Below are 45137 nucleotides of genomic sequence, written 5' to 3' on the forward strand. Positions count from 1 at the left end.
GGGTGGTCACGTTGGGGGTGACCTGGGTGCCGCCGGCGATGCTGTCTTCGCCGTCGGTGGTGGGTGCGGTTCCGGTTGTGCCGGTTCCGGTGGTCGGGGCAGTCGTCGTTTCGGTGGAGGTGGTGTCGCCGAGGATGCTGATGGGGTTGCCCTGGACGGTGACCGGCGCGGTCGCGTCGGGGGTGACCTGGGTGCCGCCGAGGATGCTGTCTTCGCCGNAGGATGCTGTCTTCGCCGTCGGTGGTTGTCGTGGTTCCGGTTGTGCCGGTTCCGGTGGTCGGGGCGGTCGGAGTCGTTCCCGTGGAAGTGGTGTCGCCGAGGATGCTGATGGCGTTGCCCTGGACGGTGACCGGCGCGATCACGTCGGGGGCGACCTGGGTGCCGCCGGCGATGCTGTCGTCACCGTCGGTCGTGGCGGCCGGAGCAGGTGCTGCGGCCGGAGCCGGAGCCGGAGCGGCCGCAGGAGTGCTCTGTGAGTCACCGACGACCGAGATGGCGTTGCCGGTGGCGGTGACCGGGGCATCCGCTGCCACGACGGCCTGAGTGCCGGACGCGACGGCGTCAGCGCCCGATGTCGTCGGAGCGGCGACCGGTTGCGCCGCCGGCGCAGTAGCCGGGGCTGCAGTGGCTGGTGCCGCAGAGTTGCTCGAGGAGTCCCCGAGCACGCTGATCGCGTTTCCACTGAGGTCGATCGGGGCGACGACGTCGCTGACGATCTGGCTGCCCGAGACGATTCCGTCTGAGCCCGAGGTGACGGGGGCGTCGGCGGCGTTGGCCGCGCCCATACCGAGAAGGGACAGGCCCCCGACGATGAGGGCGCAATAAATGCCCTTGGATACGAATGAATTCATGATGGTTCTGCTCCTATAACGAATGATGGTGTGCTCCCCGAGCGGGGAGACTGTGGTCTGCGTTGCCGGAAAACGGCAGGGCAGACCCATCAGTCGGGAGTGGAACCGAGGTCGAAGGCGGGCGCCGACGGCAGTGCCGCGACGCCGAAGCTGGACAGAATGCTGGAGGCCAGAACGGCCGCGCGTGGCCCGGTGGGCGAATCGCCCACGGCGGGGGCTGATCCCGACGCGCTGTGCGAGCTGGCACCGGTCGGGGTGGTCGTGAGCACGATCGGGTCGATCGGTGAGGGTGTCGGCGGGCCGGTCGGAAGGCCGACGGGGGCGCGCTGCGTGGCGCTGGGGGCGACGACGGATGCCCCCGCCAGCCCGGTCGCGTCGGCTATGGTCGCGCGAACGGCCGGCTCTGCGCCCGAGTCGGGGGTGAAAAGCGAGCTCGTGCCCGCACTCGCCGGGGTGTCCGTGGGCGCGGTGACCGCCACGGCTGCGGTCACGAGGGGGGTGATCCCGTCGGTGACGGGATCCAGCACGAGTGCCGCAACGGCCGCAGCGTGCGGAAGAACCGGCTCAACCACGGGTACCGCGAGGGCTGTGACGGCCGCGACGGGTGCCACGATCGGGTCGATGACCGCGGTGAGAGGCTCGACGACCGCGGCCAGGGGCTGCGCGGCCGGGGTGACGAATGCGGCCACCGGCGCGATGACCGGGGCCGCGGGAGCCACGGCTGCAGCGACGACGGGCGCAACCGGTTCGACGAGCGGCGCGGCAACGGCGACAACGGGTGCGGCTATCGGGGCCGCAGCGGGAACGGCGGCGGCCTCGACGGGTGCGATCACCGGCTGCACGATCTCGGACACGCTCGCGGCGACCGGAATCGTGTCCAGTCCCAGCGGGTCGGCCTCGGCGGTCGACGGCGATACCGCCCCCACTACCAGGCAGACGGCGGTCCAGGCCACGGCGACGGATGCCCCGATGAGGGCCAGGCGCAGGGCAGCGGGCGTCGAGGAGACAGCGAGGCGATCCATGCGACACCCCCTTGAGCGGGTCAGTTGATCGTGAGTGGGTCAGTTGGTGTCCTCAGATAAACACGCCACAGACATGCTGTCTACCCCCATCCGGTTATTGGCAGGAATCCTCAGGTTGGGCCCACGGGGGTCGATCTGGGCCCGATGGACTTTGGGCACCCTATTTACCTGCTAGGGTTTACAAGTTGTCACGGACGAACTAGCCGCCGACAATTGCGCGCTCGTAGCTCAACGGATAGAGCATCTGACTACGGATCAGAAGGTTGGGGGTTCGAATCCCTTCGGGCGCACAACAGAATCCCCCTCGGCTTTGGCCGAGGGGGATTTTTTGTCCCCAGCGGACAAGTGCTCCGGTGTGGCCCGACGCGGGGTCGTCTCAGAAGCCGAGGCTGGCAGACAATCGATAGCCAATACCCCGCACGGTCTCGATGCCGTTCATCTCGGCGCCGGAGTGCGGGCCGGCTCCACTGCCCGGTAGATGCGTCATCTTTCGCCTCAGGTTCGCGATGTGCACCTCCATCGAGCGTTTATCGGAGGCGAGCACGATGTTCGACGTCATGACCGTGTCCGTGCGCAACAGCATCACGAGTTCGCGCTTGGTGCACACTCGACCGCGAGCGCGGAAGAGGGCCGCCAGAAGCTCGAATTCGCTGCGCGTGAGCGCCAGTGCGATGCCACCGACCTGGGCCAGGCGATCGTGGGGATTCAGACGGAGAAGTCCGTATTCGATCCATTCCTCGGGCGGCGCTGCCAGACGCATCACAGCACTGCTCGTGTCCGGCGTGACAGCGACGGGCCCGGCCGACGTCTCGGCCGCGCGTCGCAGGACAGACTCGATACGGGCGCGAACCTCGCGCGTTCGAAAGGGCTTGGAAATGTAGTCGTCGGCGCCGGCAGTCAGCCCGAGGACGACGTCAGTCTCGTCGCTGCGCGCCGAGATCATGATGATCCGGGTCGAGCTGATCGCTCGAATACGCCGCAGGGTCTCGAAGCCGTCCATGCCCGGCATCGTGACATCCAGAGTCGTGATCATTGGCTCAACCTGGGCAATGATGCCGAGTCCATCGAACCCATTCGCGGCGACTCTCACCGTGAACCCGGCTTCACGCAACAGCGATTCGAGCAGCTCCCGCACATCGGGATCATCTTCGATGACCACGGCAATGCGCTCAAGCGCACTCGGACTTTCGATCATTAGTTCCCCCCGAACCGCGGTATCGTGCCGCGGTCACATTCTACGGTCGCGGCCACCGGTCAGGGCCGGGGACGCACAGGGAGGGTCAGCCGAAAGAGACTTGCCGATGCCTCATCGGCGATGAAAATGAGATCACCGCCGTGACGGCGGGCGATATCCCGACTGATGCTGAGGCCGAGCCCCAAACCCGAGGCAACCCCGGTCTGCGCTGCCGGGCTTCGAAAGTGAAGGTCGAAGATCTGCGCCCGGTCGGCCTCTCGCACCCCGGTCCCGGTGTCCGCGACTGCGAGAGCGACGAAATCGCCCACGACGGATGCCGCGATCGTCACGGTCCCGCCGACCCGATTGTATTTCGTGGCGTTTGTGAGGAGGTTGTCGATAACCTGTCGTACCCGGTGCGGGTCGGCCACCGCCAGCACTGGGGGGCCCTCCGTGAGCCAAACGGTGATCGCCCGGACGTCGGCGGCTGCCCGATTCGAGGCGATCGCATCCATGACCATCTGCCGAAGGTCGAATTCGGCCGGCACCAGCGGGAGAAGGGCGCTGGAGGTGCTGCGCGCTTCGAGCAGATCAGACAGGATCGACTCCATCCGTTCGCCGCCGCGCAGTATCACCGTCGATCGCCGCACGACCGTTGCCGGCTGGTCGTTGTCTCTGAGCACGAGTTCCGCGTTGCCGATGATGGCCGTGAGCGGAGTGCGCAGCTCATGGGTGACCATGGAGATCAGGTCGTCGCGGGCCCGCATGGCGCTCAGCTCGCGGGTCACGTTACGCAGCAAGAGGACGGTTCCGCGGTCGCGGGTATCGGCTGCGTCCATCGTGCGCGAGGTTGCCGAAAATGCCACGGGAGTGTCTGCGGAGCTGCCGGCCCAGCCCAGCACGCCGTCGAAGGCCTCGCCGTTGCGCGATCTCACGAACGGGCTGTCTGCCCGGGGGAAGGGAGTGACGCCATCCGTCTGCAAGAAGCCCGGCATCGGCGTGGAAGGGGTTGCCGTCGCGTCGAGGGTGGGCCAGTTAGCCTGGCTCACCCGATTGGTCAGCGTCACCGAGCCCTGCCGGTCGAAGGCAATCACGCCGAAGTCGACCGCGTTGATGATTTCGGACAGCAGGGTGCTGCTCTGCTCGGCCTTCTGCAGTGCCGCCCGGGTGAGGGCCGACTGCGCGGCGAGCGTGGCCCGGTCGCGGCGGATGCGACGCCCGGACGCCCAGGCGGCGGTCATGAGGATGGCGACCAGCAGCGGATAGGTGACGGTGCGTGTCGTGCCAGCCGCATCTAGGGTGGCGAATCCCGCATACGTAGCTGCGGGCGTCAGCGCTGCCACGAGCAGGCCCCCGCCGAGGGCTGCCCGCAGGCCGAACGAAAATGCCAGCCACAGCAGGGGCAGGAGGACCAGCTGGCCGTCACCGAGGGGGCCCAAGCCCTCGGAGGTAACCATCAGGCGGATACCCACGATATCCGCGAGGGGAATCACGACGGCGAAGCGGAGCAGCCGCGTCGTGCGTCGGACCCTGAGCAGCGCCAGAGTGACCAGGGCGACGATGCACAGGCCGGACAGATACAGACCGACGTTCAATTCGCTCGCATGCAGGGCCAAAACAGTGCAACCGGTGACCACGAGCGGAACAGCGACGATGAGCTGAAATTCCAAGAGTCGCGTGCCTGGCACTGTGCTCATGGTTCCCATCTCGCCAGCTTAGGTTCTCGACACATGGGCCCCCCTAATCGGGTGACGATACAAAAAAATGCGCAAACGCTGCGTCAAATCGGTGCTTTTTTACCGTGGCCGCGGCCGGATGGGTGCCAGTCTGAAAGAACCCCAACGTTGGGGTGTGCGGGCAGTAACGGAACCACTTCATCAGCCTGCGAGGTCAGATAGAGGGACTCACATCATGAAACAGAAGACTATGGGTGCCCGCCGTCGTGCCCCCAACGCCGGCACGCTCGCTGTGTCTTATGACGCGGCTCCGGCACGCACCGTCAGCGGCTGGAACAGCCCCGGCATCCGCCAGCCGCAGGGCACCGCGGTCGACTCTGCCAGCAACTTCTACGTGCTCATGGAGAGCAAGATCACGGTGTACTCGCCGGCCAGCCCCGAGCCGATTCGCACCATCGAGGGTGACCTGACCGGCATCGACAACCCGTTCGGCTTCGCGCTCGACGCCGACGATTATCTGTACGTGCCCAACAGCGCACGGGACGCCGTGCTCGTGTTCGCGCCGGAGGCCGACGGCAATGTCGCGCCGCAGCGGCTGCTGGTCGGCCCCGGCACCGGCCTGAACGGACCAGAAGCCGTCGCCGTCAGCCCGGATGGCGTGCTCTATGTGGCCAACTATGAAGCGAAGTCGATCACCGTATATGCCCCGGGTGCCAGCGGCGATGAGGCGCCGATTCGCACGATCACGGGCTCCGAAACGGGAATCTATTACATTCGCGGCATGGCGGTCGGCGCAGACGGCAGTCTGTATGCGATCAACAACCGGTCCTCAGAAATCCTCGTCTTCGGTCCGGACGCGACGCGCAATATCGCGCCGACCATCACGGACGGCAAGGCCCAGGGGCTGACGAATCTGTCGGGCATCGCGGTCGACGCCAACGGCTACATCCTGGTGACCGACTGTGCCAGCTTCTCGGTCTTGATCTTCGCCTCGCTCGGTGAGGAATCGCCCGAGCCCGTGACCCGCATCAGCGGGGCCGCGAGCCACCTGGACTACCCGACCGGCGTCGCCGTCGACGGCGACCACAACGTCTACGTGGCGAACTGGGGCAACTGGTCGATCACCGTCTATACCGCGCACCCTGCGGTCGACGAATCGTCGGCCTTCCCGACGACGGGTGCCCTGGCGGCACCCCGGCATCGGCCGCGGCACCGCCCGCTGTGAGCCGCGGCCGCCGGTAGACTCGGCGGCATGTCGACGCCGCGGTTTCTGTTCGCCGATCAGCTCGGACCGCACTTCGACGACGGCGGCGCCATCGTGCTCGTCGAGGCGACGGCGGTGCTGGGGCGGCGCACCTACCACCGGGCCAAGGCCCATCTGATTCTGAGCGCGCTGCGCCATCGGGCGCGTGAGCTCGGCGACCGGGTCGAGTTTCTGCGTGCCGAGCACTATCGGGATGTGCTCCGCGGCCGAGACCTCGAGGTGATCAACCCCACCTCGTGGGGATCACGCGCCCTGGTCGCCGAGCTGGGGGCTACCGTGCTGCCCAGTCGCGGCTTCGTCACGAGCGAGCAGGATTTCGCGCAGTGGGCCGCCGGGCGGCCGACATCGCGGCTGCTGATGGAGGACTTCTACCGCACCGTGCGCACATCGACCGGGGTGCTGATGCGCGGCTCCGAACCGGAGGGCGCGCGCTTCAACTTCGACCACGACAACCGGCAGCCGCCGCCGAAGGGCGCGGTCAGCCTGGGGCTTCCGGATGTCTGGGCTCCCGTCGAGGACGAGATCGACGCCGAGGTGCGCCGCGACCTGGACCGGCTCGTGGCCGAGGGGCGGGTGCACCTCATCGGAGCCGACGGACCACGCCGGTTCGCCGCCACCCGGGCGGAAGCCCTTGCGGCGCTCGACGATTTCATCGAGACCCGGCTGGCCGACTTCGGCCCGTTCGAGGACGCATCGCTGACCGGCGACAGCGAGATGGCCCATTCCCGGCTGAGCGTTCCGCTTAACCTGGGCCTGCTGCATCCGCAGGAGGTGATCGACGCGGTCGTGGCCGCCTACTACGGCGGTGGAGCTCACCGCGGCGGGGCACCGCTCGCAAGCGTCGAGGCGGTCGTGCGGCAGATCATGGGATGGCGGGACTGGGTCTGGCACCTGTACTGGCACCTCGGCGAAGACTACGTCGCCGAGAGTAATTTCCTGGCCGCGAACGAGCCGCTGCCGGCGGCGTTTCTGGAGTTGGACGGGGCGTCCGTCAAGGCCCGGTGTCTGAGCCATGTGCTCGACGAGGTCAACCGCACGGGCTGGGCCCATCACATTCAGCGGCTGATGATTCTCGGCAACTGGTCGCTGCAACGGGGCTACCAGCCGGCCGCGCTCAGCGACTGGTTCATCAATGCCTTCGTCGACGGCACGCCGTGGGTCATGCCAGCCAACGTGGTGGGCATGTCCCAGCACGCCGACGGCGGCATCGTCGCTACGAAGCCCTACGCCTCCGGCGGCGCCTACATCTCGAAGATGACGGACTTCTGCGGCGCCTGCCGGTTCAACCCGAAGGTGCGGCTCGGGCCGGATGCCTGCCCCTTCACCGCCGGATACTGGGCTTTCCTCGACCGGGTCGAGCCCCGCATCCGCGGGAATCACCGCATGAGCCAACCGCTCGCAGGGCTGCGCCGGCTGGCCGATCGCGACGCGGTCGTCGAGCAGGAGCGGCACCGCACGATCTGGTAGCGCCCGTCTCCGGGGAGTGGGACCTAGTCGGCTGCCGGGTCGGTGAACGCCGAGCTCGGCAGGTCGCGCTCGCCGCTGATGATGGCCGCCACGATGCGGCGAGCAACGACCGCAGGGTCGAGCCCCGGGGCCAGTTTCGGCGCGGCGCCTTCGAGGGCTCGCGACACGAGGCCGGTCTCGGTGTGCCCGGGACGCGCGTCGAGAACGCGGATGCCCGCCCGGCGCAGCTCGCGGCCGGTCGCCTTGCCCCACGCGGCAAGGGCGGCCTTCGACGCGGAGTACGCCGCCATATTCGCCGTGGGAACCTCGCTGACGACGCCGCTCAGGGTGAGCACGAAGGGCTCCCGGCCGGCAGCGGCCGAGGCGGTCAGCGGCGCGATCGCGGCGCGCAGCAGCCGCATCGGGGCGAGGACGTTCACCGCGAAGAGGGCGTCGAGGGTGCCGTCGCTGATCTCAGTCGCCGCACCGAAGGCGACGACCCCGGAGGCGTTGACGATGCCGTCGAGCGCCCCGTGGGCCTCGAGGGCCTGCCTGATCAAGGCGTCGGCCGCCGCCGGGTCAGTCAGATCGGCCGCGACGATCGTCGCGGCCAGCCCGAGCGCCTCGAGTCGGCCGCGGTCGCGGCCAGTGAGCACCAGATCCGCACCCTCGGCGGCCAGGAGCCGGGCGATCTCACCCCCGAGCACTCCGGAGGCACCACAGACAAGAATTGTTGAGCCGGTCAGCGAGGTCATGACTCACGGTAGCGCGGACCGTGGCACGCGTGCAGCCCCCGCGCGGCGCGGTCGCGTGGGGCGGCTAGTCGCAGTCGACCCCGGCCGCGCTCCCACCGAGACGCAGGCGGTCGCAGAGCGCCGTGAGTTGCACAAGTTCCGCTGTGCTCAGGGAATCACCGATCCGATCGGTGATCGTGCCCATGTGATCGACGGCGACCCGACGGAACAGGGCGTAACCGGCATCCGTCAGTTCAACGATGGCACCGCGGCCGTCGAGCGGGTCGGTCACCTTGTCCACGTATCCGCGGGAGACCAGCCGGTCGACCAGGCGGCTCACGCTCGGCTGGGTCAACAGCACGTGCTGGTTCAGTTCCCTCAGACGGATGCGCCGATCCGGCTGCCGAGACAGGTTGAACATCACGTCGTACTCGTTAAACGATATGTCGCGGGACGGAAATTCCGCGACCAGGCTGCGCATGATCGCGACCTGGGCGCGAAAGAGCGATTCCCAGGCAGCCACAGCCACGGCTCTATCGGTCACCAGACTCCTCACGTCGCTCTCCAGAATAGAGAGTGTCGGCCGTGGGGGCCGAATCGGCGGGGAGGGTGGGAGGCAATTCGTGGTTCACGGACAACTCGCAGGAGAAAATCGTGCTGAGGAGTGGCATCCGTTATGCGTTCGTTATATATTTTAGGTGCGTCAACCGTTTGCTGTGGCGGACGACGTGAAATGTGATTGCAGGACACTCTTGGTGCAAGGGAAGAGGGTCGGTCGTAGCCCCCTACGACCGGCCCTCGAGTGCGTTAAGGCCGCGTTGCACAGGGGGAGCCGCACCTGATCTGCCGAGGCTAGAAGCGGTCTGAGCTCGCGGTCGGTGCGTGCTGGATCGACACGTCGGCGTGGCGGTCGAAGCGGTAACCCACGCCGCGCACGGTGCGCACGATGTCTTCGTAGCGGCCGAGCTTGGCGCGCAGGCGACGCACGTGCACGTCGATGGTGCGCTCGTTCGGTGCTTCGTCCTCGTCGGCGGCATTCCAGAGCGCCGAGATGATCTCGGCGCGCTCAATGGTGCGGCCCTCACGCAGCACGAGGTACTGCAGCAGCTCGAACTCCTTGTAGGTCAGCGCCGCCGTCTCGTTGTCGAGCACCACGCGCTTGCGGGACAGGTCGACGACGACTCCGCTGCGTTCGCTGGCCGGCTCCTCAGCCTCGGTGCGGTGGGCGGCCAGTGCGGCCGGGTCCTGCAGGGCGAGGCGCACGACGTCGACGTCGCGTCCGCCTGCGCCCTGGGGGGCCAGCGCGACCGCGGCGTAGGTCTCGGCGGTCGGTGCCAGTTCAGCGGCGAGGGCCTTGAGCGCCTCGACGATGCGGTTCAGGTTGGTGCCGGCGGCCGCGGCCTTGGCCTCGTCGATGCCGACGTAGAGCACGAAGCCGCGGGCCTCGGTGCCGCTCGGCACAGCGCGGATGCGGGGCGCCGGGGCGACGGGCGGCTCGGCGAGGGTCAGGGGGGTGAAGGCGGGGCGGCTGGAGTGGATGTGGGCGAGTGACATGGGAAGAATCCTTTGACTGGATGCTGCACGGAACCCGTCCGCGGCGCGGGTGCGGGTTCGAAACTGTGGCCCCTCGGTACGACTGACGGCATTGCGTCAGGCGAGAGGAAAGCCGGAATGCGAACGCTTCAACGAGAAGCTTTCGGGGAACTCGACCGCGGCGCTATCGGTGCGGGGCGGGAGTTCGGCGAGGTGCGTACGTTAGCGGCACATTCGGCAACAGACAGCGCTGAAGATGCCGGGCATCATCATGCCGGCAGTCCCGGGAGCCTCGAGGGAGGTCAGGGGGTTTGCTCGCGTTGTCATAAATGTGAGTAAAGCGGAGTGTGACGGCATGTGTCAATTTGGTGACGCCGAGTGGCGGAATGAGTCACGCAACACGTTCACGAGGGCCGAGCTGATTCGGCGGATCCGCCTTGAATCAGTGGTTCATCACAGAAGATTTTCTAGAATTGCACTTTATCAAAGATAATTGAACTTCAGGCCTGCGGGCCTGTCACGGCCCGCAGGTCCTGCATGTGACGCTGGTGGTCGGGCTCGATCTCAGACCAGGCCGTAGAGGCGGTCGCCGGCATCGCCGAGTCCGGGCACGATGTAGCCGAGCTCGTTGAGGCGTTCATCGACCGCGCCGAGCACGATCGTGACCTCGCGACCTTCCAGCGCCTTCTCCACGGCGGCGAGCCCCTCGGGGGCGGCCAGGATGCAGATCGCGGTGACGTCGACGGCGCCGCGGGCGAACAGAAAGTTGATCGCCGCGATCAGCGAACCGCCGGTGGCGAGCATCGGGTCGAGAACGAAACACTGCCGATCCGACAGGTCGTCGGGCAGGCGCTCGGCGTAGGTCGTGGGCTCGAGGGTCTCCTCGTTGCGCTGCATGCCCAGAAAGCCCACTTCGGCGGTCGGCAGCATCTTCACCATGCCTTCCAGCATCCCGAGTCCCGCACGCAGGATCGGCACGACGAGCGGCTTGGGGTCGCTGATGCGCACCCCCTGGGCCGGGGAGACCGGGGTCTGCACGGTCACGGGCTCAACCCGCACACCGCGCGTTCCCTCATAGGCGAGCAACGTCATGAGCTCTTCGACAAGGGAGCGGAACAGCGGCGACGGCGTGTTCTGGTCTCGCAATACCGTGAGCTTGTGCGTGATGAGCGGATGGTCGGCAACATGAACTCGCATAGGCTCAATTCTATCAGCGGGCCCTGGGTCTCTCAGTGGGCCTGGGGGCGCAGCGAGGTAGGACATGGTCGAGAACCGCACAGAACAGCACGCCGCGTGGATGCGACTGGCCCTGGTCGAAGCGCGCGCCGCGCTGGCAACCGGTGACGTTCCCGTCGGCGCCGTGATCCTCGACGCGAGCGGCGCGGTCATCGGCCGCGGACACAACGAGCGTGAGCTGCACCAGGACCCCACGCTGCACGCGGAGGTCGTCGCGATCCGCGCGGCAGCCGCCGCGACGGGGGACTGGCACCTCACCGGCTGCACCCTCGTCGTGACTCTCGAACCCTGTGTCATGTGTGCGGGGGCGATTCTCGCCGCTCGCCTTCCCGTGGTCGTCTTCGGCGCCTGGGACGAGAAGGCCGGGGCGGTCGGCTCCGTCTACGACGTGCTGCGCGATCGGCGCCTGAATCACCGGGTTGAGGTGATCGCCGGCATCAACGCCGACGAGGGGGCCCGCCTGCTGCTGGACTTCTTCGAAGACCCCGCCCGCCGCGGCTGAGATGCCCGCACAACCAGAAGACCCGTCACAAGCCAGATAAAGCCTGAAAAATCTGGAAAAACTACACTGGTTGAATGACTTCTTCTACAACCGTGACCCTGCCCACCATCGCATTCCTCGGAGCCGGCTCCATGGCGCGGGCCGTTCTGGCCGGATTGCTGAAGCCGGGCGTCGAGGTGACCGGCGGCATCCGCACCACCAATCGCAGCAGTGAACGTGCCGCCGAACTGGCCGACACCGTGGGGGTGACGGCGTTCGCGACCGAGACGGATGCCGACGCCAACCTCACGGCCATCAGCGGTGCCGAGATCGTGGTCGTCGCCGTCAAGCCCTACATGGTGCCCGACCTGCTCGCCGAGATCGCCGACTACCTCGCGCCCGGAACCCTCGTCATCAGCGTCTGCGCCGGCGTGACCGTCGCGACGTTCGAATCGCTGCTGCCGGCATCCGTGCACGTGATTCGCTCGATGCCCAACACGCCCGCCGTCGTCGGTATGGCCGTGACCGGCCTGAGCGCCGGCTCGCGTTCGACTGTTGAGGACCTCGCCCTCGCCCAGGCCCTGTTCGGCACGGTCGGCGACGTGCTCGTCGTTCCCGAGGAGAAGCTCGACGCCCTCAGTACGATCTCCGGTTCCGGTCCGGCCTACGTGTTCTTCTTGATCGAGCAGTTCACCGCGACCGCGATCGACAAGGGCTTTACGCCCGAAGAGGCCGCCGTGATGGTCAACGGCACCTTCCTCGGCGCGAGCGCGCTGCTCGCGGTCTCCGACAAGACCCCCACCCAGCTGCGCCGCCAGGTCACGAGCCCCGGCGGCACCACCGAGCAGGCCGTGGGCGAGCTGCAGAAGGTCGATTTCAAGGCGATCTTCGACACCGCGACGGATGCCGCCCTCGCCCGAGCGCGCGAACTCGCCAAGTCCTAGCTCGTCCCGCCCGCGCATAGTGAGGTGCGGAGATCGTGCCTTCGCGAGCGACACGAAGGTGCGAAGTCCGCACCTTACGCGGGCTTTCCGGCTGGCGGAGGGTTAGAGGCCCTCGGCGATCGAGGCGGTGGCGAGCAGCCACGCGGCGCGGGTGCGCGGAGCGAGCGCGTCGACGTTCAGCGGCCCGCCACTGACCAGTGACGCATCGAACGGAACGTCGAGCACCGACCGGGTCAGCTGGGCGAAGTGATCGTGCAGGCGCCGCGACAGCTGCGGGTCCGCGGTCTTCGACGGTGAGGCCAGAATCGTCACAGCCTGGGCGACCTTGTCGGCGTGGCCCTTCGCGCGCAGCCCGTCGATGAGGGCGGCGGCGCCGAAGCCGGTGTCCTCTCGAATCGTCGACACGATCACCAGCTGGTCGGCGGTCTCGACTGCGGCCTCCCAGTTTGAGGCGCGCATATTGTTGCCGGTGTCGATGACGAGCACCCGGTAGAAGCGGCTGAGCGTGGAGTGCAGCCGGCCGAACGCGGCCGCGTCGATGCTCGCGGCGCCGGCCGGGTCGAGGTCGGAGGCGAGGGCGTCGAACTGGGCGTCGCCTTGGGCGCGCACATAGTCATCGAGGTCTCCGACCCGGGCCTCGCCGTCGCCGAAGCGTTCGAGGTCGCGCAGCAGGTCGACGGCGGTGTTGGTGTGCGCCGCGGCCTGGGCGCGCACGCCGAGGGTGCCCATGGTCTCGTTGTTGTCCCACGCGAGCGTGAATCCGCCGCGGTAGGTGCCGAACGTCGCCGCGATCAGCAGCGTCGCCGTGGTCTTGTGCGCGCCGCCCTTGGGGTTCAACACCACGATCGTGCGCGGCCCGTTCAGCGTGCGCTGCACGCTGGAAATGGCATCCCGCTGTGCGAGTTCGGCGCCGCCGGGTGCGAACGTCACGAGGCCGCCGGTGATGCGTCCCACGGCGCCCTGCCAGCCCTGCTGGGCCGGCCCGGTTGCCGCCGGTGGCCGGGAGCCGAGAAAATCGGCCAGGTTGGGTGCGGTCTCGCCCGTTTCGTAGGCCTCGAGCGGTGCCGGGATCGTTTGCACAGCGGATGCCGTCGCCACGGCCTGCGCCGGGGTCGGTACAGGCGCAGGCGGTACGGGCGCTGGCGGCACCGTGAATGACGGTACGGGCGCGCCGAGGGCCGCTGCCGCCGGGGCGGGAGCAGCAAGCACGGACAGGAACGGCGGATCCGGCACCCCAGTGGCGGGCCTGCTCGGGGCCGAGGCCGGTGCCGGTGCCGGCTCCGCTGCGGCGGTGCGTGAATGCTGCGCGGGTTCTTCCACTGCGTCGTCCACAGTTTCTTCTCTGGCGGCTGCAGCTGCGGCCGCCTCCCGGGCCGCGCGGCGGCTCATCGGCGGTGCAGTTGCGGTCGTGGCAGTGGCGGCAGAGGCCGGAGCGACCGTTCGGGTGCCGGCGCCGTCGGCCTCCACCAAGCCATCGACGTGCACCAGCAGGGGCCATTCGCCGTCATCGTCGACGATGAGCACGTGCAGGGAACGTCCGGCCTGTTCGGCCGAGGCGACGACCCGGGTGATGATCTCTTCCCGCAGCCGCGCGTCATCCGTCGCCGTGATCGCCTGGCTGACGCCGTCAACGGTCAGCTCTGCGGTGGCATCGCTGCGCACCAGCGCCCTGATGTGCGGCGGGGCGATCGGGTGGGGTGTGGGCAAATCCTGGGGCATCGTGGATAACTTTCTGGGTGGTGCCGGTGGTCGACGGCCCGGGGGCTTAGGTTCCGAGGGCGGCGAACTTTTCAATATCGCCCTCGGTGCCCGAGACGATGATGAGGTCATGGTTCGAGACCACCGTTTCGGCGGTCGCGTAGGTGAATGGTTTGCCGGGGCTCTTCACTCCGACGACCGTGACACGGTGTTTGCTGCGCACGCCGGAGTCGATGAGGTTGAGGCCGCGGATCGGCTTCGGCGGATACATCTTGACCAGGGCGAAGTCGTCGTCGAACTCGATGAAGTCGAGCATGCGGCCCGAGACGAGGTGGGCGACCCGTTCGCCGGCCTCGGCCTCCGGGTAGATGACGTGGTTGGCGCCGATGCGCTCGAGGATCTTGCCGTGGGAGGTGGAGATGGCCTTCGCCCAGATTTGGGGAATGTTCAGGTCGACGAGGTTCGCGACGATGAGCACGCTCGCCTCGACCGAAGCGCCCGTGGCGCAGACGGCGATCGAGAAGTCTTCGGCTCCGATTTGGCGCAGCGCGTCGATGTTGCGGGCGTCCGCCTGCACGGCGTGGGTCACCCGTTCGGACCATTTCTGAACGAGCAGCTCACTGGTGTCCACGACGAGCACTTCGCGGCCCAGCCGGTCGAGCTGGCCGGCGGTCGCGGCACCGAACCGGCCCAGGCCGATGACCAGCACCGGCGCATCATGTTTGATCAGGTCAGCCAACGATGGGCCTTTCTTCGGGACGTTTGAACAGTTGTCGGCTCTCGCTTGCGGCGAGGGCCGCAGCCAGTGTCACTGTACCAACCCGGCCCATGAACATCGTTGCCGCGAGCACATAGACCCCCTCGGGCGGCAGATCAGCGGTCAGGCCGGTGGAGAGTCCACAGGTGGCGAAGGCCGAGATCACGTCAAAGAGCACCTGGTCCAGGGGAGCCTTGGTGATGTGCAGGATGAGAATCGTGGACACCGCGACGGTCGTGGCGCCCCACAGTACGACACTCACCGCCAGGCGCAGCATGTCGCTCGGAATGCGGCGACCGAAGGCCTCCATTTCCTGCTTGCCGCGGGCCTCGGCGACGGCGGCGAGAAACAGGATCGCGAGGGTGGTGACCTTGATGCCGCCGGCAGTGGATGCCGAGCCGCCGCCGATGAACATCAGCATGCCGCTCAGGAGCAGGCTGGAGCCGTTCAGATCGCTGACGAGAATCGTGGAAAAGCCGCCCGACCGGGTCATGACCGACATGAACATGGACTGGAAAATCGTGTCGCCGGCGTTCAGGGAGCCGAAGGTCTTCGGGTTGTCGAACTCGAGCAATATGTACAGGAGGGTGCCGAAAACCAGCAGGGCGATCGTCGTGACGAGGGTGAGCTTGACGTGCAGCGACCACCGTCGGGGGCCGCGAAACGCCCGGGCGAAGGCATAGATCACGGGAAAGCCGAGGCTGCCGAGGAACACGCCCAGCATCAGTGCGGAGAGAAACCAATAGTCGCTCGCGAACTGGTCCAGGCCCTCCACGTTGGGGCTGAAACCGGTATTCGTGAAGGCCATCGCCGAGTAATAGAAGCTGTGCCACAGGGCTTCGCCGACCTCGACACCGTCAATGAGCATCCGGGGAAAGAGCAGCGCGGCAACGACGACCTCGATGACGAGGGCGCTGATGGCGACCGTGACGAGCAGGCTGCCGACCTCACCGAGCCGTACGGCCTGGCCCTCGTTGACCGGCCCCGCGTGGATGCGCGACGGGTTCGAATCGCTCGCGGCCATCAGTTTGGCGCGCAGGCCGAGGCGGCGGGAGATGACCAATCCCATCAGTGAGGCCAGCGTCAGCACGCCGATGCCGCCGATATTGACGCCGACATAAACCAGGACGTTGCCAAAACCTGACCAGTGGGTGGCCATGTCGACCGTGGCGAGTCCGGTGACGCAGATGACCGATACTGCGGTGAACAGGGCGTCGTGGAGAGGCGTGATGGTGCGGTCAGCGGATGCGATCGGCAGCGAGAACAACACAGTGAAGACGAGGATCAGGGCAGTGAAGACGAGGATCGCGAAGCGGGACGGGGACGAGCGCACCAGGTGGTCGACGGCGTCGCGGATGCGGCCGTACCAGGTGGTGGACTTTCGTCCGAACCGCCCCGGTGTGATGGTCGAATGCACTGGGAACCCCCCGTTTGACCTGCGAGCGTTGACAACTTGTCATGGTACTACCCATCGGGAATGACTACCCTTATGAAATGGCAGACATCTTCGACGTGGTGGCGGACTCGACCCGGCGGGACATCCTGCGAATTCTCCTCGAACGGTACAACGTGTCGAACGAGTCCCGCGGCGAGTCTCGTGGCGAGCTGAGCGTGTCCGACATCGTCACACGGCTGGGCCTGAGCCAACCGACCGTGTCCAAGCACCTCAAGGTGCTGCGTGAAGCGACCCTCGTCGTGGTGCGCGAAGAGGGCCAGCACCGGTTTTACCACCTGAACTACGCCCCGCTCGAACAGATCGAAGACTGGCTGATTCCTTTTCTCAGCGTGGATTTCGATGCCACCCCCGACCTCACGACCGAGGAGGTCGAGGCGGGCCTCCGCGACGAGCAGCGTGCCTTCGCGTCCGCGATCGGCAAGGCCTTCGCCGACACGTCGTTCCAGATGTCCCACGCGGTCAAAGACGCGACCACCAAGAAGTGGCGCAAAAACCCGTAGACCCCGAACCTCGCCAGCACCTAGAGTTGCCTGCACGCCCAGCGGTAACTCCAGCATCTCCAACCCCACCCGAGGGAGTCGGTAATGACCCAGGAACTGTCCGAAGTGCGTTTTCTCACGGTGGCCGAGGTCGCCGACATGATGCGCGTCTCGAGGATGACCGTCTACCGCATGGTGCACTCGGGCGAACTCCCCGCCATCCGTTTCGGCCGCTCGTTCCGGGTGCCGGAAACGGCCGTTACCGAGGCCCTGAATCGCCCGGTCGCTGACACTGCGTAGGACGCACTGTTTTTTGCGGCTAGAATGGGGTTTTCGTGTCTGTCGCGGGTCCCGCGGCGCATCCAATCTTTGTGAGGTCCGTGTGGGTTCTGTAATCAAGAAGCGACGCAAGCGTATGGCGAAGAAGAAGCACCGCAAGCTTCTTCGTAAGACTCGTCACCAGCGTCGCAACAAGAAGTAGGTAGCGCTGCACTGCAGTTCTATTCAGAAGTATCTCCGGTCGACCTCGGTCGTCTCGGGGCGTGAGCGCTGGGCCTTCGTGGCCCGGCGCACTCTGCTTTAAGGGGTGCCCCGCCCCGACCTCTAGGCTGGTCGGATGAGTACCGTACACCTGACCCTGATCGGCAAGCCCGGCTGTCACCTTTGCGACGACGCCCGCGACATGGTCGGCACCGTCGTCGCGAAACTCGCCGACGATCCGGCCGCGCCGGTCATCACGATCGAGGAAAAGTCGATTCTCGAGGATGCCGCGCTGCACGAGCTCTACGTCGAGGACATCCCGGTGCTCTTGCTCAACGGCAAGGTGCACAACTACTGGCGCATCGACCCGCTGCGCCTGCGCACGGCCCTGCTGGAGGCACAATCATGACCATCCGTCACATCGTCTGCTGGAAACTCAGCGCCGTCACCCCGCGCAAGAAGGCGGCTGATGCCGCCGAGATCACCTCCGGCCTCGAAGCGCTCGTCGGTGTCGTTCCCGAGATTCTTGCGCTGACGGTCGGGCCGGATGTTGCCGGTGACGAAAACTGGGACGTCGCCCTGATCGCCGACTTCGACGACCTCGAGGCGCTCGCTCGCTACCAGAAGCACCCCGAGCACAAGAAGGTCGGCGCGTTCATTCGCACCGTCGTCTCCGACCGCCTCGCGGTCGACCTGCAGGTCGCCTGACCGATCGCGCGGGTTCGAGGGTCGTCTCGCGAGGTTTCGACTGGGGCGCGCCAAAAGCGCGCGCGCCCCGCTCAACCAGCGAGGTGGTTTCGACCGGCGGGGGTGTGCGGGTCCGAGGGCGGCCCCGGGCCTGCCGGTTAGGGCTCGAGGCGGGTCGGGCCGCGGAACAGGTAGGTGACCTCACGAATGGATGCCTGGTGCAGCATCAGCATCAGCACCCGAGCCAGGCCCATGCCGAAACCGCCGTGCGAGGGCACGCCGTAGCGGAAGAAGTCGAGGTAGCCCTCGATCTCCTTCGGGTCGAGGCCCTTCTCCACTGCCTGCGCTTCGAGCACCTCGATGCGGTGTTCGCGCTGTGCGCCGGTGGAGATCTCGGTGCCGTTGAAGATGAGGTCGTAGCTCTTGGTGATCGACTCGTCGCCCTCGTGACGCATGTGATAAAACGGGCGGATGCTCGAGGCGTAGTCGGTGAGGAACACGAATTCGTGCCCGAACTTCTCGAGCACGTAGGCGGCGATCTGGCGCTCGCCCTCCGGGTCCATGTCGTCGTCGTCGCGGGGAACCTCGTAGCCGCGGCTTTTCACGATCTCCTTGGCCTCGGCCAGGGGGATGCGCGGGAAGGGCTGGGTCGGAACGGTGACCTCGACGTCGAACAGGGCGAGCACCTCCTCGCCGTGCTTCGCCTTGACGGCGGTGAAGCCGGCGACCATCAGGTCTTCGTGCAGCTGCATGACGTCGTCGTGGCTGTCGATCCAGCTGATCTCCGCGTCGACGCTCGTGAACTCGGTCGCGTGGCGGCTCGTGAACGAGGGGTCGGCGCGGAATGCCGGGCCCACCTCGAAGATCTTGCCGAAGCCGGCGGACTGCGCCATCTGCTTGAAGAACTGCGGGCTCTGCGCGAGGTAGGCCTTGGTGTCGAAGTAGCCGACCTCGAACAGCTCGGCGCGGCTCTCGCTCGCGCTGGCCATCAGCTTCGGGGTGTGCAGCTCGATGAAGTCGTGCTCGATCCAGTACGTGCGCAGTGCGTGCTCGAACGTGGTCTGGATGCGGAAGATAAGGTTCTGCTTCGGGTTGCGCAGGTCGAGGAAGCGCCAGTCCATGCGCTTGTCGAGGCTCGAGTCGGCCGCGATCGGCGTCTCGGGAATCGCCGCGGACACCACGGTGAGGGTGGCGAGCTTGATCTCGATGCCGCCGAGCTTGACGCGCTCGTCGTGCTTGAGCTGGCCGGTGACGGTCACAAAGGTGCCCTGGGCCAGGCCGGAGATGCTGGTGGCCGGCTCATCGGCGACGACGGCGCCATCGGCATCCGTCGTGCGTGGGTTCACCAGCTGCACGGCGCCGGATTCGTCGCGCAGAACGACGAATTGCACCTTCTTCTGGTCGCGCACAGTGTCGACCCATCCGGACACCGTTACGGGGCCGTCGTCGAGAGCGGACAGGTTCTTGATCAATACGCGCGAAGTCACACGTTCCAGTGTAGAGGTGCGTGCCCGCGAGGCTCGGCAGCGCGGGCATACGGTCAATTCAAGGGGACGACTTCCGTAGAATTGAATGGTGGTAGCCAGTCAGGTACATCTTGTTCGTCACGGTGAGGTTTTCAACCCCGAAGGCGTTCTCTATGGACGGCTGCCGGAGTTCAGGCTTTCCGACCTCGGGGTGCAGATGGCGCAGGCCGCCGCCGCCGAGCTCGTCGAACGCGGCCGCCCCGTCGTGAGCGTCATCGCCTCGCCGCTGCAGCGTGCCCGCGAGTCCGCCGAACCGATCGCCGCCGCGTTCAACCTCGACACCACGATCGACGAACGCATCATCGAACCCACGAACCGCTTCGAGGGCAAGCGCATGCGCGGCGAGGACGGCGCCCTGCGCGACCCGAAAAACTGGCCGCTGCTGATCAACCCGCTGCGGCCGAGCTGGGGTGAACCGTTCCGGTCGATTTCGAAGCGGATGCTCGCCGCCATCGACGATGCCTGGCAGTCCGTGCCGGAGGGCGACGTGGTTCTCGTCAGTCACCAGCTGCCGATCTGGATGGTGCACCGAACCCTCGCCCAGGAACGTCTCTTCCACGATCCGCGCCAACGCCGCTGCGCACTGTCGAGCATCACCACCCTGTCCTGGCGCGGCAACCGCTTCGCCGAAACAGCGTATTCGAGCCCGGCCGCGGGGCTGCAGGGCGACGCGATCGACGTGGGAGCGGTATGAGCCGCGCCGGCCTGGTTTCCCGCGCTGTTGTCGGCCTGGCGGCGGCTGCTCTGCTGCTCACCGGCTGCACCTCCGACCCGCTCGCCGACCAATACCGGGCGGGCGACAGCAAGGGCTACATCGCCGGCGACGGCAGCATCACCGAGATCGCCAGTGCCGACCGGGGCGACCCTGTCGAGTTCGCGGGCCTGACCGAGACGGGCGAGCCCGTGGCATCCGCTGACTATCTGGGCGAGGTCACCGTGGTGAACTTCTGGTACGCCAGCTGCGCCCCGTGCCGGGCCGAGGCCGACGACCTGCAGAGCCTGAACGCCCAGTTCGAGGGGAAGGGGGCGAGCTTTCTCGGCGTCAACGTGCGCGACCAGGCCGCGAACGCCCTCGCCTTCAGCGAGACCTACGGGGTCACCTATCCGTCGGTGCTCGACGTCGATGATGGCGGCATGCAGCTCGCCTTCAGCGGCAGCATCCCGCCGAACGCCGTGCCGACCACGCTCGTGCTCGACGCCGAGGGCCGGGTGGCCGCGCGTATCCTCGGCGCCATCGCTGAGGCGTCGATCCTGGAGACGCTGATCACCGACACGATCGCCGAGGGCTCGCCCGTGGAGGACAACTAGGCGTGGACAACCCCTTCGGCGAGATCGTCTTCAGCGGCGAGCTTTATTTCGCGATTCCGATCGCCGTGCTCGCCGGGCTGGTCTCGTTCGCCTCGCCGTGCATCCTGCCGCTCGTTCCGGGCTACCTCGCATACATCGGCGGGTTCACGGATGGCAGCATGGCCGCGTCGAAGCGCGATCGCCGCGGCCGCAACCGGCTGCTCGCCGGGGTCGGCCTGTTCGTCCTCGGATTCACCGTCATCTTCGTGCTGACCGGGTTCATCTTTGGTGCGGCCGGTTTCTGGCTCAACCAGTACCGTGACCTGATCACGCGCATCGCCGGCGTCGTCGTGATTCTGCTCGGCCTGGTCTTCGTGGGGCAGTTCGGGGCCATGCAGCGCACGATCAAGACCTCGTGGCGTCCGAAGATGGGCCTGGCCGGGGCGCCGCTGCTCGGCGCCGTCTTCGCCGTCGGCTGGACCCCCTGCACCGGCCCGACGCTGACCGCGATCAACTCGCTCAGCCTCAGCAGCGGGTCACCCTGGCAGGGCGGCCTGCTTGCCCTGTTCTACTCGCTCGGCCTCGGCATCCCCTTTCTGCTCATCGCCCTCGGTTTCAACTGGGCGACGGGCACCGTACGCTTTCTCAAACGCCACATTCGAGCGATCAACCTGTTCGGCGGCGTTCTGCTCATCGTCATCGGAGTGCTCATGGTGAGCGGCATCTGGAGCGTCTGGCTCCTCGACCTGCAAGGGGTGATTGGCAGCTTTGTCCCGGCCATCTGACCATTTTGATTCCCGACCGCCCGAGGCTTCGGCCGGCATCGTGCAGCCCAAGCTTGGCGTCGTGGGCTGGCTGCGCTTTCTGTGGCGCCAGCTGACGAGCATGCGCACCGCGCTGTTCCTGCTGCTGCTGCTGGCCATCGCGGCGGTGCCCGGCTCGCTCGTGCCGCAGCGGTCTTCCGACCCGAACGGCGTCACCCAGTACTTCGCCGACAACCCCGACCTCGCGCCGGTGCTCGACAACATCCAGGCCTTCGACGTCTACTCCTCGGCCTGGTTCTCGGCGATCTACCTGCTGCTGTTCGTGTCGCTGATCGGCTGTGTGATTCCGCGCACCAAGCACCACTTCATCGCCCTGCGCGCGACGCCCCCGGCGACCCCGGCCCGACTGGCCCGGCTCGCCGGGTTCACCACCCGCACCGCGCCCGCCGGAACGGATGCCGGCGCCGCCATCGCCTCGGCCCGCACCCTGCTGAAATCCAGCGGCTACCGCGTCGCCCTCTACGACAAGGCCGGCAGCGTCTCGGTCTCGGCCGAGCGCGGCTACCTGCGCGAAACCGGCAACCTTGTCTTCCATTTCGCCCTCGTCGGCATCCTCGTCGTCGTCGGCTTCGGCGGCGGCTACGGCTTCGCCGGCCAGCGCGTGCTCGTGGAGGGGCAGACCTTCGTCAACACGCTGCTGGCCTACGACTCGTTCAACCCGGGCCGGTTCTTCGACGATTCCACCCTCGACCCGTACACGCTCACCCTCGACGATTTCGCGGTGCAGTACGAGGCCGAGAACCTCAATGCCATCGGCCAGCCCGTCGACTTCACCGCCGGCGTCACCGTGACGCCCCGCGGCGAAGACCCCGAGCCCGGCGAGGTCAAGGTCAACGGGCCGCTGCGCACCGGCGGCACCGACATCTTCCTGCTCGGCAACGGCTACGCCCCCTCGATCACGGTCACCTCACCCGACGGCTCCGACGTCTTCAGCGACTCGGTGCCGTTCCTGCCGCAGGACGCCAACCTCACCTCGCTCGGTGTCGTGAAGGTGCCCGACGGCCTCGCCGAGCAGGTCGGAATGATCGGGTTCTTCTACCCGACCCAGGAGACGGCCACCTCGGGGGCGTTCTTCTCCTCGTACCCCGACCTGATCTACCCGATGCTCACGCTGAACGTTTACACCGGTGACCTCGGCCTCGACGAGGGGGTGCCGACATCCGTCTACTCGCTCAACATCGACGACATGACGCAGCTGACCGGCGGCAAGACCGGGGTCGAGACGATCGAACTGCGCCCGGGTCAGACCCTGGACCTGCCGAACGACCTCGGAACGGTGACGTTCAATAACGCCGACCCGACGGCCGCGGCCGACGACCTGTCGAACTCGGTGCCGCGGTTCGCGTCGTTCGACATTCACCACGACCCGACCCAGCTCTGGGTGCTGAGCTTCGCCGTGCTGATCCTGGCGGGGCTGCTCACCGGACTGTTCGTGCCCCGCCGCCGCGTCTGGGTGAAGGCAGTTCCGCAGTCCGACGGCACGCTCAGCCTCGAATACGCGGGCCTCGCCCGCGGTGAGGATCCCGCCCTCGAAGCGGCCGTGGCCGCTGTGGCCGATCGCCACCTGGCATCACTCCCCAGCACCCCGCTCCCCAAGTCTGGGGCCGCCGCAGCCGGGGCGGATGCTGTCAAACCCGCTGTTCCCGCCGTTTCGACCCCCGAACAGACTTAGGCTTATCCCGTGAATCTCAACGACCTCTCCATCATGAGCCTGTACTCGGCGATGGCCGTGTACGCGCTGGCGTTCATCGCCTTCGCGATCGACCTGGCCAAGCGGTCGGCGGCCGTCGACGCCGCAGCCGTGCAGACGGCCGACACGCACGGGCAGGGGGCGGCATCCGTCGCCGCGTCTGCCTCGTCGTCCGCGGGCGGCTCGGGCGCCTCGACGTTGACCATGAACCGGCTGAGCGCGCGCATCAACAACGACGCGACCACGCCGTACTCGCACTCGGCGAGCCTGCGCGTGGGCATGTCGCTCACCGTGCTGGCCTGGGCGCTGCACCTCTTCGCGACCGTGACGCGCGGCATCGTCGCCGACCGGGTGCCGTGGGCCAACATGTACGAGTTTGCGATGACCGGCACGCTGCTGATCGTCGCCGTCTACCTGGTCGTGCTGATCCGCGTGGACCTGCGGTTCCTCGGCACCTTCGTCACCGGGCTCGTTCTCGTGCTGCTCGGCGTCGCCGCCGTCAGCTTCTATGTGGAGGTCGCCCCGCTGCCGCCGGCGCTGCAGTCGGCCTGGCTGGTGATCCACGTCTTCGTGGCGTCACTCGGCACTGGGTTCTTCGCGCTCGGCTTTGCCCTCTCGTTCGTGCAGCTGCTTCAGTTTCGGCGCGAGAGCCTGCTCGCCGACACCCGGCCGGTGCGGCTGCGCTTCCTGGCGACCCTGCCGTCCGCGGCGACCCTCGAGAACCTCGCCTACAGGGTCAACATCATCGGGTTCATCCTGTGGACTTTCACCCTCATGGCCGGCTCCGTCTGGGCCGAACAGGCCTGGGGTCGCTACTGGGGCTGGGACACCAAAGAGGTCTGGACCTTCATCATCTGGGTCATCTACGCCGGCTATATCCACGCCCGCGCGACCCGCGGCTGGCGCGGCTCGCGCTCCGCGTGGCTCTCGCTCATCGGCTTCGCGGCGGTGCTGTTCAACTTCGGCATCGTCAACGTGTTCTTCAAAGGCCTGCACGCCTACTCCGGCCTGTAGGCGTTGCCGGCAGGGTGCATCCGTCAGCTGCGCCCGGTCGCGAGAGCTGCCGGCCGGGGCTTCCGCGGGATGGCGTAGCACGGCGCAGCGGCGCAGGTACCGCGTGATGGCTGCTGACTTCGTCTTTCGGAGGGCGGCGAGCATGATGCGCGGCAGTAACGCCACTGCGCCGTAGGCGCGCCTACCGCGCAGTGGCGCAGCTACCGCGTGGCGCTGGAGATTCCGGGATTGTGGCTTGCGTCGGGTGGCTGTGGTGCTGCGCAGCGGCGTAGCTACCGCGTGGCGCGCGCCGTGGCGCTGCCGGGCGCGGCGCGCGGCGGGGTGGCGGGGCCGCGCTGCGGTCTAGAGCAGGGCGTAGCAGCGCTCGAGGCGGGCGAGCCACCAGTCGCGGCGCTCGGCGGATGCCGCGTGCAGTTCGAGCAGGTCGGCGTCGGGGCTGACGCGGCGAACCTCGATGGCACCGTCGACCGGCAGCAGCGGGTTGTGCGTCACATCGGCGGCGAGCAGCGACGCGGTGCCGAGGCCGCAGTCGTAGGGCAGCTCGGGAATCGCGGCCGCGAGGTGGGCTCCCATCGACAGGCCGATCGAGGTGTCCAGTGCGCTCGAGACGACCACGGGCAGGCCGGTCTGGGCGATGATCGCGAGGGCCGCGCGGATGCCGCCGAGGGGCTGTGCCTTCAGCACCAGGATGTCGGCGGCACCGGCGCGCGCGACGAGCAGCGGGTCATCCGCTTTACGCACGCTCTCATCGGCGGCGATCGGAACGTCCATGTAGGCGCTGCGGCCGCGCAGCTCGATGAGCTCATCGACGCTCATGCAGGGCTGTTCCACGTATTCGAGGTCGAACTCGGCGAGGGCGTGAAGTGCGTGCTCGGCCTCGTCCATGTTCCAGAGGCCGTTGGCGTCCACGCGGATGCGACCTTCCGGGCCCAGCACGCTGCGCACCATGCGCACGCGGGCGACGTCGTCGGCGAGGGTCTGGTCGGCGCTGGCCACCTTGACCTTGGCGGTGCGGCAACCGGGGAACCGGGCGAGGATATCGGGCACGAGGGCGGCCTCCACGGCCGGCACGGTCGCGTTCACCGCGAGGCTCGTGCGCAGCAGCGCGGGGGTCTGGTTCCAGCCGAAGTCGATCGCGGCACGCAGCCAGGCGACGGCTTCGTCGTCGTCGTATTCGACGAACGGCGAGAATTCGGTCCAGCCGGCCGGGCCGGGAAGCAACAGTGCTTCACGGTGGTCGATACCGCGGAAGCGGGTGACGAGTGGGAGGGAGACGACGTGTGCGGAACCGAGCAGGTCCGAGAGCGACGGCATCATCAGTGAGGTCAGCATGATCCCAGTCTGCCAGAGAGCCCGGCGGCCCCCGGCGTCCAGAGGTCCCGACTCCGTGCGGCCTGTGATCTGCGGGCTGCGGGCTGCGGGCTGCTAGAGCATCTCCCGCTTGAAGGCGGCGGCGGCGGCCGCGTCGTCGGCGTCGCTGGTCTCACCGTTGGGCTTGACGTTGACCATGGCCACCGGAATGCCGGGAGCGATCAGCAGATAGGCATCCTCGTAGCGACCCTCACCGCTGTTGACCTTGATCCAGTACGGCACCCCCGCAGCGATGGCGGCGCCGATTTCGTCCTGAATCGAGGTGATGCTGCGACCGCCGAGCGAATACGGTTTTCCGCCGTAGACAATATCGATTCTGTTCACGAGTCGTCCCTGCTCGAGGAAGCGGATGAATGATTGTTGCCGTTCCCGCGCGGCTCCGGCACGACCTGCAGGCCGCCGGACGAATTCGCGGTGACCATCAACGCCTCGATCCATTCCCGGTTGAGGCTGGGCTGACGGCTGCCGAAATATTTGTAGGCGATCGGGATGCTCGGGTGCAGCCAGATGGTGCTGCGGCCGTCGCCGGATTGGGGGTCGTCGCGCCAGGTGAAATAGAACGATTCACCCCGGCGCAGTTTCGCCCCGATGACTACTTGGATATGGGCCAGGATTCGATCGTCGAAGTCTGCGGTCATGGTCGAGTCATAGGTCAGTTTTCCCATATCCACCACTCCAATGTTTCGGTTGGTGTGACACTAACCTGAAACGGCGCGAGTGTCGGTGAAAAATGGGGCAACAATCTGATAGCGACTCAGTTTTGCGGGGCCTGCTAATCCCGGAGGTAATGCTCAAGGCGCGGCACCTGTAAGAGGGCGAGTGCACGCTTCTCGATTTGGCGCACCCGCTCCCGGGTGACCCCTTCGATGTGGGCGATCTGGTCCAGGGTGCGTGGCTCATCGCCGTCGAGTCCGAAGCGCGCCCGCAGAATCGAACGTTCGCGCACCGGCAGGGCATTCAGGAAGAAGCGGATGTCGGCGGCGCGCAGCGCGAGCGTCGCGTACTCGTCGGGCTGGGGCAGGTCATCGTCGATGATGAGTTCGGCCATGTCGCCGACACCGTCACCGACCGGGGTGTGCAGGGAGATTGGTTCGTTGTCGTACTGCAGCAGCCGCAGCACGTCGCGAACGGGGATCTGGGCCGCGTCGGAGAGCTCGCGGGCGGTGGGTTCCCGGTCGAGGGTGCTGGTGAGGTCCCGGCGGATGCGCTTGATCTTGTTGAGCTTCTCGGCCGTGTGTACCGGAATGCGGATCATGCGCGACTTGTCGGCCATGCCGCGGTGGATGGCCTGGCGGATCCACCAGGTGGCGTAGGTGGAGAACTTGTAGCCCGTCATGAAGTCGTACTTCTCGACGGCGCGCACGAGGCCCATGTTGCCGTCCTGCACGAGATCCATGATGGGTACCCCGCGACCCGAATAGTGCTTGGCGATACTGACGACGAGGCGGAGGTTCGCCTCGATGAAATGGTTCTTGGCCCGGCGGCCGTCGTGCATGAGCCAGCTCAGCTCGCGTTGCTCGGCCGGCTCGCACTGTTCGGCGGGCTCTGCCCCCTGGCGCAGCAGGCGAGCTTCGGCGAGCAGCCCGACCTCGATACGTCGGGCCAGGTCGACCTCCTCCTCGGCGTTGAGCAGGGGCCCCTTGCCGATGCGGCGCAGGTAGTCACCGAAGGCATCCGTCGACGCCCGGCTGTACCGGGCGGCCGGCGCGACGCTCGCCGCGGCACCGGGCCCGCGGGCCGGAGTGCGGGTGGACGCGGATGTGGCGGGTCGACGCCCAGGCGTCGCAGTCGAGGCGTCGATGCCCTCGCTGTCGGCCGCCTCGCGCGGGCTCGCACTGGTCGAGGCCTGGCTCGTACGGGTCATGCGAGCACCGGCCGGGGGTCGAGGCTCGCCGCAGCGCGGTCGAACGACGAGAAGTAGGTGCGTTCCCGAAGTCGCACGAGGCTGGTGACCTCGTAGGCATCACCCACCCGCTGGATGAAGCCGAGCACGCGGGAGGCATCGTCGTCGGGCCGGAGCGCGTCGACAACCCGCCATTCGGTGGGGGAGAGCTTGGTCAGCCCCAGGTTGCCTCGGGTGCCGGGATCGGTGCCCGGGGTGCCCCTGTCGCCGGCCGTCGATCGCGGACTGACGGCCTGTGGACTTCTTGCACGGAGGGTACGATCCCCCTCGTCACGTGTGTTCATGACTACCTCCCGTCGGTATGCAATTCCCAAGTAGACATCCGGCGGCTGCCCCCCTTCAAGGGGTTGACTTGCTGCAATTAACCCGGTAAATCAGTTTGTATTGCGCTCGAATGCCGCGCTCCAGCCGCTCAACTAGGCTGGGAGCATGACGGCTCCGGTACCTGACCACGCGCACAGCGTCTCCGACACAAACAGCGTCTCCGAGATCTTCGACCCGACTCAGTGGCAGAGCGTCGCCGGTTTCGAGGCCCTGACCGACGTGACGTACCACCACGACACGAGCGCCCGCATCGCCCGCATCGCGTTCAACCGGCCCGAAGTACGCAACGCCTTCCGCCCGCACACCGTGGACGAGCTCTACGCCGCCCTCGAAAGCGCCCGCACCAACCCGCGTATCGGCGTGGTGCTGCTCACCGGCAATGGCCCCAGCGCCAAGGACGGCGGCTGGGCCTTCTGCTCGGGCGGCGACCAGCGCATCCGCGGCCGCGACGGTTATCAGTACGACCCGACCGCCCCGGTCAGCGCCTCGCTGCCGACGCCGGCGGCGACCGGCCGGCTGCACATTTTGGAGGTGCAGCGGCTCATCCGTTTCATGCCCAAGGTCGTCATCGCGGTGATTCCGGGCTGGGCAGCCGGCGGCGGTCACTCCCTGCACGTGGTCTGCGACCTCAGCATCGCCAGCGCCGAACACGGTAAATTCAAGCAGACGGATGCCGATGTCGGCTCCTTCGACGCCGGTTACGGCAGCGCGTACTTCGCCCGGCAGGTGGGCCAGAAAGCCGCCCGCGAGGTGTTCTTCCTCGCCCGTGAGTACTCGGCGCAGCGCGCCCTCGAGATGGGCGCCATCAACGCCGTCGTGCCGCACGCCCAGCTCGAAGTCGAGGCGCTCAACTGGGCACGGGAGATCCTGACCAAGTCCCCGACTGCCATCCGTATGCTGAAATTCGCCTTCAATGCGGTCGATGACGGCCTCGTCGGCCAGCAGGTGTTCGCCGGTGAGGCCACCCGCCTCGCCTACGGCACCGACGAGGCGGTCGAGGGCCGTGACGCGTTCCTCGAGAAGCGCGAACCGGACTGGGCGCCGTATCCCTGGCAGTTCTAGCGTGACTTGGGACCGGAGGTGAAAGCGCTGCGGCCGGTCTCGGCCGAGCGCCCGGTCGACCTGCTCGCGGAGGTTCGCCAGGCGCTTACGGCCAGTGGCGACGCGATCCTGCCGGTTCCGGGTCTGCCGGTTCCGGGTCTGGCAGGGCCGGATGCGGTGCCCCGCGTCGCGGGGACGCTCGTGCCGAAACCTGTCGCGGTCGTGATCGAGACCTCCGGGTCGACGGGTGTACCCAAGCGGGTCATGCTCAGCCGGGATGCGTTGCTGAGCAGCGCCGCGGCATCCGTCGTCGCCCTCGGCGGACCCGGGCAATGGCTGTTGGCCCTGCCCGGCCACTACGTCGCCGGCGTGCAGGTGCTGGTGCGGTCGATCGCGGCGGACACGACGCCGGTACTGCTGCCGCCCGGGCACTTCGACCCGCTCGTGTTCGCGGAGTTCGCCGAACGGCTTGTCGAGCCGTTGCGCTACACCTCGCTCGTGCCCGTGCAGCTCGCCCGGCTGCTCGACGCCGCCGACGACCCGAGGGTCGCGGCCGTGCTGCGCCGTTTCACGGCGATTCTCGTCGGTGGCCAGGCGATCGCACCCGAGCTGCTGGCGCGGGCCGAAGAATTGCACGTGCGCGTCGTGCGCACCTACGGCTCGTCGGAGACAGCCGGCGGGTGCGTGTACAACGGCGTGCCGATCGGCAACACCGCCGTGCGGGTCGTCGACGGCCAGCTTGAAATCTCGGGATCCGTGCTCGGCGAGGGCTACCTGGGGGACGCGGATCGCACGGCCGATCGTTTCATCGTGGAGCACGGGGTGCGCTGGTACCGCACCGGAGACCTCGGTGAGATCGACGAGCACGGCTTGGTGCGGGTGCTGGGGCGCGCCGACAACGTGATCATCTCGGGCGGCGAGAAGGTCTCGCTCGACGCCGTGGAACGGGTCGTGCGGGGGCTTCCCGGCTTCGCGGAGGCCGTTGTGGTCGCCGCCGACGACGCGCAGTGGGGGCAGGTGCCGGTGGTGGTCAGGGCTGTGCGCGCGGCTGGCGGTGGTGCGGTCGTCGGTGGCGCGGAAACCGGCGACGGCGACCTGGCCGGGGTGGCGGCGGCGGTGGCATCCGCTCTCGGACGCGCCGCGCGACCCGCGCGCGTAATCGCGGTACCGGTCATTGCACTGCTGGCCTCGGGCAAGCCCGATCGCCACGCCCTGCGGATGCTCGCGGCGGCCCCGACCGACCGCTAGCGGCCCGGGTGTCCCCGGCCTCAGCCGGTGTTGCGGTCGCGGCCGGTACGCTGGAGGGCGTGGCACAGGGAGCGCGGCCGAACAGGCCCCAACAACAGACGACATCCGGTTCGACCAAAAAGACACAGGCCAAGACGCACGGCGCCTCGGGAAATCCGGCCAAGCGCAACGGTCCGGCCCGGCGCGGACCGGCCGCGGTGAAACCCGCGACCGCGTCCGACTGGGTATCCGGCGCCCGACTGCGCACGCTGCCGCTCGCGATCGCGCCCGTCTTTCTCGGCACCGGCGCGGCAATCGTCGCGACCGGAGCGGGCGAATTCCACTGGGTGCGGGCGCTGCTCGCCCTCGCGGTCGCCGTCTGCCTGCAAATCGGCGTGAACTACGCGAACGACTACTCCGACGGCATCCGTGGCACCGACAACAACCGGGTCGGCCCGGCGCGGCTGACCGGCAGCGGTGCCGCTGCCCCGCGCACGGTTCTGATCGTGGCGCTGTCGTTCTTCGGAGCGGCGGCGATCGCCGGGCTGCTGCTCGTCATCGCCACCCAGCAGTGGTGGTTGCTGCTCGTGGGCGTGCTCGCGATCGCGGCCGCCTGGCTGTACACGGGTGGCAAACGACCCTACGGCTACCTCGGACTCGGTGAGCTGTTCGTCTTCGTCTTCTTCGGACTCGTCGCCACCCTTGGCACCACCTACGTGCAGGCCGGCACAGTGAACCTCGAAAGCTGGCTGAGTGCCATCAGCATCGGCTTCATCGCCTGCGCCGTGCTGATGGTCAACAACCTGCGCGACATCGTGCCCGACAGGGCCTCCGGCAAGCGCACGCTTGCCGTGCTGATCGGCGGCACCGCCGGCCGCGCGGTGTTCTGCGTGTTCCTGCTGGCGCCGTTCCTCACCGTCGGGTTCTTCTCGCTCTTCTACCCGCTGGCCTTCTTCACGTTCTTCGTGCTGCTGCTCGCCCTGCCGGCCTGCCTCATCACCGTGACCGGCCGCACTGCGGGGGAGCTGATCCTCGCCCTCAAGCTCACGAGCTTCGCGGGGCTGGGCTACGGCGTGCTGCTCGGGCTGGCCTTCGCCCTCTGACCCGGCCCGCGGCATCCGTCGCCTGATCTGGCGAGACGGGATTACGCCTGGGGCGGGGTGGGGCCGTCGCGGTGCGTGACCTGCTCGGCCGGTTTGGCGGCCTCGGTGCGCTCGGCCGCTTCGACGCGCCGGATGGCGGCGTCTTCGGTCTCGGCGTCGACGTTGACCAGCGGCTTGTCGCGGTGGCGCGCCGCGTAGAGGTCGCGGGCGAGGCCCTCGCGGGGGCGGCGCAGCAACAGGTAGGACACGCACAGCCCGATGATGGCGGCGAGCAGCGCGGCGAGCCACGGTTCGACTCTGAGGGCGAGCAGAACTGCGAGCGGAATCACGAACAACAGCACTCGGAGCACCGAGTAATACACCCACACGGGAACAGTCTTCATGGCTCTAGTTTAAGCCGCCCGACTGGGCACCTGCCGGTCACCGAACGGACACCCCAGCTTCACCCGGGGCTGGCGGCGCCGTTCTAGAATGCGTTCCGCAGATGGGGGTCAGCACTCGCTCACCTGACTCACGGCTCAGCGGCCTACAATTGCGACATGCCCCGCCTGTTGTTTGGTCTTGGATTGATCGTGATCATCCTCACCGTCTATGCCCTGGTCGACTGCGCCCTTTTTGATCGCTCGCGGATTCGCGGGCTGCCGCGATGGGTGTGGATCTTCGTGATCATCCTGGTGCCGGTCATCGGCCCGCTGCTCTGGCTGTTCGTCGGCCGCGGCCGCAAGCGCGCCCCCGTCGGACGGATGCCCCGCGCGAGTGCTCCCGACGATGACCCGGAGTTTCTGCGGGGCCTGGACCGCGAGAAGAAGGAACGTGAGCGCATCCGCCTGCTCGAGGAGCAGCTGGCCAAACTCGATGACCCCGAGGCCGGCCCCGGCACGCCGAGTCAGCCGAACAAGCCCGGTCAGCCCGGAACAGCCGGATCGGCCGACGCGAGCGGCGTCGACCCGAAGAAGTCCGACCCCGGTGAGGGCGACCTCCCCGGCCGGCGGGATGCCTGAAACGCTGCCCGATACACGACTGCCCGACGAACAACCGCGCAGAGACCCGGGCTCAAGCGGTAGCCCGGCGACGGACTTCAGCCTTGCCCTGCTGAGTGCTTTCGTGCGACTCGGCGTGCGCGACGTGGTCTTGAGCCCGGGCGCCCGTTCTCAGGCGCTCGCCCTGGTCGCCGCCGAGCTCGAGCGTCTCTCATGCCTCCGATTGCATGTACGCCTCGACGAGCGCAGCGCCGGGTTCCTGGCGCTCGGCCTCTCGAGTGAAACAGGCCAGCCCGCACTCGTTTTGATGACGAGCGGCACGGCCGTCGCGAACCTGCATCCGGCGGTGCTCGAAGCGCACCATTCGGGCGTTCCCCTGATCGTGCTGAGCGCCGACCGCCCGGCCGAGCTGCGCGGCATCCGCTCAAACCAGACGACCGTGCAACCGGGCATGTTCGGGACGGCCCCCCGGCTCTCCGAGGATGTTCCGGCCCCTGAGGGAGACCCGCAGGAGGCCACCACTGCTGCCGATCTGGCGCAGCGAGCGACGGATGCCGCGCTCGGCATATACACGCGGGATCCCGGCCCCGTGCACCTCAACCTGGCTTTTCGCGAACCGCTGTCCGCAGCCATCGAGTTGGACGCTGACCATATCTCGGCTGCTGACGGGCCCACCGTGCCCGCGGTTGTCGCACGCGAACCGGCCACCGAGATCGATCCGCAGGTCGGAACGGTCGTCATCGCCGGGACGGGCTCCGGCCCGGAGGCCGAGGAATTCGCCCGCGCGGGCGACTGGCCTCTTCTGGCCGAGGTCGTCAGCGGCGCCCGGTTCGGACCGAACCTCGTCGTCGCCTACCGAGAGCTGCTGGCTGAGGCTTCCTTCGGCGGCGCGGTCACCCGCGCGATCGTCTTCGGCCATCCGACCCTGAGCCGGGAGATTCCGGCCCTGCTGCACCGGGACGGTGTCGAGGTCATCGTCGTCGCCCCGTTCGGCGCCGAAAAGTACAATCCCGGACACCGCGTGCACCGGTTTGTGTCCGCCGTCGTGGCGTCGCCGGCATCCGTGGCCGCTGCCGTCACGAGCGACGCCCGCCGCTGGCGCGGACGCTGGGTGATCACCAGCCGGGAGCTGCTCGCGAGCGACTCCGCGGCCACCGCACCCGCGATCGACGCCCGTGGCATCACCCGCTCCGAACTCGCCTTTCTGCGCGCGCCGATCACGCGCGCCATGCTCGCGGATGCGGTCTGGGCGGCGTCCTGGCCGCACGACCGGCTGGTCTTCGGGGCGTCACGCCTCATCCGCGAGGCCGACCGTCGGGTGCCGGGGAAAAAGATCTCGGTGCACTCCAACCGCGGCCTAGCCGGCATTGACGGCACCGTCGCGACTGCGTTCGGCATCGCCGCGGCCAGTCAGGGCGGGGCAGAGCCGCGTTCGGCCGGCACCACCCGGGTGCTGCTCGGCGACCTGACGCTGCTGCACGACGTGGGCTCGCTGCTGCTGACGCCGGGGGAGCCGCTCCCGCGCCTGCAGGTGATCGTGGGGGTCGACGGCGGTGGCAGCATCTTCGACGGCCTCGAGGTTGCCGCCACCGCTCCGACCGACGCGCTCGACCGGGTGTTGTTCACGCCCCGCCGCGTCGACCTCCGGAGCCTCGCGGCCGCGTACGGCTGGGACTATGCCCGCGCCGAGACCCGTACCGAGTTGGAGCATGCGCTCACCGGGGCTCCGACCGCGCCGATGATCCTCGAGGTTCCGCTCGCCCGGTAACGTTTTCGGGGAGAACGACCACGTCGTCGTTCGGTATCTCAGATCTCACCCTCGCAGACCGAGTGACCTGCAGGGCTGAGTTATGCACAGGGCCGAGTTGTCCACAGCTCGTGCGAGACCAGCCGCGGACGCGATTGATCCGGGTAGCGTCGCGATACCACGGGCCAGGTCGGCTCGGGTACTGCGAACGGAGCCGTGCCTATGTCCATCACCTCGTCGCTTGATCCGCTCCCCACCGATCACCTCGCAGCCCCGCCGGCAGAACCGAGACCGGGCCGCTGCGGAACAGCTCGGGCCGCGCTGCTGTTGGGGGGTGCCGCGGTTCTGACGTGCTGGGTGCCCCTGCTCGGCTTCCTGCTCGGCCAGGTGGGGGCTGCCCTGGCGATTGTCTCCGTGACCAAACCGGGGCGTCAGCGCCCGGCGATCATCGGTCTCGCCCTCGCGAGCCTGGGGATGGTCGTGAACGTGGTCGTCACGAGCGTCGTCGCGGCCGCGCTGATCGCCGCCGGATCACAGCTGGCAGGCGCCCGGAGCGCGCTCGACACCGAGAACGGCGCCTCAGCCGCACCCGGAGCCGGGAGTGTAGGGGGCAGCACCGTGACGCAGGGGGTCGAGACCCCGTGCTTCAGCTTCAACGGCCCCGCGTCATACATCAACAACCAGTCCGCCGAGGACGCAGCCGAGTGTCTCACCAGCCTGCAGTTGTGGGGCGAGCGTGACGAACAGGGACAGATTCAGAACACCGGGTTCGGGTCCGTTCTCGGCAGCGTCGAAGTGAACTCGATCCTCGTGGAGTCCAGCGACGAAGCAGCCCCCGACAGGACGATTGACAGCATCGTCGACGCGCTCAACGTCGAGCACATTCCCACCCTCGGCACGGTTTCCAGCCTGAAGGAAAGCGTCACCCTCGACGGGATGCCGGCCAACATCACGAGGGTGATCAGCTCGGTGGAGACAACGAAGACCAAGGTCATGATCACCAGTTACGCGCCCGAGCCGTACCAGACCGACGCCGGCCCGGTGCAGCTGTTCCTGATCTATCTCGTGATTCCCGAAGACAACGGCGAGGAGATCCTCGCGACCGTGCTCGACAGCTGGCGCTGGCACTAGGGCCACGCAGGCACGCAGATCGGGTTGACGCTGCACGGGGGGCGGCACACAATCTGTGCATGAATAGCGAAGATGAAACACAGGCGGTGGCCAAGGTCATCGCCCGACTCCGAAAGAAATTTCCGCAGGTATCGCCGGAGACGGTCGAGCAGATTGTGCGCCAGGAACACCGGGCGTTAGACGGACGCCCGGTGCGGGATTTCATCGCCGTGCTTGTCGAGCACGAAGCGCGGCAGCGCCTGCGTGCGATGTCGGTGCCGGTTCAGGCGGCGGTGCCGGGCTCGGTTCCGCGCGCAGCCAACGGCATTTAGCGGGCGGCGGCATCCGCCAGACGCAGTTCGCGGTGGCCGAGGGGGGCAAAGTGCGCGTCGACCTCGGCCTCGGAGACCTCGGCGAGGGTGGCGGGGCTCCACCGCGGCGTGTGGTCCTTGTCGATGACCTGGGCCCGGATGCCCTCCCGAAAATCGGGACGGTCGAGGCTGTGCAGCGAGACGCGAAACTCCTGCTCGAGCACCGATTCGAGGTCGGGCAGCGCGCGCGCCCGGCGCAGTGCGGCGAGCGTCACCTTGACCGCGGTCGGTGAATTGAAGCGGATGCTCGCCGCCGCCTCGTGCGCGCCGGCCTCGGTGCTCGAATCGAGGCGCTGAAGAATCTCCTCGACGGTGTCGGCGGCGTAGCAGGAGTTGATCCAGTGCCGGTGCTGCAGCAGGGGCGGCGCGGGCGCCGGAACGGTGACCGCGGCCAGCACCTGCTGCAGATTGTCGGTGGCCAGGCGCTGAACCAGCTCGACGATCCGGTCGCTCGGCAGAAAACGGTCAGCCAGGCCGAGGGTAATGGCGTCGGAGCCGGTCATCGCGTTCGAGGTCAGGGCGAGATGGGTTCCCAGCTCGCCCGGCGCCCGGGAGAAGAGGTACGTACCGCCGACATCGGGCACAAAGCCGATGGCCGCTTCGGGCATGCCGATCTTCGAGCGTTCGGTGACCAGCCGCACCGAGGCGTGCGCGGAGATGCCCACGCCACCGCCGAAGACCACGCCGTCCATGAGCGTCACGACGGGTGTGGGATAGCGGGCGATGAGCGCGTTGACGGGGTATTCGGCGGCCCAAAATAACTCGGTGGCGTGTCCGCCGGCGGCGGCGTCCCGGGCGATCGCCACGATGTCGCCGCCCGCGCAGAGTCCACGCTCACCGCTGCCGGTGATCAGGACGACGTGCACCGTGTCATCCGTCGCCCAGTCGGTGAGGTGATCGCCGATGATGCGCACCATCTCTTCGGTGAGGGCGTTCATCGCGCGGGGGCGATTGAGCTGCAGATGGCCGAGATGGCCGATGCGGCGCACGATCACGGATACGGTCTCGTCGTGTGTCATGCGGACCCGCTTTCCGTGGCACCGCCGTTGGTGACCCACTGCGCTCGCCGGGGCGAGTCGTCTGCCTCACGATACACACCCGCACCGGCAATTCTGCTCGGCGGCCGCAACGTTGCGGGTCTGTGTCCCCGAACTGGCAAACCGACCCGAAGACCCCCAGAATTCTTGATCTGGCCGAACAGATGACACCATCAAGCTAAGGGGACCTTTGCGAAGTGGCGAGCTTCCCGCCTGTCCTGCCCTGCAGAACCCTTCGCTAGGAACCATCATGACCCAACGCCTGACCCGCTCGAGCCGCGCCGCCCGCCCGAACCTCGGCGTCTCCGACCAGTTGCTTCAGGACCTGCAACAGCTCGCGCGCACCCCCTCACTGTTGGTGGCCTGCAACTATGGCGGCACCCTGTCGTACCACGGCGCCTCCGACGTGCCCTCGAAGCTGCTGCCCGAATCGGCGACCGCGCTGCGCGCCCTTGCCGCCCTGCCGAACACCCACACCGCCGTCATGAGCGGTCGCACCCTGCGCGACCTCGCGGCGGATTCCCGCCTGCCGCGCGAGGTGCACCTCGTCGGCTCGAACGGCGCCGAGTTCGACTCCGAGTTCTTCGGCACCGGGTCAACGGATGCCGCCCCCCGCGCCGACGACTCCGGTGCGGCCCTCGACCGCCTGCGCAACCGCCTCGGCGTGAGCGCCGCCTTCTTCGCCGGTGATGCGTCGAGCGACGAATTCGCCATGAGCACCCTGCACGGCCCCGACATGGGCGTGCGCATCGGCGACGGCGATACGAAGGCCGCGCACCGCATCACCGGCCCCGAGACCCTCGCCTCCCTCCTCGCCCTGCTGTTCGAGCTGCGCAAGGACTGGCTGTTCGGCCAGGACGTCGTGGCCATCGAACGTCATTCGATGCTCGGCGACGGCACCTCGACCGCCCTCGTGACGCCGGAGGCCCGCATTTGCTGGATGACGCATCCGCAGCCCGATTCGGGCTCACTGTTTGCGAGCATCCTCGGCAGTGAAGAGGCCGGCCACTTCAGCATCGACCCGGTGAAGAAGAGCCGCGTGCTCGGCCAGCGCTACGTCGACAACACCATGATCGTCGAGACCCGCTGGGCCGATGTCACGGTCACCGACTACCTCGAGCCCTCCCCGCTGGGCATCACCAACCTCGTGCGGGTGCTCACCGGCACCGGCAGCGCGAAGATCATCTTCGCGCCACGGCCCGACTACGCCGCCGCCTATTTCAACATGCACGCGGATGCCACGGGCGTGCACATCACCGGATCCCGTGACCCGATCACCCTCACCGCCCCCGGCGTGGAGTTCACCGTCACCTCCGACGGCCGCAACGAGACCGCGACCGCCGTCGTCGACCTGTCGCAGGGCCCGGTCGTGCTGAACCTGCGCTGCGGAGACACCGACGCCTACGTGCCCGACTGCGCGGCCGAACCCGCCCGCCGGGCCGTGATCGCCGCGAAGAGCCGCTCCTGGGTCAGCCAACTCGACCTGCCCGGCGTGAAGCCGTCGCTCGTGGGACGTTCGGCGCTCGTGCTGCGCGCGCTCTGCTACGAACCGACCGGCGCCGTGCTCGCGGCGTCGACGACGTCGCTGCCCGAGGGCATTGGCGGCACCCGCAACTGGGATTACCGCTACTGCTGGCTGCGCGACGGCTCGATGACGGTCAAGGCGCTCGTCGACCTCGGCTCGACGGTGGAGGCCGAAGGGTTTCTGCACTGGCTCGACGGCATTCTTCAGGTGTCCCCGGGGGCCGAGTGGCTGCATCCGCTCTATTCGATCACCGGTTCGTCGCTCGGTGCCGAGGCCAGCCTGGAGTCGCTGCCCGGTTACGCCGGCTCGCGCCCGGTGCGCATCGGAAACGCCGCGGACAACCAGGTGCAGCTCGACGTGTTCGGCCCGATCGCCGAACTGATCGACACCCTCAGCGCCCGCAACGGCGAGGTCACCGAGTTTCAGTGGGGACTGCTCAGCCAGATGGTCAACGCCGTCGCGAGCCGCTGGCAGGAACCCGACCACGGCATCTGGGAAGCCCGCCGCAGCCCGCGCCACCACACCTATACGAAGACCATGTGCTGGGTCACCGTCGATCGCGCCCTGCGTGTCGCCGCCCGCCACGGCCGCACCGTCGAACCCGAATGGGAGCTGCTCGCCCTCACTATTCGCGAAGACGTGCTGGTCAACGGCTGGGACGACGACGTGAAGTCGTACACCGTGGCCTACGACAGCCCCGACCTCGACGCCGCCGTGCTGCACATCGGGCTTAGCGGCCTGCTCGACGTGAGCGACCCCCGGTTCGCGCAGACGGTCAGCGCCGTCGAGCGTGAACTGCGCGTGGGCCCGACCGTGTTCCGCTACCGCTACGACGACGGCCTGCCCGGGCTCGAGGGCGGCTTCCATATCTGCACGACCTGGCTGATCGAGTCCTACCTCGCGACCGGCCGGTTCGACGAGGCCGAGGCCCTGTTCAACCAGCTGATCATCCTGACCGGTCCGACCGGACTGCTCTCGGAGGAGTTCGACCCGGCGACCGAGACGCACCTGGGCAACCATCCGCAGGCGTACTCGCACCTCGGCTTCATCCGCTGCGCGCAGCTGCTCGACGCTCACCGCAAGGCGTTCGTGGCCGTCGCTTAGCTGAGCCGCTGGTCGGCCTGGCCGGCTAAATCGCGCACAAAACACCTTCGTTCTGAGAATGAAGGTGTTTTTTGCGTATCTCAGCCCTCAACTCGGCGGCAGCGCAGGCGTGATTCGACCGGCCGGAGCGGGATCTGCACTAGATGTAGTTGCAGATGCATGTATAGCCACTACATGTTGTGTTTGAGGGCGTCTGAAGGGGCGTATGGTGGGGCGCAGCAACCCGACCGAGTTGCAGCGACACAAAGGATCTGCTCCGCATGCCCAGCCTCACTACAGTCCAGGACTCTGCCCACATTTCAGCTGCGAGCCGGGCAGCGGATGCCCGCGGGGCCCGGCCCGGCGCATCCGTCGACGTCAGCACGACGGTCGGTGAGTACCTGGACCGGTCGGACTGGCGGGTCAACGCGAACGCGAACCAGGGCTTCTCCCTCGGCGGGCTGATTCTCAACACGGCCGGCAAGGTCATCGCCAACTACTGGCTCAGTAACGTCTACAGCGCTGAGATCGGTGCGGCGCACCGGACCGGGGACCTGCACATCCACGACCTCGACATGCTGGCCGGGTACTGCGCAGGCTGGTCGCTGCGGGTGCTGCTCGAGGAGGGGCTGAACGGCGTGCCCGGCACCGTCGAGTCGACGCCGCCGAAACACTTTGGTTCGGCCGTCGGCCAGATCGTGAATTTTCTCGGCACCCTGCAGAACGAGTGGGCCGGCGCGCAGGCGTTCAGCTCGTTCGATACCTACATGGCGCCGTTCGTGCGCGTCGACGATCTCGACTATGCGGCCGTGCGCCAGAGCGTGCAGGAACTCATCTACAACCTCAATGTTCCCTCCCGTTGGGGAACCCAGACCCCGTTCACAAACCTCACCTTCGACTGGGTCTGTCCGGAGGATCTGCGTGAGCAGGTTCCGGTCATCAATGGTGTGCCCCAGGACTTTCGATATGGCGACCTGGCGGTGGAGATGGCGATGATCAACCGCGCGTACATCGAGGTGATGACGGGCGGCGATGCCCGCGGCCGCGTGTTCACCTTTCCGATTCCGACCTACAACATCACTGAGGACTTCGACTGGGAGTCCGCCAACGCGGAGCGACTCTTCGAGATGACCGCCCGCTACGGCACGCCCTACTTTCAAAACTTCATCAACTCCGAGCTCAAGCCGAACCAGATTCGCTCGATGTGCTGCCGGCTGCAGCTCGACCTGCGCGAACTGCAGAAGCGCGGCAACGGGCTCTTCGGCTCTGCTGAGCAGACGGGGTCCCTCGGCGTGGTCACCGTCAACTGCGCCCGCCTCGGCTTCGTGCACCACGGCGATGAAGCGGGCCTGCTCGATGCCCTCGACGAGCTCCTCGAGCTCGCCCGGGATTCCCTCGAACTCAAGCGCACGGTCATTGACGGGCTTATCGTCGACGGGCTCTTTCCGTACACCAAGCGCTACCTCGGCGCCGGACTGCGCAACCATTTCTCAACCATCGGCGTGAACGGCATCAACGAGATGATCCGCAACCTCAGTGGTGACGAGCACGACATCACCACGCCCACGGGGCACGCCATCGCGGTTCGCCTGCTCGACCACGTGCGCGCTCGCATGATCGAATTCCAGGAGACCACGGGTCACATGTACAACCTCGAAGCGACCCCGGCCGAGGGCACCACGTATCGTTTCGCCAAGGAAGACCGCGCACGCTTCCCCACCATTCTCCAGGCCGGAACCGAATCGAACCCGTACTACACGAACTCCTCGCAGCTGCCGGTCGGGTTCACTGACGACCCCTTCGAGGCGCTCGACCGCCAGGACGAACTGCAGACCAAATACACCGGCGGTACCGTGCTGCACCTGTATATGTCCGAGAAGCTGTCCTCGGCCGCGGCCTGCCGCGAGCTCGTGAAGCGGGCGCTGTCGACCCACCGACTGCCCTACATCACGGTCACACCGACGTTCTCGATCTGCCCCGACCACGGCTATCTGGCCGGTGAACACCCGACGTGCACCAGCTGTGGCGGCGCGTGCGAGGTCTGGACCCGGGTGATGGGATATTTCCGCCCGGTCAGCTCGTTCAACATCGGCAAGAAGGGCGAGCACCGGGAGCGCACCCACTTCACGGAAGTCGCGCTGGCCCGATGACCGCCGTCACGGCGGTGCCGCCGAGCAGGGATCCGATCAGTGCGGCTCCGCAGGGGGCCGGGCCGGCGACATCCAGGGTGCGAATGACCGGGCCGGCTTGCGGGCTGACCGCGATGACGGATGCCGACGGGCTGCAGATCGCGGGGCTCGTCGCCCTCTCAACCTGCGACTGGCCCGGCAAACTCGTGGCCACGGTGTTTCTGCAGGGCTGCCCGTTGGCCTGCACCTACTGCCACAATCCGGGCCTGCTCGACCCGTTCACCCCGGGCACCGTGACCTGGCAACAGGTGCGTGACCTGCTCGCCCGGCGCCACGGCCTGCTCGACGGCGTGGTCTTCTCGGGCGGCGAACCAACCCGGCAGGCCGGCCTCGCCGCGGCGATGCGCGAGGTGGCCGCACTCGGCTACGGGGTGGGCCTGCACACGGCCGGCGTCTACCCGAAACGGTTCGCCGAGGTGCTGGGGCTCTGCGACTGGATCGGCCTCGACATCAAGGCGCCGGAGCCGCTCTATGGCGCCGTGACCGGGGTTGCGGCCGCGGCGGCGAAGGCGTTCGCCAGCCTGCGGATGGCGCTCGCGGCATCCGTCGACCTGCAGGTGCGCACCACGGTCGACCCGTTGGTGCTGACCCCCGCCGACGTCGCCGACCTGATGCGCACTCTGGCGCAGCTCGGGGTGCGCGACCACGTGCTGCAGACGGTGCGCACCGAGGGCACAACCGCGGAGTTCACGGCGCGGCTCGAGGCGTTTCGTGCCCTCTCCGGGACGAACTGAGGTGGATGCCCGGCCTGCGTGGTACCGTGCCGACATGAAGCAGAGAGAGTTGTTTCTTCAGGCGGATGCCGCGTTGCGCTCCGTCATCGACCGCCTCACTCCCGAGCAACTCGAGCTGCCGGCCCCGGCCGAGTGGACCCGGGTCGCGAACCCCCTGCTGCGCGACATCGTCGCCGATCACATGCGCGACGAAGCGTGGGTGCCGGCCGTGCTGGCAGGGCGCACGATCGAAGAGGTCGGGAAGGATTTTCCCACCAACCTGCTCGGCGACGAGGCCCCGAGCGACGACCCGCTCGGCGACTACCTGATTCACAAGTATGACCGGCTGAACGACATAGCCACCGCCGCGGTGCGCGAAGACCTCGACCCGGAGCGCATGGTTCATCTCAGCTACGGGGACTACCCGCTGCGCGAATACCTGCAGCACGTGAGCTGCTATCGGGCCTTTGCGTCCTGGTCGATCGCCCGGTTGGTCGGCCTCGACTTTGAGATGTCGACCGAATTGGTGGACCTGCTGTGGGAGCAGATCGTGCCCGAGATCGACGGCTGGCGCGCGATGGGCGTCTTCGGGCCGCCGGTTGAGGTTCCGGCCGGCGCCGATCGCGAGACCCAGCTGCTGGGCCTGACTGGTTTCTGGACCCCGAGCCGCGCCACCGACTGACCCGCGGGTTTACGGGGCCAGCTGTGACACCTCGTCAGCGAGGGGGCGCATGTGGCCCCTTGAGGGGGTCATCGCCCACTCGTGGGAGATGTGGTCGGGAAATACCCGGCGCATCCTGCGCTGTTTAAGTGCACGATGTTACGGTTAATGGGTGACCGTTGAGCAACTGAAGAGCGAGGGCTGGCATGCCGCCCTCGCGTCGAGCACGCGCCGACGTGTTCTTGAACTGCTCGTAACGTCCGGCAAGGCCCTCGATGCCGTGGCCGTCGCCGAGGCGATCTCGCTGCACGTGACCACGGCTCGCTTTCACCTGGAACAGCTCGAGGCCGTCGGACTCGTGCAGCGCGCGGTCTTGCGTGTGCCCGGCCAGCGTGGGCGCCCGCGCGTGCTGTTCAGCATCCCCGAGGCCCGGCCCGGCGGCGTGGCCGGGGCAGCGACCGGCACACCGCAGGTCGACATGCAGGAGCAGCTCAGCCGTGCCCTGATCAGCGTGCTGGGCGAAGACGCCGACGGTGGCCGGTCCCGGGCGATTCGCGCCGGTGAAAACTGGTCGACGGCCCTGCCGGAGCGGGTCAGGGCCGAATCTGGTGCCGGCATGGTCGAGAGGGGAGAGCCACGGCCGCCCACTCCAGAGCCGAGTTCGACGGAGCAAACCGCGCCGGCGGGAGTCGGCGCCGTGCGTCGCACCCGCACCGCGGGAGCGGGCCCATACCTGACCGTGCTCGGCGACCTCGGATTCGCCCCCGAACTGCAGGGGGAGCGGGTCGTGGCGCTGCACGAGTGCCCGTTTCGGGCGGAGGCCCGCGCGAACCCCGGCGTGGTCTGCTCGGTGCACCTCGGCCTGATGCGCGGGGTCGCGCGCTCCCTCGGGCAGAACGAAGACGAGGTGGCCCTGCACCCGTTCGTGACGCCGACGCTGTGCCTGGTGGACCTTCCCGAAACGGGTGGGGCGGCATCCGCTATTAAATAGTAATTCAGTCCTCTAAAATGGATGCGGACCCCGACCCGCGAAGGAACCGCACGCCATGAAGCACAGCACCGCACAAAAGCTCTGGCACCGCACCACCGGCATGCTCGTTCCGGTCTGGTTGTTGCTCGGGCTGGTCGCCGCCGCGCTCGCCCAGGCCGCAGCGTTCGGGCCCTGGCTGATGGTGCACCTGTTGCTGCTCGGGGGAGTCAGCACCGCGATCCTGGTCTGGAGCCAGTACTTCGCCGACAGCCTGCTGAAGAACACCGCACCCGGCGGCCGGGCCAGCCTCGGCGTGCGGCTCGCCGTGCACACGGTCGGCGCGGCCACCGTGATGACCGGCATCGTCTACGGCTGGTGGATCGTCACCTTGATCGGGGGAATCCTGGTCGGTGGCACCGCCCTGCTGCACGCCGCCCTGCTGATCGGCCAGCTGCGGGGCGCACTGCCGGCCCGGTTCTCGCGGCTCGTGCGCTACTACGTCGCCTCGGCCAGCGCGCTCATCGTCGGCGTCACGCTCGGCGTGATGATGGCGCACCCCGAGAGCTCGATCATCAACACCGCCGGGGAGTACTACGAGCGCCTCTACATCGGCCACCTCGCGCTCAACCTGCTGGGCTGGATCGGCCTCACGGTGATCGGCACGGTCGCCCTGCTCTGGCCCACCGTGTTGCGCTCGCCGGTCGTGCAGACGACCGCCGCGGCCGCCCGCAGCACCCTGCCGATTCTGGTCGGCGGCCTCACCGTCATCACCGTCGGCTCGCTCCTCGACTCTCGTTACCTCGCCGCGGCCGGCGTGCTGATCTACCTCGTCGGCCTCGTGCGCGTGCTCACGGAACTTGTCGGCCACGCCCGCCGCCTGCCGGTGATCAGCTACTCGGGCTGGAGCCTCGGTGCCGCCGTGGTCTGGTTCGCCCTCTGCACGGCAGCGTTCGGCATGGCCGTCGCGGTCGCTGACAGCTGGGCGGATGCCGCCGCGAGCGTCGAAGCGCTCGTTCCCTATTTCGCTGTCGGCTTCGCGGGGCAGATCGTGATCGGGGCGCTCAGCTACCTGATCGGGGCCGTGCTGCCCGGCGGGCCGCTCGCCAAGGCCGGCATCTTTGCCGAGCTCGACCGGGCCGGCCTGTTTCGCGTCGCCGTCGTGAACGGCGGCCTGCTGCTGACCCTGCTGCCGCTTCCCGTGACCGCCGTCACGCTCCTGATGGCTCTCGTGCTCCTCACCCTCGCGTCATTTCTCGTCTTCATGGTGCGCGCCCTGCGCGAGAGCCGCCGCCTGATCGCCGCTCTGGTGGCGGCTCGGCCCCCGGCGGGAAGGCGCCCCGGACTGCTGCCGGCCGGGCTGCCGGTCACCGGCAATCCGGCACCGGTGGCCGGAACGCCGGCCCTGGGCTTGTCGTCGGCACCATCCACGATCCCCACCCGGCCGGCCGGGCGCGTGGCGGCGGCGCGTGTGACGGCATCCGCCGCCGCGCCCTCAGCGGGGGCAACCCCACCGGCCGCGCCCG

General features: G+C 67.8%; 44 protein-coding genes, 1 tRNA gene and 1 pseudogene. 28 read left to right on the top strand and 18 right to left on the bottom strand.

Annotation, left to right across the window (positions count from 1 at the left end):
• Positions 1 to 940 precede the first annotated feature (940 nt).
• Complete coding sequence (locus D6T64_RS04645) at positions 941 to 1873, bottom strand: hypothetical protein (RefSeq protein ID WP_119972375.1); 933 nt, start codon at positions 1871 to 1873, stop codon at positions 941 to 943.
• Positions 1874 to 2090: 217 nt separating this feature from the next.
• Here D6T64_RS04645 and D6T64_RS04650 point away from each other — a divergent pair.
• Positions 2091 to 2163: transfer RNA gene (locus D6T64_RS04650), tRNA-Arg, on the top strand.
• Positions 2164 to 2249: 86 nt separating this feature from the next.
• Here D6T64_RS04650 and D6T64_RS04655 read toward each other — a convergent pair.
• Positions 2250 to 3032 (bottom strand): response regulator transcription factor, encoded by a 783-nt coding sequence (locus tag D6T64_RS04655; protein ID WP_233550831.1) that lies wholly within the window; start codon positions 3030 to 3032, stop codon positions 2250 to 2252.
• Between the two features lie 95 nt (positions 3033 to 3127).
• Entirely contained in the window at positions 3128 to 4744 is a 1617-nt protein-coding gene (locus D6T64_RS04660; protein WP_158594808.1) for a sensor histidine kinase, read from the bottom strand.
• 214 nt (positions 4745 to 4958) lie between these two features.
• On the opposite strand from D6T64_RS04660, the gene D6T64_RS04665 reads away from it, so the two are divergent.
• Both D6T64_RS04665 and D6T64_RS04670 read left to right on the top strand, forming a co-directional pair.
• The gene (locus tag D6T64_RS04665) at positions 4959 to 5948 is read left to right on the top strand and encodes an NHL repeat-containing protein (RefSeq protein ID WP_147364469.1); all 990 of its coding nucleotides are present in this window, start codon (positions 4959 to 4961) and stop codon (positions 5946 to 5948) included.
• Between the two features lie 27 nt (positions 5949 to 5975).
• Positions 5976 to 7454, top strand: a complete 1479-nt coding sequence (locus D6T64_RS04670; protein WP_119972389.1) for a cryptochrome/photolyase family protein — start codon at positions 5976 to 5978, stop codon at positions 7452 to 7454.
• Between the two features lie 23 nt (positions 7455 to 7477).
• Here the strand turns inward: D6T64_RS04670 and D6T64_RS04675 are convergent, their stop codons facing one another.
• From D6T64_RS04675 to upp, 4 genes are all read right to left on the bottom strand, one after another.
• Entirely contained in the window at positions 7478 to 8188 is a 711-nt protein-coding gene (locus D6T64_RS04675; RefSeq protein WP_119972392.1) for an SDR family NAD(P)-dependent oxidoreductase, read from the bottom strand.
• Positions 8189 to 8252: 64 nt separating this feature from the next.
• Positions 8253 to 8711 carry a MarR family winged helix-turn-helix transcriptional regulator gene (locus tag D6T64_RS04680; RefSeq protein WP_233550832.1) on the bottom strand — a complete coding sequence of 153 codons (459 nt, stop codon included), beginning with the start codon at positions 8709 to 8711 and terminating at the stop codon, positions 8253 to 8255.
• Between the two features lie 308 nt (positions 8712 to 9019).
• Positions 9020 to 9721 carry a winged helix-turn-helix domain-containing protein gene (locus D6T64_RS04685; protein ID WP_119972395.1) on the bottom strand — a complete coding sequence of 234 codons (702 nt, stop codon included), beginning with the start codon at positions 9719 to 9721 and terminating at the stop codon, positions 9020 to 9022.
• Between the two features lie 543 nt (positions 9722 to 10264).
• Positions 10265 to 10897, bottom strand: a complete 633-nt coding sequence (upp, locus tag D6T64_RS04690) for a uracil phosphoribosyltransferase (RefSeq protein WP_119972398.1) — start codon at positions 10895 to 10897, stop codon at positions 10265 to 10267.
• A gap of 64 nt (positions 10898 to 10961) precedes the next feature.
• Between upp and tadA the strand changes: the two genes are divergently transcribed.
• Both tadA and proC read left to right on the top strand, forming a co-directional pair.
• Positions 10962 to 11438: a tRNA adenosine(34) deaminase TadA gene (gene tadA / locus D6T64_RS04695; RefSeq protein WP_119972401.1), complete on the top strand. Its 477-nt coding sequence runs from the start codon at positions 10962 to 10964 to the stop codon at positions 11436 to 11438.
• Between the two features lie 74 nt (positions 11439 to 11512).
• Positions 11513 to 12361: a pyrroline-5-carboxylate reductase gene (gene proC / locus D6T64_RS04700; RefSeq protein WP_119972404.1), complete on the top strand. Its 849-nt coding sequence runs from the start codon at positions 11513 to 11515 to the stop codon at positions 12359 to 12361.
• Between the two features lie 102 nt (positions 12362 to 12463).
• On the opposite strand, the gene D6T64_RS04705 is transcribed toward proC, so the two are convergent.
• The 3 genes from D6T64_RS04705 to D6T64_RS04715 are packed head-to-tail and all read right to left on the bottom strand — an operon-like array spanning position 12464 to position 16233.
• Positions 12464 to 14080, bottom strand: a complete 1617-nt coding sequence (locus tag D6T64_RS04705; protein WP_119972407.1) for a MinD/ParA family ATP-binding protein — start codon at positions 14078 to 14080, stop codon at positions 12464 to 12466.
• 46 nt (positions 14081 to 14126) lie between these two features.
• A complete protein-coding gene (locus D6T64_RS04710) occupies positions 14127 to 14798 on the bottom strand; it encodes a potassium channel family protein (RefSeq protein WP_119972410.1) in 672 nt (223 codons plus the stop codon).
• Positions 14791 to 16233: a TrkH family potassium uptake protein gene (locus D6T64_RS04715; RefSeq protein ID WP_377009923.1), complete on the bottom strand. Its 1443-nt coding sequence runs from the start codon at positions 16231 to 16233 to the stop codon at positions 14791 to 14793. The genes D6T64_RS04710 and D6T64_RS04715 overlap by 8 nt, the downstream gene beginning before the upstream one ends.
• Positions 16234 to 16310: 77 nt before the next feature.
• On the opposite strand from D6T64_RS04715, the gene D6T64_RS04720 reads away from it, so the two are divergent.
• The 5 genes from D6T64_RS04720 to D6T64_RS04740 all read left to right on the top strand — a co-directional run bounded on the left by D6T64_RS04720 (position 16311) and on the right by D6T64_RS04740 (position 17939).
• The gene (locus tag D6T64_RS04720; protein WP_119972413.1) at positions 16311 to 16772 is read left to right on the top strand and encodes an ArsR/SmtB family transcription factor; all 462 of its coding nucleotides are present in this window, start codon (positions 16311 to 16313) and stop codon (positions 16770 to 16772) included.
• Positions 16773 to 16856: 84 nt separating this feature from the next.
• Positions 16857 to 17051 (top strand): helix-turn-helix domain-containing protein, encoded by a 195-nt coding sequence (locus D6T64_RS04725; RefSeq protein ID WP_119972416.1) that lies wholly within the window; start codon positions 16857 to 16859, stop codon positions 17049 to 17051.
• A gap of 82 nt (positions 17052 to 17133) precedes the next feature.
• The gene (locus tag D6T64_RS04730) at positions 17134 to 17232 is read left to right on the top strand and encodes a 30S ribosomal protein bS22 (RefSeq protein ID WP_003792170.1); all 99 of its coding nucleotides are present in this window, start codon (positions 17134 to 17136) and stop codon (positions 17230 to 17232) included.
• Between the two features lie 135 nt (positions 17233 to 17367).
• Positions 17368 to 17640: a glutaredoxin family protein gene (locus D6T64_RS04735; RefSeq protein WP_119972419.1), complete on the top strand. Its 273-nt coding sequence runs from the start codon at positions 17368 to 17370 to the stop codon at positions 17638 to 17640.
• Positions 17637 to 17939 (top strand): Dabb family protein, encoded by a 303-nt coding sequence (locus tag D6T64_RS04740; RefSeq protein ID WP_119972422.1) that lies wholly within the window; start codon positions 17637 to 17639, stop codon positions 17937 to 17939. Before D6T64_RS04735 ends, D6T64_RS04740 begins: the two co-directional genes overlap by 4 nt.
• Positions 17940 to 18076: 137 nt before the next feature.
• Here the strand turns inward: D6T64_RS04740 and aspS are convergent, their stop codons facing one another.
• Complete coding sequence (gene aspS, locus D6T64_RS04745; RefSeq protein ID WP_199719057.1) at positions 18077 to 19405, bottom strand: aspartate--tRNA(Asn) ligase; 1329 nt, start codon at positions 19403 to 19405, stop codon at positions 18077 to 18079.
• Positions 19406 to 19493: 88 nt separating this feature from the next.
• Between aspS and D6T64_RS04750 the strand changes: the two genes are divergently transcribed.
• From D6T64_RS04750 to ccsB, 5 genes are read left to right on the top strand one after another with little or no spacing between them, the layout of a single operon-like run.
• Entirely contained in the window at positions 19494 to 20138 is a 645-nt protein-coding gene (locus D6T64_RS04750; RefSeq protein ID WP_119972505.1) for a histidine phosphatase family protein, read from the top strand.
• Entirely contained in the window at positions 20135 to 20752 is a 618-nt protein-coding gene (locus D6T64_RS04755) for a TlpA family protein disulfide reductase (RefSeq protein WP_119972429.1), read from the top strand. The genes D6T64_RS04750 and D6T64_RS04755 overlap by 4 nt, the downstream gene beginning before the upstream one ends.
• A 2-nt stretch (positions 20753 to 20754) precedes the next feature.
• Positions 20755 to 21516, top strand: a complete 762-nt coding sequence (locus D6T64_RS04760) for a cytochrome c biogenesis CcdA family protein (RefSeq protein ID WP_119972433.1) — start codon at positions 20755 to 20757, stop codon at positions 21514 to 21516.
• Positions 21500 to 23227, top strand: a complete 1728-nt coding sequence (gene resB, locus D6T64_RS04765; RefSeq protein WP_119972437.1) for a cytochrome c biogenesis protein ResB — start codon at positions 21500 to 21502, stop codon at positions 23225 to 23227. The genes D6T64_RS04760 and resB overlap by 17 nt, the downstream gene beginning before the upstream one ends.
• Before the next feature lie 33 nt (positions 23228 to 23260).
• The gene (gene ccsB, locus D6T64_RS04770) at positions 23261 to 24259 is read left to right on the top strand and encodes a c-type cytochrome biogenesis protein CcsB (RefSeq protein WP_119972508.1); all 999 of its coding nucleotides are present in this window, start codon (positions 23261 to 23263) and stop codon (positions 24257 to 24259) included.
• A 342-nt stretch (positions 24260 to 24601) separates the two neighbouring features.
• On the opposite strand, the gene D6T64_RS04775 is transcribed toward ccsB, so the two are convergent.
• From D6T64_RS04775 to D6T64_RS04795, 5 genes are all read right to left on the bottom strand, one after another.
• The gene (locus D6T64_RS04775; protein WP_199719059.1) at positions 24602 to 25576 is read right to left on the bottom strand and encodes an o-succinylbenzoate synthase; all 975 of its coding nucleotides are present in this window, start codon (positions 25574 to 25576) and stop codon (positions 24602 to 24604) included.
• Between the two features lie 108 nt (positions 25577 to 25684).
• On the bottom strand, positions 25685 to 25954 hold the full coding sequence (locus D6T64_RS04780; protein ID WP_119972441.1) for a hypothetical protein: 270 nt from the start codon (positions 25952 to 25954) through the stop codon (positions 25685 to 25687).
• Complete coding sequence (locus D6T64_RS04785) at positions 25951 to 26295, bottom strand: DUF7882 family protein (RefSeq protein ID WP_119972446.1); 345 nt, start codon at positions 26293 to 26295, stop codon at positions 25951 to 25953. The genes D6T64_RS04780 and D6T64_RS04785 overlap by 4 nt, the downstream gene beginning before the upstream one ends.
• A 107-nt stretch (positions 26296 to 26402) precedes the next feature.
• A complete protein-coding gene (locus D6T64_RS04790; protein WP_119972449.1) occupies positions 26403 to 27494 on the bottom strand; it encodes a sigma-70 family RNA polymerase sigma factor in 1092 nt (363 codons plus the stop codon).
• Complete coding sequence (locus D6T64_RS04795; protein WP_119972454.1) at positions 27491 to 27817, bottom strand: hypothetical protein; 327 nt, start codon at positions 27815 to 27817, stop codon at positions 27491 to 27493. Before D6T64_RS04795 ends, D6T64_RS04790 begins: the two co-directional genes overlap by 4 nt.
• Before the next feature lie 145 nt (positions 27818 to 27962).
• Between D6T64_RS04795 and D6T64_RS04800 the strand changes: the two genes are divergently transcribed.
• The 3 genes from D6T64_RS04800 to D6T64_RS04810 are packed head-to-tail and all read left to right on the top strand — an operon-like array spanning position 27963 to position 31228.
• On the top strand, positions 27963 to 28919 hold the full coding sequence (locus tag D6T64_RS04800; RefSeq protein ID WP_119972457.1) for a 1,4-dihydroxy-2-naphthoyl-CoA synthase: 957 nt from the start codon (positions 27963 to 27965) through the stop codon (positions 28917 to 28919).
• Positions 28920 to 28937: 18 nt separating this feature from the next.
• On the top strand, positions 28938 to 30146 hold the full coding sequence (locus tag D6T64_RS04805) for an AMP-binding protein (protein ID WP_199719058.1): 1209 nt from the start codon (positions 28938 to 28940) through the stop codon (positions 30144 to 30146).
• Positions 30147 to 30205: 59 nt separating this feature from the next.
• Positions 30206 to 31228, top strand: coding sequence for a 1,4-dihydroxy-2-naphthoate polyprenyltransferase (locus D6T64_RS04810; RefSeq protein ID WP_377009935.1), 1023 nt, complete (start codon positions 30206 to 30208; stop codon positions 31226 to 31228).
• Positions 31229 to 31269: 41 nt separating this feature from the next.
• On the opposite strand, the gene D6T64_RS04815 is transcribed toward D6T64_RS04810, so the two are convergent.
• Complete coding sequence (locus D6T64_RS04815) at positions 31270 to 31611, bottom strand: DUF4229 domain-containing protein (protein ID WP_119972464.1); 342 nt, start codon at positions 31609 to 31611, stop codon at positions 31270 to 31272.
• Between the two features lie 156 nt (positions 31612 to 31767).
• Between D6T64_RS04815 and D6T64_RS04820 the strand changes: the two genes are divergently transcribed.
• From D6T64_RS04820 to D6T64_RS04835, 4 genes are all read left to right on the top strand, one after another.
• The gene (locus tag D6T64_RS04820; RefSeq protein ID WP_119972468.1) at positions 31768 to 32229 is read left to right on the top strand and encodes a PLDc N-terminal domain-containing protein; all 462 of its coding nucleotides are present in this window, start codon (positions 31768 to 31770) and stop codon (positions 32227 to 32229) included.
• Positions 32222 to 33976, top strand: coding sequence for a 2-succinyl-5-enolpyruvyl-6-hydroxy-3-cyclohexene-1-carboxylic-acid synthase (gene menD / locus D6T64_RS04825; protein ID WP_119972520.1), 1755 nt, complete (start codon positions 32222 to 32224; stop codon positions 33974 to 33976). Before D6T64_RS04820 ends, menD begins: the two co-directional genes overlap by 8 nt.
• Before the next feature lie 201 nt (positions 33977 to 34177).
• Positions 34178 to 35086 carry a hypothetical protein gene (locus D6T64_RS04830; RefSeq protein ID WP_119972471.1) on the top strand — a complete coding sequence of 303 codons (909 nt, stop codon included), beginning with the start codon at positions 34178 to 34180 and terminating at the stop codon, positions 35084 to 35086.
• Between the two features lie 59 nt (positions 35087 to 35145).
• Positions 35146 to 35397, top strand: a complete 252-nt coding sequence (locus D6T64_RS04835) for a three-helix bundle dimerization domain-containing protein (protein WP_147364470.1) — start codon at positions 35146 to 35148, stop codon at positions 35395 to 35397.
• Here the strand turns inward: D6T64_RS04835 and D6T64_RS04840 are convergent.
• Positions 35394 to 36455: an enoyl-CoA hydratase/isomerase family protein gene (locus D6T64_RS04840; protein ID WP_119972479.1), complete on the bottom strand. Its 1062-nt coding sequence runs from the start codon at positions 36453 to 36455 to the stop codon at positions 35394 to 35396. The genes D6T64_RS04835 and D6T64_RS04840 overlap by 4 nt on opposite strands.
• Before the next feature lie 268 nt (positions 36456 to 36723).
• On the opposite strand from D6T64_RS04840, the gene D6T64_RS04845 reads away from it, so the two are divergent.
• The 6 genes and pseudogenes from D6T64_RS04845 to D6T64_RS04870 form a co-directional block, all read left to right on the top strand.
• Positions 36724 to 39102, top strand: a complete 2379-nt coding sequence (locus D6T64_RS04845) for a trehalase-like domain-containing protein (protein ID WP_119972482.1) — start codon at positions 36724 to 36726, stop codon at positions 39100 to 39102.
• Between the two features lie 260 nt (positions 39103 to 39362).
• A complete protein-coding gene (locus tag D6T64_RS04850; protein ID WP_119972486.1) occupies positions 39363 to 41231 on the top strand; it encodes a ribonucleoside triphosphate reductase in 1869 nt (622 codons plus the stop codon).
• A gap of 83 nt (positions 41232 to 41314) precedes the next feature.
• Entirely contained in the window at positions 41315 to 42004 is a 690-nt protein-coding gene (locus D6T64_RS04855) for an anaerobic ribonucleoside-triphosphate reductase activating protein (protein WP_233550833.1), read from the top strand.
• A 34-nt stretch (positions 42005 to 42038) separates the two neighbouring features.
• Positions 42039 to 42665: a DinB family protein gene (locus D6T64_RS04860; protein ID WP_119972492.1), complete on the top strand. Its 627-nt coding sequence runs from the start codon at positions 42039 to 42041 to the stop codon at positions 42663 to 42665.
• A gap of 151 nt (positions 42666 to 42816) precedes the next feature.
• On the top strand, positions 42817 to 43635 hold the full coding sequence (locus D6T64_RS04865; RefSeq protein ID WP_119972495.1) for a helix-turn-helix transcriptional regulator: 819 nt from the start codon (positions 42817 to 42819) through the stop codon (positions 43633 to 43635).
• Positions 43636 to 43690: 55 nt separating this feature from the next.
• Positions 43691 to 45137: pseudogene (locus tag D6T64_RS04870) on the top strand (multicopper oxidase domain-containing protein); the annotation flags it as partial.

It is taken from the genome of Cryobacterium melibiosiphilum (assembly GCF_003602235.1).
GTDB lineage: Bacteria > Actinomycetota > Actinomycetes > Actinomycetales > Microbacteriaceae > Cryobacterium > Cryobacterium melibiosiphilum.

Coding starts and splice junctions, on each gene's coding strand:
- D6T64_RS04665 (WP_147364469.1), top strand. CDS start 4,959: ATGAAACAGAAGACTATGGGTGCCCGCCGTCGTGCCCCCAACGCCGGC.
- D6T64_RS04800 (WP_119972457.1), top strand. CDS start 27,963: ATGACGGCTCCGGTACCTGACCACGCGCACAGCGTCTCCGACACAAAC.
- D6T64_RS04720 (WP_119972413.1), top strand. CDS start 16,311: ATGGCAGACATCTTCGACGTGGTGGCGGACTCGACCCGGCGGGACATC.
- ccsB (WP_119972508.1), top strand. CDS start 23,261: ATGAGCCTGTACTCGGCGATGGCCGTGTACGCGCTGGCGTTCATCGCC.
- D6T64_RS04755 (WP_119972429.1), top strand. CDS start 20,135: ATGAGCCGCGCCGGCCTGGTTTCCCGCGCTGTTGTCGGCCTGGCGGCG.
- D6T64_RS04775 (WP_199719059.1), bottom strand. CDS start 25,576: ATGATGCCGTCGCTCTCGGACCTGCTCGGTTCCGCACACGTCGTCTCC.
- proC (WP_119972404.1), top strand. CDS start 11,513: ATGACTTCTTCTACAACCGTGACCCTGCCCACCATCGCATTCCTCGGA.
- D6T64_RS04725 (WP_119972416.1), top strand. CDS start 16,857: ATGACCCAGGAACTGTCCGAAGTGCGTTTTCTCACGGTGGCCGAGGTC.
- D6T64_RS04830 (WP_119972471.1), top strand. CDS start 34,178: ATGTCCATCACCTCGTCGCTTGATCCGCTCCCCACCGATCACCTCGCA.
- upp (WP_119972398.1), bottom strand. CDS start 10,897: ATGCGAGTTCATGTTGCCGACCATCCGCTCATCACGCACAAGCTCACG.
- D6T64_RS04670 (WP_119972389.1), top strand. CDS start 5,976: ATGTCGACGCCGCGGTTTCTGTTCGCCGATCAGCTCGGACCGCACTTC.
- D6T64_RS04660 (WP_158594808.1), bottom strand. CDS start 4,744: ATGAGCACAGTGCCAGGCACGCGACTCTTGGAATTTCAGCTCATCGTC.
- D6T64_RS04735 (WP_119972419.1), top strand. CDS start 17,368: ATGAGTACCGTACACCTGACCCTGATCGGCAAGCCCGGCTGTCACCTT.
- D6T64_RS04850 (WP_119972486.1), top strand. CDS start 39,363: ATGCCCAGCCTCACTACAGTCCAGGACTCTGCCCACATTTCAGCTGCG.
- D6T64_RS04860 (WP_119972492.1), top strand. CDS start 42,039: ATGAAGCAGAGAGAGTTGTTTCTTCAGGCGGATGCCGCGTTGCGCTCC.
- D6T64_RS04815 (WP_119972464.1), bottom strand. CDS start 31,611: ATGAAGACTGTTCCCGTGTGGGTGTATTACTCGGTGCTCCGAGTGCTG.
- D6T64_RS04795 (WP_119972454.1), bottom strand. CDS start 27,817: ATGAACACACGTGACGAGGGGGATCGTACCCTCCGTGCAAGAAGTCCA.
- D6T64_RS04845 (WP_119972482.1), top strand. CDS start 36,724: ATGACCCAACGCCTGACCCGCTCGAGCCGCGCCGCCCGCCCGAACCTC.
- D6T64_RS04685 (WP_119972395.1), bottom strand. CDS start 9,721: ATGTCACTCGCCCACATCCACTCCAGCCGCCCCGCCTTCACCCCCCTG.
- menD (WP_119972520.1), top strand. CDS start 32,222: ATGCCTGAAACGCTGCCCGATACACGACTGCCCGACGAACAACCGCGC.
- D6T64_RS04835 (WP_147364470.1), top strand. CDS start 35,146: ATGAATAGCGAAGATGAAACACAGGCGGTGGCCAAGGTCATCGCCCGA.
- D6T64_RS04785 (WP_119972446.1), bottom strand. CDS start 26,295: ATGGGAAAACTGACCTATGACTCGACCATGACCGCAGACTTCGACGAT.
- D6T64_RS04820 (WP_119972468.1), top strand. CDS start 31,768: ATGCCCCGCCTGTTGTTTGGTCTTGGATTGATCGTGATCATCCTCACC.
- D6T64_RS04840 (WP_119972479.1), bottom strand. CDS start 36,455: ATGACACACGACGAGACCGTATCCGTGATCGTGCGCCGCATCGGCCAT.
- D6T64_RS04675 (WP_119972392.1), bottom strand. CDS start 8,188: ATGACCTCGCTGACCGGCTCAACAATTCTTGTCTGTGGTGCCTCCGGA.
- D6T64_RS04855 (WP_233550833.1), top strand. CDS start 41,315: ATGACCGGGCCGGCTTGCGGGCTGACCGCGATGACGGATGCCGACGGG.
- D6T64_RS04705 (WP_119972407.1), bottom strand. CDS start 14,080: ATGCCCCAGGATTTGCCCACACCCCACCCGATCGCCCCGCCGCACATC.
- D6T64_RS04645 (WP_119972375.1), bottom strand. CDS start 1,873: ATGGATCGCCTCGCTGTCTCCTCGACGCCCGCTGCCCTGCGCCTGGCC.
- D6T64_RS04790 (WP_119972449.1), bottom strand. CDS start 27,494: ATGACCCGTACGAGCCAGGCCTCGACCAGTGCGAGCCCGCGCGAGGCG.
- tadA (WP_119972401.1), top strand. CDS start 10,962: ATGGTCGAGAACCGCACAGAACAGCACGCCGCGTGGATGCGACTGGCC.
- D6T64_RS04740 (WP_119972422.1), top strand. CDS start 17,637: ATGACCATCCGTCACATCGTCTGCTGGAAACTCAGCGCCGTCACCCCG.